This window comes from Bacteroidales bacterium, assembly GCA_023229505.1.
In the GTDB taxonomy this organism is placed as follows: domain Bacteria; phylum Bacteroidota; class Bacteroidia; order Bacteroidales; family JAGOPY01; genus JAGOPY01.
In genome coordinates, this window is sequence record JALNZD010000010.1 from 1 (window position 1) to 57,671 (window position 57,671).

48 protein-coding genes are annotated in these 57,671 nt (G+C 43.0%); 24 read left to right on the plus strand and 24 right to left on the minus strand.

The genetic code is table 11. The features are described 5' to 3' along the window. Window positions 1-787 precede the first annotated feature (787 nt). The 10 genes from M0Q51_05170 to M0Q51_05215 all read left to right on the plus strand — a co-directional run bounded on the left by M0Q51_05170 (window position 788) and on the right by M0Q51_05215 (window position 11,733). On the plus strand, window positions 788-1,399 hold the full coding sequence (locus M0Q51_05170; GenBank protein MCK9399369.1) for a TetR/AcrR family transcriptional regulator: 612 nt from the start codon (window positions 788-790) through the stop codon (window positions 1,397-1,399). Then, window positions 1,393-2,664: a TolC family protein gene (locus M0Q51_05175; GenBank protein ID MCK9399370.1), complete on the plus strand. Its 1,272-nt coding sequence runs from the start codon at window positions 1,393-1,395 to the stop codon at window positions 2,662-2,664. Before M0Q51_05170 ends, M0Q51_05175 begins: the two co-directional genes overlap by 7 nt. Window positions 2,665-2,676: 12 nt before the next feature. Next, the gene (locus M0Q51_05180) at window positions 2,677-3,564 is read left to right on the plus strand and encodes an HlyD family efflux transporter periplasmic adaptor subunit (GenBank protein MCK9399371.1); all 888 of its coding nucleotides are present in this window, start codon (window positions 2,677-2,679) and stop codon (window positions 3,562-3,564) included. A 38-nt stretch (window positions 3,565-3,602) separates the two neighbouring features. Continuing rightward, window positions 3,603-4,058 carry a DUF2147 domain-containing protein gene (locus M0Q51_05185; GenBank protein MCK9399372.1) on the plus strand — a complete coding sequence of 152 codons (456 nt, stop codon included), beginning with the start codon at window positions 3,603-3,605 and terminating at the stop codon, window positions 4,056-4,058. An 18-nt stretch (window positions 4,059-4,076) separates the two neighbouring features. Continuing rightward, window positions 4,077-5,009 carry an ABC transporter ATP-binding protein gene (locus M0Q51_05190; protein MCK9399373.1) on the plus strand — a complete coding sequence of 311 codons (933 nt, stop codon included), beginning with the start codon at window positions 4,077-4,079 and terminating at the stop codon, window positions 5,007-5,009. A 10-nt stretch (window positions 5,010-5,019) separates the two neighbouring features. Continuing rightward, complete coding sequence (locus tag M0Q51_05195; GenBank protein ID MCK9399374.1) at window positions 5,020-5,778, plus strand: ABC transporter ATP-binding protein; 759 nt, start codon at window positions 5,020-5,022, stop codon at window positions 5,776-5,778. Window positions 5,779-5,817: 39 nt separating this feature from the next. Then, entirely contained in the window at window positions 5,818-6,918 is a 1,101-nt protein-coding gene (locus tag M0Q51_05200) for an ABC transporter permease (protein MCK9399375.1), read from the plus strand. A gap of 2 nt (window positions 6,919-6,920) precedes the next feature. Continuing rightward, window positions 6,921-8,030, plus strand: coding sequence for an ABC transporter permease (locus M0Q51_05205; protein ID MCK9399376.1), 1,110 nt, complete (start codon window positions 6,921-6,923; stop codon window positions 8,028-8,030). A 263-nt stretch (window positions 8,031-8,293) separates the two neighbouring features. After that, window positions 8,294-10,765 (plus strand): DUF5723 family protein, encoded by a 2,472-nt coding sequence (locus M0Q51_05210; protein ID MCK9399377.1) that lies wholly within the window; start codon window positions 8,294-8,296, stop codon window positions 10,763-10,765. A 290-nt stretch (window positions 10,766-11,055) separates the two neighbouring features. Next, window positions 11,056-11,733, plus strand: a complete 678-nt coding sequence (locus M0Q51_05215) for a transglycosylase SLT domain-containing protein (GenBank protein MCK9399378.1) — start codon at window positions 11,056-11,058, stop codon at window positions 11,731-11,733. On the opposite strand, the gene M0Q51_05220 is transcribed toward M0Q51_05215, so the two are convergent. Further along, a complete protein-coding gene (locus tag M0Q51_05220) occupies window positions 11,730-12,251 on the minus strand; it encodes a flavodoxin (GenBank protein MCK9399379.1) in 522 nt (173 codons plus the stop codon). The two genes, M0Q51_05215 and M0Q51_05220, sit on opposite strands and share 4 nt — an antisense overlap. 52 nt (window positions 12,252-12,303) lie before the next feature. Continuing rightward, entirely contained in the window at window positions 12,304-13,311 is a 1,008-nt protein-coding gene (locus tag M0Q51_05225; protein ID MCK9399380.1) for an NAD-dependent epimerase/dehydratase family protein, read from the minus strand. Between the two features lie 141 nt (window positions 13,312-13,452). Here M0Q51_05225 and M0Q51_05230 point away from each other — a divergent pair, with 141 nt between their 5' ends. Then, window positions 13,453-14,559: a VOC family protein gene (locus tag M0Q51_05230; protein ID MCK9399381.1), complete on the plus strand. Its 1,107-nt coding sequence runs from the start codon at window positions 13,453-13,455 to the stop codon at window positions 14,557-14,559. Here the strand turns inward: M0Q51_05230 and M0Q51_05235 are convergent. Both M0Q51_05235 and M0Q51_05240 read right to left on the minus strand, forming a co-directional pair. Beyond that, window positions 14,546-15,352, minus strand: a complete 807-nt coding sequence (locus M0Q51_05235) for an SDR family oxidoreductase (GenBank protein MCK9399382.1) — start codon at window positions 15,350-15,352, stop codon at window positions 14,546-14,548. The genes M0Q51_05230 and M0Q51_05235 overlap by 14 nt on opposite strands. Then, window positions 15,339-16,748, minus strand: coding sequence for a 1-acyl-sn-glycerol-3-phosphate acyltransferase (locus tag M0Q51_05240; protein MCK9399383.1), 1,410 nt, complete (start codon window positions 16,746-16,748; stop codon window positions 15,339-15,341). The genes M0Q51_05235 and M0Q51_05240 overlap by 14 nt, the downstream gene beginning before the upstream one ends. Window positions 16,749-16,894: 146 nt before the next feature. Between M0Q51_05240 and tyrS the strand changes: the two genes are divergently transcribed. Beyond that, a complete protein-coding gene (gene tyrS, locus M0Q51_05245) occupies window positions 16,895-18,172 on the plus strand; it encodes a tyrosine--tRNA ligase (protein ID MCK9399384.1) in 1,278 nt (425 codons plus the stop codon). A 78-nt stretch (window positions 18,173-18,250) separates the two neighbouring features. On the opposite strand, the gene cysS is transcribed toward tyrS, so the two are convergent. Continuing rightward, entirely contained in the window at window positions 18,251-19,753 is a 1,503-nt protein-coding gene (gene cysS, locus M0Q51_05250) for a cysteine--tRNA ligase (protein ID MCK9399385.1), read from the minus strand. Between the two features lie 152 nt (window positions 19,754-19,905). On the opposite strand from cysS, the gene M0Q51_05255 reads away from it, so the two are divergent. After that, window positions 19,906-20,316 carry a GxxExxY protein gene (locus M0Q51_05255; GenBank protein MCK9399386.1) on the plus strand — a complete coding sequence of 137 codons (411 nt, stop codon included), beginning with the start codon at window positions 19,906-19,908 and terminating at the stop codon, window positions 20,314-20,316. A 112-nt stretch (window positions 20,317-20,428) separates the two neighbouring features. Here the strand turns inward: M0Q51_05255 and M0Q51_05260 are convergent, their stop codons facing one another. After that, on the minus strand, window positions 20,429-20,644 hold the full coding sequence (locus M0Q51_05260) for a type II toxin-antitoxin system HicB family antitoxin (protein ID MCK9399387.1): 216 nt from the start codon (window positions 20,642-20,644) through the stop codon (window positions 20,429-20,431). Between the two features lie 383 nt (window positions 20,645-21,027). Here M0Q51_05260 and M0Q51_05265 point away from each other — a divergent pair, with 383 nt between their 5' ends. After that, window positions 21,028-22,467 (plus strand): hypothetical protein, encoded by a 1,440-nt coding sequence (locus M0Q51_05265; protein MCK9399388.1) that lies wholly within the window; start codon window positions 21,028-21,030, stop codon window positions 22,465-22,467. 115 nt (window positions 22,468-22,582) lie between these two features. On the opposite strand, the gene M0Q51_05270 is transcribed toward M0Q51_05265, so the two are convergent. From M0Q51_05270 to M0Q51_05310, 9 genes are all read right to left on the minus strand, one after another. Then, window positions 22,583-23,476 carry a hypothetical protein gene (locus M0Q51_05270; protein ID MCK9399389.1) on the minus strand — a complete coding sequence of 298 codons (894 nt, stop codon included), beginning with the start codon at window positions 23,474-23,476 and terminating at the stop codon, window positions 22,583-22,585. 38 nt (window positions 23,477-23,514) lie between these two features. Continuing rightward, a complete protein-coding gene (locus tag M0Q51_05275; protein MCK9399390.1) occupies window positions 23,515-24,627 on the minus strand; it encodes a heparan-alpha-glucosaminide N-acetyltransferase domain-containing protein in 1,113 nt (370 codons plus the stop codon). A gap of 3 nt (window positions 24,628-24,630) precedes the next feature. Continuing rightward, complete coding sequence (locus M0Q51_05280) at window positions 24,631-25,644, minus strand: hypothetical protein (GenBank protein ID MCK9399391.1); 1,014 nt, start codon at window positions 25,642-25,644, stop codon at window positions 24,631-24,633. Window positions 25,645-25,708: 64 nt separating this feature from the next. Next, window positions 25,709-26,851, minus strand: coding sequence for a hypothetical protein (locus M0Q51_05285; protein MCK9399392.1), 1,143 nt, complete (start codon window positions 26,849-26,851; stop codon window positions 25,709-25,711). Window positions 26,852-26,897: 46 nt separating this feature from the next. Further along, window positions 26,898-27,809, minus strand: a complete 912-nt coding sequence (locus tag M0Q51_05290; GenBank protein ID MCK9399393.1) for a hypothetical protein — start codon at window positions 27,807-27,809, stop codon at window positions 26,898-26,900. A 58-nt stretch (window positions 27,810-27,867) separates the two neighbouring features. Then, the gene (gene pgsW, locus M0Q51_05295) at window positions 27,868-29,025 is read right to left on the minus strand and encodes a poly-gamma-glutamate system protein (protein ID MCK9399394.1); all 1,158 of its coding nucleotides are present in this window, start codon (window positions 29,023-29,025) and stop codon (window positions 27,868-27,870) included. Window positions 29,026-29,039: 14 nt separating this feature from the next. Beyond that, entirely contained in the window at window positions 29,040-29,492 is a 453-nt protein-coding gene (gene pgsC, locus M0Q51_05300; protein ID MCK9399395.1) for a poly-gamma-glutamate biosynthesis protein PgsC, read from the minus strand. Window positions 29,493-29,496: 4 nt separating this feature from the next. Continuing rightward, on the minus strand, window positions 29,497-30,675 hold the full coding sequence (pgsB, locus tag M0Q51_05305; protein MCK9399396.1) for a poly-gamma-glutamate synthase PgsB: 1,179 nt from the start codon (window positions 30,673-30,675) through the stop codon (window positions 29,497-29,499). Window positions 30,676-30,689: 14 nt separating this feature from the next. Further along, window positions 30,690-34,472, minus strand: a complete 3,783-nt coding sequence (locus M0Q51_05310) for a C25 family cysteine peptidase (GenBank protein MCK9399397.1) — start codon at window positions 34,470-34,472, stop codon at window positions 30,690-30,692. A gap of 608 nt (window positions 34,473-35,080) precedes the next feature. On the opposite strand from M0Q51_05310, the gene fusA reads away from it, so the two are divergent. Then, window positions 35,081-37,159, plus strand: coding sequence for an elongation factor G (fusA, locus tag M0Q51_05315; GenBank protein MCK9399398.1), 2,079 nt, complete (start codon window positions 35,081-35,083; stop codon window positions 37,157-37,159). Between the two features lie 49 nt (window positions 37,160-37,208). After that, complete coding sequence (locus M0Q51_05320) at window positions 37,209-38,129, plus strand: nitroreductase family protein (protein ID MCK9399399.1); 921 nt, start codon at window positions 37,209-37,211, stop codon at window positions 38,127-38,129. On the opposite strand, the gene M0Q51_05325 is transcribed toward M0Q51_05320, so the two are convergent. After that, window positions 38,126-39,346, minus strand: coding sequence for an MFS transporter (locus tag M0Q51_05325; protein MCK9399400.1), 1,221 nt, complete (start codon window positions 39,344-39,346; stop codon window positions 38,126-38,128). The two genes, M0Q51_05320 and M0Q51_05325, sit on opposite strands and share 4 nt — an antisense overlap. A gap of 151 nt (window positions 39,347-39,497) precedes the next feature. Between M0Q51_05325 and M0Q51_05330 the strand changes: the two genes are divergently transcribed. From M0Q51_05330 to M0Q51_05365, 8 genes are read left to right on the plus strand one after another with little or no spacing between them, the layout of a single operon-like run. After that, window positions 39,498-40,841 (plus strand): OprO/OprP family phosphate-selective porin, encoded by a 1,344-nt coding sequence (locus M0Q51_05330; GenBank protein ID MCK9399401.1) that lies wholly within the window; start codon window positions 39,498-39,500, stop codon window positions 40,839-40,841. A gap of 33 nt (window positions 40,842-40,874) precedes the next feature. Next, window positions 40,875-41,702: a phosphate ABC transporter substrate-binding protein gene (locus M0Q51_05335; protein MCK9399402.1), complete on the plus strand. Its 828-nt coding sequence runs from the start codon at window positions 40,875-40,877 to the stop codon at window positions 41,700-41,702. Then, window positions 41,699-42,904 (plus strand): phosphate ABC transporter permease subunit PstC, encoded by a 1,206-nt coding sequence (pstC, locus tag M0Q51_05340; GenBank protein ID MCK9399403.1) that lies wholly within the window; start codon window positions 41,699-41,701, stop codon window positions 42,902-42,904. The genes M0Q51_05335 and pstC overlap by 4 nt, the downstream gene beginning before the upstream one ends. Window positions 42,905-42,911: 7 nt before the next feature. Beyond that, window positions 42,912-43,769: a phosphate ABC transporter permease PstA gene (gene pstA / locus M0Q51_05345; protein ID MCK9399404.1), complete on the plus strand. Its 858-nt coding sequence runs from the start codon at window positions 42,912-42,914 to the stop codon at window positions 43,767-43,769. 12 nt (window positions 43,770-43,781) lie between these two features. Next, entirely contained in the window at window positions 43,782-44,534 is a 753-nt protein-coding gene (gene pstB / locus M0Q51_05350) for a phosphate ABC transporter ATP-binding protein PstB (GenBank protein ID MCK9399405.1), read from the plus strand. 58 nt (window positions 44,535-44,592) lie between these two features. Continuing rightward, a complete protein-coding gene (phoU, locus tag M0Q51_05355; GenBank protein MCK9399406.1) occupies window positions 44,593-45,273 on the plus strand; it encodes a phosphate signaling complex protein PhoU in 681 nt (226 codons plus the stop codon). Window positions 45,274-45,280: 7 nt separating this feature from the next. Then, window positions 45,281-46,330: an ATP-binding protein gene (locus M0Q51_05360; protein ID MCK9399407.1), complete on the plus strand. Its 1,050-nt coding sequence runs from the start codon at window positions 45,281-45,283 to the stop codon at window positions 46,328-46,330. A gap of 5 nt (window positions 46,331-46,335) precedes the next feature. Then, window positions 46,336-47,019 carry a response regulator transcription factor gene (locus tag M0Q51_05365; protein MCK9399408.1) on the plus strand — a complete coding sequence of 228 codons (684 nt, stop codon included), beginning with the start codon at window positions 46,336-46,338 and terminating at the stop codon, window positions 47,017-47,019. Here M0Q51_05365 and M0Q51_05370 read toward each other — a convergent pair. The 8 genes from M0Q51_05370 to M0Q51_05405 all read right to left on the minus strand — a co-directional run bounded on the left by M0Q51_05370 (window position 47,016) and on the right by M0Q51_05405 (window position 57,505). After that, window positions 47,016-47,372, minus strand: a complete 357-nt coding sequence (locus M0Q51_05370; protein ID MCK9399409.1) for a carboxypeptidase-like regulatory domain-containing protein — start codon at window positions 47,370-47,372, stop codon at window positions 47,016-47,018. The two genes, M0Q51_05365 and M0Q51_05370, sit on opposite strands and share 4 nt — an antisense overlap. Window positions 47,373-47,490: 118 nt before the next feature. Then, window positions 47,491-47,949, minus strand: a complete 459-nt coding sequence (locus M0Q51_05375; GenBank protein ID MCK9399410.1) for a hypothetical protein — start codon at window positions 47,947-47,949, stop codon at window positions 47,491-47,493. 137 nt (window positions 47,950-48,086) lie between these two features. Beyond that, complete coding sequence (locus M0Q51_05380) at window positions 48,087-50,981, minus strand: TonB-dependent receptor (protein MCK9399411.1); 2,895 nt, start codon at window positions 50,979-50,981, stop codon at window positions 48,087-48,089. A 94-nt stretch (window positions 50,982-51,075) separates the two neighbouring features. Then, window positions 51,076-52,506, minus strand: a complete 1,431-nt coding sequence (locus tag M0Q51_05385) for a hypothetical protein (GenBank protein ID MCK9399412.1) — start codon at window positions 52,504-52,506, stop codon at window positions 51,076-51,078. A 239-nt stretch (window positions 52,507-52,745) separates the two neighbouring features. Continuing rightward, a complete protein-coding gene (locus M0Q51_05390) occupies window positions 52,746-55,280 on the minus strand; it encodes a cation-translocating P-type ATPase (protein MCK9399413.1) in 2,535 nt (844 codons plus the stop codon). 156 nt (window positions 55,281-55,436) lie between these two features. Further along, entirely contained in the window at window positions 55,437-56,678 is a 1,242-nt protein-coding gene (gene kbl, locus M0Q51_05395) for a glycine C-acetyltransferase (protein ID MCK9399414.1), read from the minus strand. Between the two features lie 234 nt (window positions 56,679-56,912). Continuing rightward, window positions 56,913-57,212 (minus strand): HigA family addiction module antitoxin, encoded by a 300-nt coding sequence (locus M0Q51_05400; protein MCK9399415.1) that lies wholly within the window; start codon window positions 57,210-57,212, stop codon window positions 56,913-56,915. An 11-nt stretch (window positions 57,213-57,223) separates the two neighbouring features. Then, entirely contained in the window at window positions 57,224-57,505 is a 282-nt protein-coding gene (locus M0Q51_05405; protein ID MCK9399416.1) for a type II toxin-antitoxin system RelE/ParE family toxin, read from the minus strand. Window positions 57,506-57,671: the final 166 nt, after the last annotated feature.

The following is a 57,671-nucleotide window of genomic DNA, read 5'->3' on the forward strand; positions in this document are numbered from 1 at the left end:
CATCTTGTTTTGGAGTTTTGGTTTACAACAAAGCAGATGCTTTTCTCTTTTGTCTTCAGCCTATTAAGCAGGTTTTTACAAACATGTTATTGTTAATTTCATCGTAAAATTTTACCGGAGTATTGAGTTATAAATCCTTATATTAATCAAATTTCTGTTTCACCTGATAACCACGTGTATGTTCAAAGTTATTATAGCCGTTCATACAGTCACTATCTATTTAAATCTATAAATCCGATACTTGGTGTCAAACAGCCAATTAACTCCCCGGATATCCGGCTCTATCCTATTCCCGCTAAAAGCAAAATATCAGTAGAAAATAAAAGTTCTTTAAGAATAAATCAGTTTGTTTTTTATAATCAACTCGGGCAAAAAGTTCTTTACGGTCGTCTGACAGATGATCTCATTGATGTGTCCAAATTAATGCCCGGATTATATATAATTGAACTTGAGCTGGAGAGAACCTCTGTAAGAAAGAAGGTAATAATAGAGTGAATCGACAGTTAACGTTAACGCTGATGTCCAGATTAGATTTCCGCACGTGGGATTACTACAAGGGTTGCGAAGAGATTCCCACTTTCGTGAGAATGACGCTATAAGCCAGGGAAAGAAAGGCGGCGCCCAATAGTTTTTGGGCATAAAACGTCATTCCGAGCGAAGCGAGGAATCTGCCGGCAAAGTAAAAAAATATTTTCACTTTCTTGTCGGAAATGAATTAAAACATTTTATTTTTGTCCGATCGTTTAAACCATTTGGTTAAATTATGTGATTAAATCTTTTAGTCAAAATGAGCCAAAAACATTCTGAAACCGAAATCCTTATCCTCGACGCGGCCAGGAAAGTCTTCCTGGAGAATGGGTTCGACGGGACATCCATGCAGATGATCGCTTCTGAATCCGGGATCAATAAAGCCCTGCTTCACTATTATTACCGTAGCAAAGACAGGCTTTTCGAAGCCGTCTTTGTCGAAGCATTCGCTCATATGGTTCCCAACCTGATGAAGGTTTTCGCATCAGAAGCTGAATTTCCGGATAAGATCAGGGGTTTTGTGAATACTTATATCGGAGCCTTACTGGAATATCCCCAGATTCCACTCTTTATCCTCCACGAGCTTCACCGGAACCCGGGACGTGTCATTGAACTTATCAAATCTACCGGCATTAACCCGGATATCTTTATTAATCTTATAAAAAAGGAAATAAAATCAGGAAATATCGGCGATATCGATCCCAGGCAATTAATAGTCAATTTACTGGCTTTATGCATCTTTCCTTTTGCCGCCCGCCCGATGGTTCAGGGTTTCATTTTTAAGAACGATGCAAAGGCTTATGAGGTCTTCATGGAAAACCGGAAAAAAGAAGTAGCCGATTTCATTATTAAAGCAATAAAACCATGTTAAAAAAAATACTGTTGATCACAGCATGGGTTAGCTATTTTGCCCTTGCTTCAGGACAGGACGGGTCAGTCACACTCGATTACTGCCTAAACCAGGCCTTAGCAAATCATCCACTCTTCGATCAATATGACCTGCTGGCCTCTTCAAGCGGGTTAAAGATCAAAAACTTCAACCGGAATTATCTCCCTGAGATGAATATCAACGGTGATGCGCACTACCAGTCTGATGTAACGGAAATACCCATTTTTAGCCCTGCATTCATTATTGAGCCGCTCGATAAGGATCAGTACAAGATTTCACTTGATGTCAGCGAGCTGATCTATGATGGCGGGTTAACTAAAAGAAATAAAGACGTTGAATACATTGATAACCAGATCAATCAGCAAAATATTGGCATTGATCTTTACCGCCTCAAAGAAAAGGTCATCGGGGTTTATTTCAGTATTATCTCCTTACAGGAAAATCGTGAGCTGCTGAATGTCAACAGGCAAAACCTTAAATCCCGCTTAAAAGAAGTCGAGTCCGGTGTTAAAAACGGTATGGTACTTTCTTCCAATGCCGAAATTCTGAAGGCGGAGTTGCTGAAAATAGACCAAAAGGAAATCGAAATAGAAGCGGGAATTTCTTCAGGATACAAAGTGCTGTCAATCCTGACCGGCGATACGATAATCATTGGGACTCAGCTTCTTTGGGGAAATCCGTCTGTTGAACCTTACTTGCCGGGTCATGACAGGCTGGAATACAACCTTTTCAGCTTGCAGCAACAAAAAGCTGAATCCTTAAAAAAGCTGGCCTCCTCCAGGCTTATGCCCAGGCTGCTGGCTTACGGCCAGGCAGGTTATGGCAAGCCGGGCTTTAATATGCTCCTGAACGAATTTGATGATTATTATATTATCGGCGCTAAACTTAGCTGGAATTTCTGGAACTGGAATAAAACCCGCAATGAGAAATCAATTCTTGACCTGCAAAAGGAAATCCTGGCCAGCAGCCGTGAATCATTTGATCAAAACCTGGCAGTTGACCTCGAGAGAAGGATGGCCGAAATCACAAAGATCGAAACGCTTCTTCCGAAAGATGAAGAAATTTCCAAAATCAGGGCAGGAATTGTTCAGTCATACGCTTCCAGGCTTCAGAATGGCGTTATTACAGCAACCGAGTACATCACGGAACTCAATGCTGAAACAGAAGCCAGGCTTAATCTGAAAATCCACCAGATCCAACTGGTAAGGGCAAAATATGAATATCTCTCAACAGCCGGAAAACTGTAAAATCATTAACTTATGAAAAATACATTTTACCTGATCTTATTGTTAATTCTTTCATTGGCCTGTTCGCGCACCGAAAGGTCAGATGCGTATGGAAATTTTGAAGCCATCGAGGTCATTGTCTCCTCGCAGGCCAACGGCCAGATCCTCAGCCTGAACATAGAAGAAGGCATGGATGTCACGTTGGGCGATACCATCGGGCTGATCGATACGATAGATCTGTCGCTTAAAAAGCGACAGCTTATCAGCCAGGAAGAGGTTCTCCTCGCAAGGTTGAGAAATTTCGATTCCCAGGTCCGTGTACAGGAACAACAACGAAAGAATATCCTGGTCGATAAGGAAAGAGTGGCTAATTTACTTAAAGACGGCGCGGCTACGCAAAAACAAATGGATGACATAACAGGCAGCCTTGACCTTTTGGAACAGCAGATACTTGCCACAGAAGTACAAAAGGAGGCTGTCAGGGCTGAAATGGCAACCCTGGAAACCCAGGTCAGGCAAGTGGAAGAGACCCTGGGCAAATGTTACCTGGTCAGCCCCCTTTCAGGCACAGTGCTGGTGAAGTTTGCCGAAGCCGGTGAAATAACCGGAATGGGCAAACCTATCTGCAAAATGGCCAACCTGGATGAGTTGGAGCTGAAAGTATATATCGGCGGTGACCAGCTTCCCTATCTCAAATTGGGCCAGGCGGTTGAAGTGCTCATCGACAAAAACAAAAAAGACTTTTCCGCATTGCCGGGAACCGTATCCTGGATCAGTTCCAAGGCCGAATTTACCCCAAAGACCATACAAACAAAAAAGGAAAGGGTGAACCTGGTATACGCGGCCAAAGTCAGGGTCCCGAACGATGGCACACTGAAGATCGGTATGCCGGGTGAGATCAACTTTATGAAGGCAAAATAATTCCTCTAACTTTACCCAAATAATTAAAACTGACTATTATGACAAAAAAGCTTATGAAATTAACTGTATTAATTGCGTTGATATTAGCCGTAGTCCCAGCCTTATCACAGAAATACCCTGCCGATCTTATCCTCGGGAAATGGCTCAATGAGGATAAAGATGCGTATGTCGAGATTTATAAGGAGGCAGGCAAATATTTCGGGAAACTTGTCTGGTTGAAAGAACCGAATGATGAAGTGACCGGAAAACCCAAGATAGACGATGATAATCCCGATGTAAACCTGCAGAACAGGCCTGTGCTGGGACTGGTGATCCTGCATGATTTCATCTTCGATGGTGATGAAGAATGGGAAGACGGAACGATCTATGACCCGAAAAACGGCAAAACCTACGACTGTTATATGGAAATTGATGAAGAGGGGACTTTGAAGATACGGGGATATATCGGGATTTCATGGATCGGCAGAACCACATATTGGACATGGGTGAAATAATACCTCCTGGCAGAAATCATGGAACACGCAGTCAACATATCCGGGATCGTTAAAAAATACAATGAGGTAACTGCACTTGACCATATTTCGCTTACTGTGGAAAAGGGTGAGATCTTCGGCTTTATCGGCCCTGACGGAGCCGGAAAGACGACCCTTTTCCGGATTCTGACCACTTTGCTGATTCCGGATGAGGGAGAAGCTTTCGTAGAAGGGTTCCATACCGTGAAAGACTATAAGAAAATCAGGCAGATTGTCGGGTATATGCCCGGCCGGTTCTCCCTTTACCAGGACCTGAGCGTGGAAGAAAACCTGAATTTCTTTGCCAGTATTTTTAAAACCTCCGTCAAAGAAAACTATCATCTGATCAAGGATATTTACCAGCAGATCGAGCCTTTTAAAACTAGGCCGGCAGGGAAGCTTTCCGGCGGGATGAAACAGAAACTGGCCCTGTCATGTGCTTTGATTCATAAGCCGGTCATCTTATTTCTCGATGAGCCCACCACCGGTGTTGATGCCGTTTCGAGGAAAGAATTCTGGGATATGCTGGGTAAACTAAAAGAGGAAGGCATTACGATCCTGGTTTCTACTCCTTACATGGACGAGGCGAGCCGTTGCGACCGCGTTGCACTCATACAGGAGGGGAGAATATTAAGTGTGAATACACCGGTAGGAATAGTAAAATCCTACGAAAATCCGCTACTGGCAGTTAAATCAGAGAACATGTACCAACTATTGTTTGATGTCCTTGAATATCCAGGTACGATCCGGGCATACCGGTCAGGGGAATTCATACATGCTGCCGTAAAGAAAGATGCATGGCAGGAAGAAAGTATCAGAGGTTTTTTTACCGCTAAAGGGCATGAACAATTAGTTGTCAAGGTTATAACACCATCTGTGGAAGATAGTTTTATGGCACTGATGAAAATTTCCCCCACCCCGGGGCCAACCTAATGACCACTTTATGACTATTTCTGACCATCATATAATTGAAGTAGAGAATCTGGTAAAGAAATTCGGCTCATTCGTGGCGAATGACCATTTGAATTTCTTTGTCAGGAAGGGGGAGATTTTCGGCTTCCTGGGTGCCAATGGCGCAGGGAAAACCACGGCAATAAAGATCCTGTGCGGTTTGTGGAAACCAACATCCGGAAAAATAAAGGTTGCTGGTTATGATGTTTATAAGGAAACGGAAAAGATTAAAAGAAACATTGGTTATATGAGCCAGAAATTTTCTCTTTATGACGATATGACCATTGGCGAGAATTTTACTTTCTTCGGCGGGATATATGGCCTAAGCAATAATAAGATCCGTGAAAGGATGACCTATTTTTTGAAGAAACTGGGGATTGAAGATTACAAAGACCGGGTGATCCAATCCCTTCCACTGGGATGGAAACAAAAGCTTGCTTTCTCTATTGCCGTTATGCATGAGCCGGCTATCGTATTCCTCGATGAACCGACAAGTGGTGTTGATCCCGTCACACGCCGCCAGTTCTGGGATATGATTTACGAAGCGGCCCATGAGGGGATTACTGTATTCCTGACCACGCATTATATGGATGAGGCTGAATACTGCGAAAGGGTCTCCATCATGGTCGACGGGCGGATCGAAGCGCTGGATACACCGGCAGCGTTGAAGGAGCAGTATCAGGCTGATTCTATGGAGGATGTTTTTGTGAAGATTGCTAGAGGATCTGCACAGTTGACAGTTGACAGTTGACAGTCAGCAGTCTGAATCTGGAATTTGGAATTTTAAAATATGCGAGGCTTCATTATAAAAGAATTCTACCATATTTTCCGCGACGTCCGGACGATGATCATCCTGTTCGGGATGCCGGTGGCCCAGATACTATTGTTTGGCTTTGCGCTGACCAACGAGATCAAGAATGCCCGGATCGCGGTGCTGGATCATTCCAAAGATGTGGTAACTACCGAAATCATAGCAAAGATCACCTCTTCAGGATATTTCATACTCGAGGAAAACCTTGTCAGTGAAGATCAGATTGAAGACAAGTTCAGGCAGGGGAAAATCAAACAGGTTATCATTTTCGAGGATAATTTTGCTGAAAACCTTGAAAAAGACAAAAAAGCCGGGATCCACATTATCGGTGATGCTTCCGACCCGAATACGGCCAGCCTGCTGGCAAATTATACCCGTGCCATCATTAAGGATTACGAGGCAAATCTGATATTAAACCAGGCTGCCATCCCGGTTCTGATCATTCCCGAACCTAAACTGCTCTTTAATCCGGAACTAAAAAGCGTTTTCATGTTTGTCCCAGGCATTATCACGGTTTTGCTGATGCTGGTCTGTGCCATGATGACTTCAATCTCCATTGCCCGTGAAAAAGAACTGGGAACGATGGAAGTATTGCTCGTATCCCCCTTAAAACCGATCCAGATCATCCTTGGAAAAGTAACTCCCTACGTGGTCCTGTCACTCATCAACGCCGTCACCATTTTGACGCTCGGCTATTTTGTCTTTGGCATGCCGATGAGGGGAAACCTGGCCCTTTTATTGCTGGAAGCTATACTCTTCATTATTATGGCCCTCTCGATGGGGATATTAATTTCCACCATCAGTAAAAACCAGCAGATTGCCCTGATGATCTCCCTGGCCGGGCTGATGCTGCCGACTATCCTGCTTTCAGGATTCATTTTCCCGGTTGAAAATATGCCAATTGTATTGCAGATCATCAGTAACCTGATGCCATCGAAATGGTTCATCATCATCATTAAAGCCATCATGCTTAAAGGGGTCGGCCTGCAATATATCTGGAAGGAAACCATGATCATTATCCTGATGACGGCAGTTTTCATCGGATTAAGTGTCAGAAATTTTAAGATCAGACTAGCATAATTATGCGAACTCTTACTTTTATCATACGAAAAGAATTTATTCAGCTGTTCCGCAACAAGGTCATGGTCAGGATCATCTTTATCCTTCCGCTGATCCAGCTGATTGTCCTGTCGTATACCGCTACTTTTGAGATCAAGGTAATCAGGTTGCATGTGGTCGATTTCGACCGGAGCAAAACTTCCCGCGACCTTATCGGCCATTTTTCAGGATCACCGTTTTATAAGATCGTGGAGTTTTCGAACTCTGACAAGCTGGGTGAGCAGGATATCCTGACCGGTCGCGCGCAGCAGATCATCTCAATCCCTGCAGGTTTTGAAAAAGAACTGAATACCATCGGGCAGGCGAAAGTCCAGATTGTCACCAATGCCATCGATGGCGCTGCCGGCGCACTGATGAATGCTTACACACTGTCTATCATCCAGGATTTCAATATCAACCTGCTGGTCGAATCCTCCGGCCTATCGACTGAGGAGCCGATCCAGGCTACATGGTCATTCTGGTATAATCCCGAACTGAATTACAAAAATTACATGGTTCCGGGGATTCTCGTTTTACTCGTAACAATCATCGGGATGTTTCTCTCTGGCATGAACCTGGTCAGGGAAAAAGAGATTGGCACCATTGAACAGATCAATGTCACACCTATCCGGAAATACCAGTTCATCATCGGCAAGCTCCTCCCCTATTGGATGGTGGCTTTGGTCGAACTCTCCTTTGGCCTGATACTGGCGCGGCTGATATTTGCCATTCCGATACTCGGCAGCGTCTGGCTCATCTTCCTTGTTGCGGCAGTTTATTTGCTGGTCACGCTCGGGCTGAGCTTATTGATATCAACAAAAACGAATACCCAGCAACAGGCCATGTTCCTGTCCTGGTTCTTCCTGGTCATTTTTATCCTGATGAGCGGATTGTTTACCTCTGTCGACAGCATGCCCCAATGGGCCAAAATCATCGACCTGTTAAATCCGATCGCCTATTTTGTCGAAGTTATCCGGATGATCATGCTTAAGGGATCAGGATTTTTGGATATTTCCCGTAATCTTCTTATCCTGGGGGTATATGCAATTCTCGCTCTCACCGTAGCAGTATGGCAATACCGTAAGACAACCTGAGAATGACCCTGCACCAACCTGCTTCAAGAAACTCAAGCACAAAAGACGCATCACACTTGATAATGTGTGAATTATGTAACTCTTTTCTTTAATTGTGTAACGCTTTCCGGAATTAAAGGACTGACCTTTATATTGTGAAAGTTCATTCACACCTATTCCGCGAGTTGCGGGAATTTAAAATTCAAAAAAAATTTGCACATGACAAAAATGATTATTAATTTTATTCAGTCTTAATAAAATAACCCTTTAAACCAAGTATTATTATGAGAAATTTCTACAAACAAAAGTTATTGGTACTGGTTTTCCTGCTTGGCCCGGTTGGTTTTTCACTGGCCCAGGATTTCCTCCCTGCCCTTAGCGACAATTACATGGGCATTAACCAGGTGTTCCTGCAGCCTGCTGCAATTGCCGACAGCCGCTTCAAATTAGATATCAATGTTTTCGGTTTTAATAATGATATCTATAATGATATGATCCGGTTTAAATCTACAGGGGTCTTAAATCCATTCAGCATCCTGACAGATAATAACTGGTGGGAAGACAACTCCTACATGACCAGTCCCAATGGCAAGGATAAAACAGCCTTCGTGTCTCAATCCGTCCTGGGGCCGGGTTTTTTGATTTCCATAGGCCAGAAGCAAGCTTTTGGTTTTACTTCACGTCTCCGCAATATTGTCAATGCGGATGATCTCAGCGAACCCTTGTCCCGTTCCATCTACGAGGATTTTACAGATCCGCTTTACTGGGATAAATGGTACCATGATGAGAATCTGCGCGTCTCTCATCATATGTTCGTCGATTATGGTTTGTCTTATGCTACTGAACTCGTGAATACGGGCGCCAACTTCCTCAAGGCCGGGGTCACGGTTAAGCTGCTCCAGGGTCTGGGGGCCGCCTATGTGCAGAGTGAAGATTTTTACTACTATTTCCATAAACAGGATGAAACTGGAAATGATGCTGATTATATGTCATGGAATTCGCCCTATGCTAATTCGGGCGTGTCTGGTAACTGGGGAGGCTATGACGATAACGGAAAATATAAGTTCTACCTGGATTATAAATTTGCTGCCAAGCCGTCCGTCGGCCTTGACCTCGGGGTAGTCTATGAATTACGCCCGAAATACAAGGATTACCGTTATAATATGGATGGTCAGACGGACCTGGAAATGAAAAACAAAAATAAATATTTGCTGAAAATAGGTGTATCGGTTTTGGATATTGGCAGGCTCAGATATGAAAAAGAGTACAAAAGTACCGATTTCACTGCAGCTTTTTCTCCAAATTACATAAATAATGATACTCTAAATACCCATTGGATGAATATTGAGGAAGTTCATTTCGGTTTTCCACCTTATGTGAACTTTGCCGATACGGTAAACGAAAGGATAAATAACGAACAGGGAATGGAAAAAGGAAGCAAGAATGAAGATATATTCACTGTAAAGCTGCCCACTGCATTAAGTTTGCAGGTCGATGTGAAAATCGTAAGCGGATTATATGTTAACCTGACTACTTTCACCGGGTTAAACCAGGGCTATTCCAAAGTCAACAATTCCCATTACATGTCGAATTACAGCATTACTCCCCGTTTCGAATCTAAGTGGTTCACCGTATCGGTGCCTCTTCAGTACAATCAGTTCCAGAAATTCAATGTGGGGCTGGGAGTCAGGGCTGCCTTCGTCTATTTCGGTATTAACAATATATTCTCCGGCTTGTTTAGTGATCCCTACGGATCAAGCATATACCTGGGTGTTAAAATACCCTTCTTCCAGGGTAAGCCGCCTGCCGACAGGGACAATGACGGGGTTTCCGATAAAAAAGACAAATGTCCGACTACCCCGGGCCTGTGGGAATTTTATGGTTGCCCAGACCGTGATGGCGACGGTGTGGCAGATAGTGAAGATGCCTGCCCGGATATTCCAGGCCTGAAGGAATTCCTGGGCTGCCCGGATACAGACGGGGATGGAGTATCTGATTTAGACGACAAGTGCCCGAATGTGCCCGGTCCCAAAATAACGAATGGATGTCCCGACAGGGATAACGATGGAGTAGTAGACGACCAGGATGAATGTCCGGATGCCGCTGGTCCGGTAGAGCTCGTTGGTTGTCCCGATAGCGATGGCGATGGTGTGCCGGATATTAAAGACAATTGCCCTGACCTTTCCGGCCTGGTTGAATACGCTGGCTGCCCATTCCTCGATACCGACGGTGATGGAGTGAAAGATGCCGATGACATGTGCCCGGATAAGAAAGGCCCGCCCGAAAATAACGGCTGCCCCTATTCAGATTCTGATGGTGACGGAGTGGTAGATAAAGAAGACCGCTGCCCACTGACACCAGGTGATCCGACTAATTTCGGCTGCCCAGTTATAAAGGCTGAAGAAGCAGCGGTTCTGAAAACTGCTTTTGAAAACCTCGAATTTGAAACCGCTAAAGCAGTGATCCGCTCCTCTTCCTTTGCTTCAATGGATGAGTTGGCTGCCCTGCTCATCAGCAAACCAACCTGGAAGCTGAAAATCTCAGGACATACTGATAATGTCGGAAGTGACGAATATAACATGAACCTGTCGAAAAACCGTGCCCAGGCTACCGCCAAATACCTCCAGGGTAAAAGGGTTCCACCTAGTCAGCTTCTCCCTGAATGGTTCGGTGAAACCAAGCCGATCACCGACAACGATACCCCTGAAGGCCGCCAGACGAACAGAAGGGTTGAAATGCAGGTGGTATTTGATTAACGTTTTTTAACATTCTGATATTCATAAGATTCCATCCGGTTGTCCGCCGGATGGAATTTTTACGTACCTTTGCCGCGTTAAACTATAAACATTAACATGCTGAGTAGTTAATAGCCTGATTATTAAATGGTACGCTATTTTAATTATAACAGGGCTTTTGTTGAACGAAAACAGATTTGATGAATTTATCTCAAAAAATAAGCATCTCTTTTAAATTTTTTTCAATTTTTCTCCTGCTTTTATTTCCACTTTTCTTATTAACCTCTTGTCTGACCAATCACCAGGAAAAAATGAACCAGATCCTGTCCGGTGATGACATACCCCGGCGTTTCAGGATCAGTGAAATACAGCAAAGAGGCAAGCTAATTGCGATAACTGATTACAGTCCAACGGATTATATGGCCAAAAGCGAGGTTGTCTCCTTCAACGGGAAGAAAATCTCGCAGTACGATGATATCATTCGAAATATTTCCAAACAGTATGACCTTGACTGGCGGCTTGTTGCGTCGCTCATTTACCAGGAATCACAGTTCCATTCTGATAGCAGGTCCTGGTCCGGGGCTTTCGGTCTGATGCAGATGATGCCCTCCACCGCAACCTTGTTCGGTATCGACAGCACCGCTTCTGAATTTGAACAGCTTGAGGCTGGTATCAAATATCTTAGAATCCTCGACCGGGAACTTCCCAAAGAGATCACCAATCCTGAAGAGCGGATAAAATTTATCCTGGCTTCCTATAATTTAGGTATAGCCCATGTTTTTGATGCCCGCAGGCTCGCCGGAAAGAATGGCAAAGATCCTAATGTCTGGACAGAAAATGTTGATTATTATGTCCTGAATAAATCAAACCCGCTTTTTTATCGCGATTCGGTCGTGCGCTACGGGTATGCGAATGGTGAAGAGGCTTATAATTTCGTTTTGGAAGTGCTCGACCGCTTTGAGCATTATAAGAATACTATCGCCGATTAAATTCCGAATTCTTTACGGATCTGGGCGACCCATTTTTCGATACGCCCGTTAGTAAGTTCGTCCTGCTGGTCAAAATCAAGCGCCAGGCCGTAGAACTTGCCGTTTTCAACCGATTCGGACTCCTGGAAGTCATAGCCTTCAATGGGCCACAATCCCTTCAGAACAGCGCCGTGCTTTTCAAATAATTCCTTGAGGAAAGCCATGCCATCGACAAAGTTATTCGGGTAAAGCACCTGGTTTCCCAGGCCGAATAACGCGAAAGTTTTTCCTTTGAGCTCCGCCTTGTCAAGTTTGTCAAAAAAAGCATTCCATCTCGTTTTATGCGCGTTTTCCCAATTGTCAGCCCCTGTCGTCGAGCCACCGATAATAAAAGCATCATACATGGCAAATTCAGCCGTGTTGATCTCTGTGATCGTGAATATGTCGATGACATCTTTCTCAAACCTCGAATAAATCTTTTGAGCGGCTGTCTCGGTGTTGCCTTTTTTAGGCCAGTAAATCAAAGCAATCTTCTTCATTCTAAAAGCGTTTTAAGGAGGACAAAGTTAGTTTTAAATTCAATTTAACAATTTAGCCATTCATAAAAATCCCGCAAAAATGCCGCACCGTCTCTTCTATCGGTGTGAACTCAAATCCAAGCTCTTTTTTTATCTTTTCGTTCGAATATTCATACTGCTGCACGGCGGTATGAGCCGTTTCTTTGGTAATCAAAGGTTTAACGCCGGTTACCATCGACCTTAATTTTTCAACCCTCCATGCGAAACCTAACAACATCGGGCTTACCTTCAGGTGTGGCGCAGGTTTGCCCATTGCTGCCGCAATGAGATCAAACAACCTTTTATATTCAATATTATCCACACTGAGTATAAAACGCTCATTGCGGATATCGCTGTTCATCAGTAAAATCATGGCCCTTACGACATCGCGTACATCTACAAAACCGTTTATGCCCGGGGGATAAAACTTCAGGCCTTCCCAAATCGAATTGAATATCCTTGAGCTACCCATGCTTGCCCCTGCAACGCCGAGGATAATGCTTGGATTGACGATCACCGCATCGAGCCCTTCGGCAGTTCCTCGCCAGACTTCCCTTTCTGCGCCATATTTGCTGATGGCATATATGGAATTGTTCCTTGATGTCTTCCAGACCAGGTTCTCATCGATCAGGTCGGCCTGGTTTTCAGGCCGGCCAAGTGCAGCAATGGATGAAACATGGCATAGCTTCCGGATTTTCTTCTCCAGCGCGGCATTCACAATGTTTGCAGTGCCCTCTGTATTGATCCGCAGAAGTCTCTTGCGATCTTCCGGAAGAAACGATACGATGGCAGCGCAATGATAAACTTCTTCCACCCCTTCCATGGACTCTTCCAGTGAGAAGATGTCCATGATGTCGGCTTCCACCCATTCGATCTGTGAAAATTCTTTTTCAGGCTCCGGGGTATAAAGATCAAACACCTTGCGGATCATTCCCAGATCGCTGGAAGGTCTTTTTATTGCACGGACTCGCTTACCCTCCCTGACAAGCGCCTGAATCAAATGTGAACCTACCAGTCCCGTTCCACCTGTGACTAAGATCATGCGACAAATTTAGGAAAAAACTCTCCCCCTTATATTCCATCCCGATTTTCAAAGAGAAGGGGCCTCGGGTTTGGCAATTAAAATACTATTCAAATCGAACAGCAAATAAAAATTATTAATTTCACACCAAAATATTTTATTATGATGTTAAAAGAAAAGATAATCAGCGGAATACAGCAGATCGGCATCGGGGTTACCAATGTTCATGAGGCCTGGAACTGGTATCGTGAACATTTTGGAATGGACATAAAGATTTTTGAGGATGCTGCTGTTGCTGAGCTTATGTTTTCTTATACCGGTGGTAAACCCAGGAAGCGTCATGCTGCACTCACTATGAATCTTCAGAGTGGAGGTGGATTCGAGATTTGGCAGTATGTGGATAGAATTCCCGATGGCCCCGCGAACGAAATTCAAGCGGGTGACCTGGGAATCTATATTACTAAAATCAAAGCCCGTAATGTAAGGGATGCATACGAAACTTTTCAGAAGAAAAACCTGAATCTGAATGGAATATCGGTTGGACCCGACGGTAAAGAGTATTTCTTTGTGAAGGATCCTTACAATAATCTTTTCCAGGTTGTTGAAGGACACTCCTGGTTCATAATGGAACACGGGAAATCTACCGGTGCTGCTTTCGGCGCTATCATAGGAGTGTCGAACATTGAAAATGCCCGTAAAGTTTATTCCGGAATTCTTGGTTACGACACGGTTGTTTACGATAAAGAAGGCGTTTTCGAAGACCTGAAATGTCTGCCCGGGGGCGACAAAATCTTGCGGAGGGTATTACTCATGCATAGCAAGCCGCGGCTTGGCTCCTTTTCAAGATTACTGGGGCCCAGTGTCATGGAACTTATCCAGGTAATGGATCGCGAGCCCGAACAGATTTTTAAAAACCGCTTCTGGGGCGACCTGGGTTTTATCCACTTATGTTATGATATCAAGGGAATGGATGCCCTCAGAATTGAATGTAAGAGCAAGGGTTTTGCTTTTAAGGTCGACAGTACTCACACTCTTAAAACCGAAACTTTTGATATGGGTGAGGCAGCAGGACACTTTGCATACATCGAAGATCCTGACGGCACACTGATCGAGTTCGTGGAAACCGATAAAATTCCTATCATGAAAAAGCTGGGCTGGTACCTCGACCTGCGTAAACGCGATCCCCGCAAACCCCTTCCCAACTGGATATTAAAGACGCTTAAATTCAGCAGGGTGAAGAAGAAGGATCTAATTTTCAAATCCTTTTAACTTTCCTCGCCAGCCTGTATGCCAGGCATGGTAAAAATCTTTTAATATACACCATCAAAAGCTCCTTGCCTCCGGAGTATACGTCTCTTTTGTTTTTACGGATACCGTTTATGATATCCATCGCGCAGCTTTCGGCCGGTATCCCATATTGCTGTCCGGGATCCATGATTTTCTGAGGCTTACCATCAGGACCCAGAGCACCAAGGGAGATATTGGTGCTTACCCGCCCCGGACAAATTATAGTGGTGCGGATGCCCTGATCGGAATATTCGGCCCTGAGTGACTCATAAAAGCCATACATAGCGTGCTTGGAGGCTGAATAGGCCGAACGGAGCGGAAAACCAAACTTGCCCGTAACGCTGCTCACTGCAACTATATGTCCGAAACCTCTGGCAAGCATCGATGGCATTACACTTTTGGTAAGTATTACTCCCGAAAAATAGTTGATCTCCATAATCTTCCGGTCGGTTTCCACACTGGTCTCCATTATCCTCGACCTCTGTGAGATTCCGCCATTGTTTATCAGTATATCTATTCGTCCGAAAACCTTTTGTGCTTCTTTTGCTTTTTCTTCGAGGGAGGTGGGATCGCCGAGGTTCAGCGGAAGAACGTAAACATCTTCGGGCCTCAGATTGAGTCCGGCTTTGACCCTCTCCAGCTCCTCCCTGCGTCTGCTGGATAAAATCAAATGCGTGTTCCATGCGGAAAGCTTGATGGCAAGCGCTTCTCCGATGCCGCTGGAAGCTCCCGTGATCCAGATTACTTTTCCATCGAAAAATTTATGATTTTTCATGCCAACCTCTTTCTTCTTTAGGGATAATCGATCCCATGAATTGATCGCTAACGCTGTTCATGGTAGATATTATTTTTTCATGTAGTTCCATCAGCCGTTTGATGCGCTTATCCCCTTTCCTCTTCAATAACCTGAAACGGACGGCTGCAAATAGTTTCTTGATGGAAAAGCTGTAAAAAAGCGCAGTATAACCGCTGACCAGCATTCCCGCCATTACGGCCCATGAAATCCAGCCGGGATTTGTAAATATTCCTGCCAGGACGCCAGCAACAGTATAATAAAAGAAAAAAAACAGCAATGCCACCACGTACCTAAAGGAACTTACGAACTGCGGGTCTTTTACATTTTTGATCATCCTCCGGGGAATGGTATATGGGATGATATTGGCAATCCAACCCACGATAAAAATGGGTGAAGTAACGATCAGCAACAATGCCTGAAGCAGGATTCTCAGTACCGAAAATCCTTTCCGGTCGATGACCCAGTCGCGCAGATTCAATTCCTCCAGTCCGGCCATATATTCAGCAACCTTCTTTGAAAGCTGAACCATCTTTTCAGGATTCGTTTTAAAGCTCATATCAATCAGGCTGATCATTTGCTTATCGGCCTGGAAGCGTTTGTACAGACTGTTACCCCGGATTCCGGCATAGTCACGCATACGGCTGTTATAAATACCACGTAAATCCTGGTACATGTCGTAATGCTCAGTGTTGCCAATATGTACAATGATCTTTTTAAGTTCATCTGATAGCCTGTCTTTGATGGCGTTGATGGCCCGGGGTTGGTTCTCACGGTAGGCTTCCATAAATTCAGACACATTGATGGGATTACCATAAATCACGAGCAGGTCCTGCTGAATTTTCTGATAATGCTCGAAATCAATTCCCACGGGAACGATCTTCACACCGTTCATATCACCGAATTTCTCTTGTGCCCGGAAAGCAATCCGAAAGGTGCCTTTTACCAAGGGCCTCAGCCTGCGATGATGACCATGGTCCCCTTCAGGCATCAGACAGATGCTGTGACAGTCCCTCAGGATATCGATACATATATTAAAGATATCGTCGTTTTTGGAAAGCTCCTCAGCACCGTCGCGCTTGCGATACACGGGAATAATTTTCAGGAAATTAAGGATTTTTTCCTGGGTCTTTTTCTTAAAAATATCGGCCCGCGCCATAAAAACAGGATTGAGCCTGGCGGTATTGAGAACGATAAGCGCATCCATCAGTGCATTCTGGTGGTTAGGTGTAAATATTATCGGACTCCCATACGGAATATTCTTTCTTCCTATTACCTCTATTTTCTTATAATACAGATGGAATACCAGCAACTGGTAAAGTTTCAGAAGATTATAAAAAATATTAAACTTGTGGATTTTCGTGCCGTTCTTGCTCATTGTTTCTTTTGAGAGTTTTTTGCCCGAGTTTTACGGAGTGAAAATAAGATAAATTTATGAATTTCCATGACCCCCCTCTCTTTGAAAAGAGAGAGGGCCTGGGAGTGAGTTCCTGTTTTTTCTACCTTTGCCTAAAATAAATGATTATGAACTTCATCGAAGAACTGCGCTGGCGCGGGATGATCCAGGATATGACGCCTGAAATTGAGGATCTTTTCAAAAGCGGAGAAATGGTGGTCGCTTACGTCGGCATCGACCCAACAGCCGATTCATTGCACATCGGCCACCTGGTGGGGATCATGATGCTGAAGCACCTGCAACTGTCCGGGCATAAGCCGCTGGCATTAGTCGGCGGAGCAACCGGCATGATCGGCGACCCGTCTGGTAAATCGGAGGAACGTAACCTGATCAGCGAGGAGACCATCAGGCATAACCAGGATTGTATTAAGAAACAACTCGGGAAACTACTTGATTTCAGCGATGCAAAAAATTCCGCAGAATTAGTGAATAATTACGACTGGATGAAAGAATTCACTTTCCTCGGCTTCGTACGTGACATCGGTAAGCATATCACCGTTAATTACATGATGGCTAAGGATTCCGTGAAGAAAAGACTGGAAACTGGCCTTTCGTTCACCGAGTTTTCTTACCAGCTGGTGCAGGGGTACGATTTTCTTTATCTTAATGAAAACAAAAACTGCAAGTTGCAGATGGGTGGTTCCGACCAATGGGGAAATATAATCACAGGCACCGAACTTATTCGCCGTAAAACCGGCGGGGATGCTTTTGCCCTTACCTGCCCGCTGATCACCAAGGTCGATGGCGGCAAGTTCGGGAAAACTGAAGAAGGCAACGTCTGGCTCGATCCGGCCAGGACCTCTCCTTATAAATTCTACCAGTTCTGGCTGAATACTTCAGATGAGGATGCGGAAAAGTATATCAAAATATTCACCCTGTTTTCAAAAGAAGAAGTGGATGAAATGATCTCCCGGCACCGCAAGGCACCGCATTTACGGGAATTGCAGAAGGCTTTGGCAATGGACCTTACCGTCAGGGTGCATTCGCAAGCCGATTACCAGTCTTCGCTTGATGCTTCTGCCATTCTATTCGGAGCAGGTACGACAGAAACACTGAAAAATTTTTCTGAGGATCTGTTCCTGTCCGTGTTTGAAGGGGTGCCCCAAAGCGATATTTCAAGGGAAAAACTCCGGCAGGGTATCCAGGTCCTGGAATTCCTGGCTGACCTGACAGGCATCTTTCCTTCCCGTGGCGAAGCGCGGAGGACCATTAAGGAAAATGCTCTTTCAATCAATAAAGAGAAAATCGGGGAAGATAAAGTTATTGGCGTAAAAGACTTATTGAACGGCAAGTTTATCCTGGTTCAAAAAGGGAAGAAAAACTATTTCCTGGTTGTGGTTAGTTAGTTATTCACCACAGAATACGCAGATTTACGCAGATTAAACACAGATAAAGTCCCGAACTTAAACCTCAACACTTAAACCTTAAACCTCTTCTGTCGTTTCCCAGCTTGCGCCTTCTTTCCCATCCTTAATCTGAATATTGATCTTCAGCAGCTTATCCCTGATCTGATCAGATGTAGAAAAGTCTTTCTTTGCCCTCGCATCCTGGCGGATTTCAATAATGGTATCCATCAGCCCGCTGATCAGCTCATCTTTCCATCCTGATTGCTCTTCCGGCACCAGGCCTAAAATATCAACGATAAATTCCCGGTAGGTCTGTCGAAGCAATGCCAGGTCTTCCCCTGACAACTTCTCTTTTCCTTCTTTGACCAGGTTGATAATCCTGACAGCATCAAATAACTGCGCGATCAGCACCGGGCTGTTGAAATCGTCGTTCATCGCATCATAGCAGGACTTAATGAAAGACTCGACTACTGGCGAAGTAGTTCGCGGTTCCCGGTTCCCGGTTCCCGGTTCCTCAATCTCTGGTTTCTGACCGCCGACCGCTGACATTAATCTCTTCAGTCCCTTCTCCGACGCCTGCAGCGCTTCGTTCGAAAAATCGAGCGTACCACGGTAGTGCGCCTGTAGGATGAAGAAACGGATCGTCATCGGGCTGTATGCCTTATTAAGCAGGGGGTTATTTCCGCTAAAGAACGCTTCCAGGGAAAGGGCATTCCCAAGCGATTTGCCCATTTTCTGCCCGTTAATGGTGATCATGTTGTTGTGCATCCAGTAACGGACCGGCATTTTGTTGTTTGCGGCCATGGATTGAGCGATTTCCGACTCATGATGCGGAAAGAGCAGGTCCATACCACCTCCGTGTATATCGAATTGCTCGCCCAGGTATTTGGTTCCCATTGCGGAACATTCGAGATGCCATCCCGGGTAGCCTTCGCTCCAGGGCGACGGCCAGTGCATGATATGGTCCGGCGTCGCTTTCTTCCATAAAGCAAAATCGAAACTGCTCTTTTTTTCTTCCTGTCCTTCCAGTTCACGGGTAAAAGCAAGCAATTCATCCACTTTCCGGCCGGAAAGCACCCCGTATGGGTATTTCTTGTTATACTTTTCTATGTCGAAATAAATAGAACCGTTCCGCTCGTAAGCGAATCCTGCGCTGAGGATTTTCCGAACCATTTCAATTTGTTCGATGATATGTCCGGAAGCATGCGGCTCAATACTGGGATTTAAGACATTAAGTTTCGCCATGGCCTCATGGTAGCGGTTAGTATAATATTGTACCACTTCCATGGGTTCAAGCTGCTCGATCCTCGCTTTTTTGCCGATTTTATCATCCCCAGCATCGGCATCCCCTTCAAGATGTCCAACATCAGTAATATTGCGCACATAGCGAACCTTATACCCGATATGTTGCAGGTAGCGGAAAACCAGGTCAAAGGTTATGGCCGGACGGGCATGTCCCAGGTGCGGATCACCATAAACCGTCGGCCCGCAGACATACATGCCGGCATGAAGGGGTGAAAGTGGCTCAAAAAGTTCCTTCTTCCTTGAAAGGCTGTTGTAAATGAAGAGTTGATGTTGCATGACAGACTTGATCTTATGGCAAAAGTAAGCAATCTCTGCATTTTTTTTAACAGGGGCGGGTATATTTGGGGGAATTGTGTAATTAACAGATATTGTGCTTATGGCTTTATTTAACCACTGAGGCACTTAGAACACTTAGAAACACTTAGGAAATGATGACACAGAAATACATTAACGAAATTGCCTACAAAATGGTAGGTTGTGCTATTGAAGTGCACAAAAATCTGGGTCCGGGACTATTAGAATCTGTCTATCAAACATGTCTGATCGAAGAATTATTAGATTCCGGTTTGACTGTTCGATCTCAGGTATATGTACCCATAAAATATAAAGGAAAAGTTTTAGGTGGAACCTTAAAACTTGATCTCTTGGTCAATGATCTGATTATTATTGAATTAAAAGCTGTTGATGCGATGATACCGTTATATAAAGCACAACTTTTATCTTATCTGAAACTCACAGGTAAACCTAAAGGTTTATTAATCAACTTTAATTGTGAAAATATCGTAGCACAAATGATTCCCTTGGTTACAGAAGAATTTTCCAAACAAGCTAAATCTTAGTGCCCTTAAGTGTTCTAAGTGCCTTAGTGGTTAATGATGTGGCGTATTAAAATAACGATGGTAACTTGAAGTAAGTTGGTAGGTTATAATAAAATGAGGCTTAATGGAAGCTTTAAACTTTCACATACAAGGTCCCAGCTTCTGATCTACTCTTTGGAATGGAAAGATTTTCCAGTTTTAAACCTTCCAGGTGAAACCGGATTGCTTCATAAATATTATTTTCCGCAATGTTTTTCGTTTTACCGGTAGCTATACAACTAGGTAAATCTGGGACATAGACACTATAACCAGTCTCGGTTTTTTCAAAAATTACAATATACTTTTTCATTCCTGCATATCCTTTAATCCTGCTTGACTAAAAACCAACCGTCTTCCTCAATGGTTTGTATCAATACCTTCGCCTTCATTTAATCCGAATTAAGACAAAATTACAACAAAACCAGATCAGTTATGAATAATCCGCGGTCATCGGCTGCATTTGCGTTTATCCGCGTTCTATTAATGGCACACGGATTTGCATAAATACTATGGTTTATTAAAGATATTTGGATGATTATCAAAAAATTTCTAAAAGATGCTACATTTGTTTATATGAAAAATAAGTCGAGATAATTTATCCGAACTGAAATGAAGTACTTTAATATTTTATCGAAAATAATAGTCTTAATAGTTTCAACATTAGTACCATTATTGACTTATACACAACCATCTATGGAACTCATCTTTAATTCCCGAAACCATGATGAAGTATGCGGACCCATAGCTTGTACCCCGGAAGGTGAAATATTTTTTATTCTTTGGAAGGCAGAAAAGCCCAACTGGACATTTAATAATGGTAGCTCTAATTTATACAAGATAACCAATGACGGTGATACTTTGTGTTGGAATTATCAAAAACCGGATACTATGTTATACTACCTGGCTTTGCTTTATGATAATACAGGAAACCTGGTTATTGGTGGTGATGCCTGGAGCCTGGACACCGCTGGTAATAAAACCAGTAAGTTTCAATGGTTCTGCAAATTAACAACTGATTTTGAAATTATTTGGGAAAAGGTATATAGAATTCAGACAACCGGTACATATAACCAAAACTTAAGTATTTTGGTTGATTTACCGAATAACCATTACCTATATGCAAATTCTATCATACCTGATACAAGTTATACAAACTATACCTATCTTTTTAAATTAGATTCGGATGGTGACAGCATTCTTTTCTTTCATAATAATGATGAATTAAAAAATTCTACATTAACCTCAATTACACTTTCTTCTGATTCATCTTCTATTGGCTTACACCTTTTTGGTGGATATACACCTCCGGATCATTCTAGTTGTAAGTATTTTGAATATGATACTCTATTTCAATTGCTACTAAATCAATGGTATACTTATCCTGATTTTGGTGAACCATACAGTACATTGAATTATTCCGCAAGTGGATACATCTCTTGTGGTACTTATTGGCCATACGAAAGAGGTTCCTATCCGGAAAGATTTATCAGGGTAATGAAAATGGATGAAGACCTAACTGTCGACGATTATATAGACCTGACCTACCCCGATCCTGAAAAACCTACTTATGCGGCGTGGAAACAGTGCATAGATTTTATCAATCCTGAAAGGATCTTTGTAGGTGGTATGGAAGATAAGGGTTCTACACTTTGGAATACAAACCCAAGCTGGGTCTACGTGGCCTGCCTGAATAATAATTTTGATTTAATATATGAAGAGTATATAGGTGGCGATGCCTTATACGCAACTTTTTATATCAAAGCCACTTATGACGGAGGAGTAATTTTAACAGGCAGTATATACAATGATTCCATTCAGGATTATGAACGAGATGGATTTCTGATGAAATTCGATTCTGCCATGTTTGTTGATATACGTGAAAACCAGGAGGTAAATTTATTAAGAAAAATACGGGTGTTTCCAAATCCGGGTAGTGGTGTAATTAGTGTTAATGCAGAAATGCCTGTCAGTTCTTTTGAGATGTATAATCCTCTGGGATTCAATGTCTATTCAGTTCAAAATCCCGGGCAGATATTTGATATTAAAACATCTTATTTGAAGAACTCATTTTATTGTTATGTTGTTAAATTTGAGAATTCCCGGATCGTCACCGGAATTTGGATTAAAAATTGATAGCATCAAACTTCCAATTATATTTAAATAAGTACATGTTGAATAATTCCTTCGCGCGCCGTTGCGGTTAAAAGCTATCTTTGATCATCATTTGAAGGGAGGTTAAAAGCTATCGTTAATCATCTTTTGAATGTTTGCCCCTGGTTTCCGCTTGAAGCTCAAATCCTCGCTCCGCAATCAGTTCATCAAAAAGATAGGCCCTTAAGAGATACCCTCCCGGCTCCCTTTTTTCAGGCGTGATGGAAATGGAACCTGTAATCGTCGAGATCGTATCAGCCGGTTTAACATCTATCTTTTTACTGTAAAATGACTCCCCGCCAGGTCCGATCCATTCAAGCTGGACAGGAAGTTCTTCATCATGGTAAATATGAAGATTTTCCAGACTAATTTGTGCCCTGAGGATCCCTTTTTTCTTTATTTCGAAGACCGTATCAACGCCTTTCATCTCCCCGCTTTCTTTATCAATACTCTTAAAGAAAACGATATCTCCGAAAATCTTTTCAACCTCTGATTCATTACGCAGTTCAAAGTACTTCTCTGCAATTAACTCCCTGAACAGGTAAATCCTTAGCAAATACTTTCCTGGTAATCTTTTATCAGGGGAAACTGAAACCGAACTTATCAGGGAAGCTGTCGAATCGCCCGGGGAAAGATCTATCCGTTTCAGGTAAAACGACCTGCCCTCAGGATCAATCCAATCCACATGGAACATCAATTCCCGGTCTATCACATTAATCCGGTTCTCCAGCTCAATAACTGCATACACATTCCCATCTTCCTTTAATGGAATTACAGTCGAAATTGCCGACTGCCGCATTGATTTTTGTGCCAGGTACCGGCTGAATGTGATCTTTGCCGAGATGTCATTTGCTTTTTTTGATGGAAAGACAATTGTTGAATCAGGTAATATTACCGGCTCTGAAGTCCGCTCAGAACAACCTGTCGGTAATATCTCAACCGTAACTGCCATAAAAAGGAACCACGATATTTGTCTTAACTTTCTTATCATCTTACAGTCTTATCATCTTACAGTCTTATCTTCTTATCTCATATCATTCGGATGAAAAAATTCTTGCTCCGGCTTTTTACGCCATAAAACCATTTGCAGAGCGGCAGCATCACCACGAGCATGACTGCAAACCCGATCAGTGTGGCAAGTACCCCGCCTTCGCGGTAAAACAATCCCAGGCGTTTTACAAACACCCCCATAATGGCAATGTGCATACCATAGAAAAACAGCGGCACTTTACCCGGGATGCTAAAAACGACCAGGAGTTTCGGCGCCACCCTGCTTAATGTGATGAAAGCACAGATCGCTAAAACCACCAGCGCAAAGAACCAGATGTTCATATAGAGGCTTGGCGGATACTTCTGGTCGAAGAAAAATGAATAGGAACCGAAGTTGGAAAATGGAAATATATTGCCGTATCCGCGGGACATTCTCACGACTACCGATATGATCAATGCTAATGCGGCAATTCCGATACTCATGTAAATCCGTTTCTTATCTGTCTTCCATACCTCGAGCCATCCATATGCCATGACAGATCCCAGGACTGCCAGGGCAAACCAGGGAATGGCAGGGTATTTGTTGAATTCACCTGCGTCGATGAATGTCTGCATCAGGACCCGTTCCCAGGCAACTTCCGGGTCGTAAGATATATTTAGCAGTAAAGGGTGAATAACAAGGATGGCAAGCCCGATGAAGAGCCGCAACTGCCAATTCAGTCTGATAATCAGGGTCAGCAGGATTATAGAAATGCCAAGGCAGGTAATGATCCCGATATGCCCGGGCAAAAATTCACGGAAACCGCCCCACGACGAATTCACCCATGTCATCTGCAGAATAATCAAAAAAATGCCTCGTTGGATCAGTTGCCAGCGGGCGGTCCAGTCCGGAGTTCCTTTTTTAATCCGCCGTTGATATGACCACCAGACCATTGCCCCGGAAATCATCAAAAACCCCGGGGCGCAAAGGTACGGCAGATATCGCAGGGCGAACTGGCCCCAGGTATCGAAGAGTGGGTCAAGCGGGTCGATTTGTTCCCAGATCGAATTAAAGTAGTAGGAACAATGGTCAAGAAGCATCAGGATAACAATCAAACCGCGAAACTGGTCGATATATTCGAAGCGCTGCTTATCTCCGTTTAGCTGACTCATCTTTTAATCAGGGATGGAGATGATGATTAATCCTTCAATTTCATCTGCCACATAAATATAATTTTCATCCATTTCCAGGCCAAGTGCGTAAGCAGTTGGAAGAATCCCCACCAAATACGGTTTGGTAATGTCGGAAACATCGATGATTTGCAGTCCATATGTCTCTGTTGTCATATAAATCAGGTCGTTATTGTAAATCAGATCCTTGGCATATCCGATACTGTCGTAACTGCCGGCAATAAAAATATTGTTAGTATCGGAATAGTCAAAGATCTGCAAACCCCCTGTACCGCAAGCCAAAAAGGCAATTTTTTCATCATCCAGAATCGTAATCGCTTCTGCATCGCCCGGTGCATCGCACCAGCCAACCTGCGGGTAAATTCCGAACCCATCCAGAAAATTGGAAATATCGTAAATGGACAAACCCATTTCGCCACAAGCAGCAAATAAATAATTGCTGTCAGCACTTGTTGTTAAACCATAAGCATAGCCGGTAGTGCTTATTGTGCCGCGGATATCAGGCTCAGTGGGATAACTGATATCTGCTATATTGACACCCTGTTCACTTACTGCAGCAAACATATAATTTCCCAGGATGTGAAAACTCCGCGCCGGTTTCATACCCAGGTTCGACACCGTTACAAATGGGGTATCCGGATCAGCCGCATTAATAACAGTTACACCAAATGTAGCCGCAGCTAAATATACTGCACTGTCTTTCATGGCAATTTTACTGGAATAACCCCGGACATACTCGGTGGTTAGTGAAACAATATTCGGATTTTCCGGATCGGCAACGCTGAGAATCAGCAAACCGCCTTCACCTTGCGCTATGTATAGCAAACTGTCCTTTTTCAGAACATCCTGCGCATACCCGGAAGTTGGAAAAATTTTGACAATCTTATATCCTCCTGAAATATCATCCGGCACCAATGATTCGGGATCAGTTGGCTTTCCGCAGCCTATAATAAGTAACAAGCCGGACAGTAACCATAAAGACAATTTATTCATATTCATATTCTTAATATTTTCTCTTAATTAATTTCTGATAAGATCAGCAAAGGTGCCGGGTTGACCCATTTTAAAATTTCAAATTATATGATATTTTTAATCCAAATTGATTTTGTCGGTAGTCTTTTTCAGCGGATAAATAAACCTGGTTTTCAACGGCACTTGTGTTGGTATCTCGCATGAAATAGTTATAAAACGCAGATAGTTTCAGTGATTTATTCAGTTTTATATTGTAAGTGACCGCCATTTGAAAATTATTGTCCACGCGCCCGGCATGTTCAGGATCCAATTCCAGATAATGTTTTGATGAAAAATATCTTCTCTCGAACTCCAATTCCACATCCAGATCATGGTCAATCTTTTTAATGGCCGGCAGTTGCCAGGTAATTCCAAAACGGTATCCATCTTCCTCATAAGACGCGTCAGAATCATTGGAATTTTCCCTGGTTTCACCGCGTTCATCATAACCTTTGGCATTCGATGTTAAAAAGTGATAACCTATTTCCAGTTTGAGGTTTTTGAAAACCGTTTGATATAAGTTTACCGCATATAAAAAGTTCTTTGAGTCGTATTCCGTGTAATGCTTGTTATAATAATATTTTGAATAATCCATTGATAATTTGACACGGGTATTCTTGAAAAAAGTATTCTGGATCCAGAAACCAAAATTATCTTTTGAATATCCGAAAGGCACAAATGTTTCCGGGGTATATCCATAAATATCCACCCAGTCATCATCCCGAAAATGGCGGACATAAAAATCAGGCATGTAGCTGTAAAAAATTTTCAGACTGGCCCGCTTTGTCAAATACTGCTGGAATCCAAGTGTTGCATAATACCAGTTTTTAATGCCGTTTACCACATATAAATTATTGTTGAAATCAAAATTAATTTTAGACTTCAAATTCTTGAAAATGCGGAAAGTCGAGGATAGGTCTACTGACTGGAAAAGGATTACATCGTCATAAGTATCGATATGGAATCGTCCCTGGTCTTCATTATTCAGAAACCTTTCCAGGTATTTATCAGAATATTTCAGGATATTATTATCATAAATCGTCGCAAATTGTAATTCTGCTTCAAACTGCATTATTTTTTTACGGCTCTTTTTTTGAGCAAGAGCATCGCTGCCTGAAAAGGAAAATACAAGTATCAAAAGGAGTAAGTAAATATTACATGGAACGATATTATAATTTAACCTGATGAATTTCACCTGTTTAATTTTTATTTTTTTATTGAAAACGGGATATCCTGTTGATCTATTTTTCAAGGATTACATCCTTTTTGGGAATTAACATGCGCCCTAACAAAGTGCCTTTATCCTGATCTAAAGGTAAAATTTCATAAATGTGTTTTCCTTTAGGAACATAAATAACAAATTCACGGGCTGTACCGGGAATTAACTCTTTAACGTCTTTATATACAGCGATTTCCGACAGCTTACTGTTTAACTGGTAGGTATTTAAAACGATGCCATTTTCCTTCACCTGAACCCGGTAATTAATTCTCCCTTTCATCTGATATTGATTTTCTGTACGGGTTAGCACGCGCAATTCAGTTGGCCCGTTTATTTCAACTTTCAAATGTTTTTCCATGGAAAAGCGATAATATGCTGTAGTAGTTTCCCTGGAAATTAAATCAACGGGTTCTGACGGTTGCATGGGAGAAAAGGCCAGCCATTCCTGCTTTTTAACTTTAGTTGGTGTAAAAATATACCGGGCTGAAACATTCACCAGGTTTTCTTTAAGTTTAAATTCAATGGTGTGATTGCCGCGTAAAAGCTCAATTTCAAAAGATTTAAGCTGAGCCGGTACCCCAAATGTTCCATCTGAAAAAGTGGCCTCTTTTGAGCGTGCAACCGAACTATTCGTGACACTTTTCTGCACTCCGCCATCCACAGTATATAATATTGCATATTTTATTAAGTCCCCTTCTCCGGGCTTAAACTGTCCCCGGGTATTTACCTTCAACATTCCCGGTCCCTGGATAGTTATTATTGAGGGCTCCACAGTACTTAATGAATAATAATTCCTGGTTTTACCAGATATTACAGTCGTTACCTTTTTTTGAAAATTAGTTGGTTTCAGGTGCATGGGTTTCCCGCCGGATTGTGCCATTGTGCCGAAACTAAATAAAAATAAAATCAACAAAACTAAATGGATCTTTTTCATATGCCTTATATTTTATTAAAGATTTTACCATTTTTATAAATTGTTCCCTTGCATAATACTACAAACCAGGCATGTCCTCATGATCATCCTTATCTGGGTTTTGATAATCAGGCACGGCTGCTACGTCTGTTCCAAGGCGATGGTGCTTTTTCTCACTTATATAAATAAAAATAATCACCGTAACTAAAATCAATGTGGCAAATGCTGTGACAACGACGTTATATTTTTTTTGTATAAAAATGCCCCCCTCTCCCGGATCCGGCAGTGGAACCGGGTTAACGGGCAATCCATACTTTGCAAGTATTTGGTCTAGATTCAGAATATGAATAATCGGGATTCCTTTCTGACCCATTTGAATGATAACACCACGAAGCGGAAAGTTACTCATGGGCAAATGCTCCGTTAGCCCTGAGGGAATTAGCTGACCGTTAATAGTATTCCCCAGGCTGGCAATTCCGCCACCAACATTAATAAATGCTTTAATTGGTTGCCCCTGGCTGAATTTTTCATAAATTTCCATTCGTCTTGCTATACAATTTTCAAGATGTTTTTCATTAATGAATTCAACATTATTCCTTTCTATGGCTTTTACAATCAAATCGCGTCCTTCCGGGCTTAATCCGCGACCAAGGTCATTACCACCACCGATAGAAGCGGCAACTGACTTGATGTGAAAAATGTTTGATTTGTTTAATATGTTTTCCATATCCAGCCAGGTAAAGTATGGATCATTTGCACCATAGTTGGACGAACCTACCGAAGTGATCACTATCGGCCTTAATTTCAAAGTTTGCAGCGCTGCTAACACAGAGATATTTAAACCGGGAAAAGATCCGGAAAAAGCTACGGCAACATTATCATTATCATTTAAACCGGCATCTTTTAATAATTGCACAATCACCGCTGCAAAATTCGGATTTGTTGCTGACAGCTTTGACTCAATTAATCCCTGATCGGTAGTAATCAGTGAATATTCCTGGCCAATCAATGCAGTTTGATTCGGGTCGTTTATTTCATCAATGAAAACGCCATTTTCCAGGCGGTAGCTTTTCAGGCGATTGGCCGCTGATTGGGAAAGTTGAGCAGCTTCAAGTTTCTCGATGTACCAGTCCTGCTTAACATCCATTTTGCCATTTTCAACCGCAATAAAGGCAAATAATGATAATAGAGATAAGAGACTTAAAACTATGTTGGATTTTGCTCTGAATTTATACATTGATCTTTTTTAATTTATTGAGGTAACAACGCCCCCATGAAAAGCAATATCAGGATTAACCGCACCAGCACAGAAGAAACAAATAATACGCTGATAGTCTTCAAAACTCCCTGCTTTGCGAACCAATGAGCAATTAAACCGGGAACTACCCAGCCGACTGCCTGAAGTTCCAGCGTAGTGCTAGCTAAATCAATCGTTAAGAAATACCGTGAAAAATTAGCTAATAAACAGCCAATCAACAAACTGAGCACCATTTGACGGCGGCCGTAAAGGAAAGTATAATTCCCTAAAACTTTTATAATTAAATAAGTAAGTAAACTCACACCCAGAGTCCCTGCAAGCCGGTCGGGGTGCGAAAGCTGCAGCGCTATATAACCCGGTACAACGATACCTCCGGCAGCAATTCCAAAAACTTCGTAGGAAAACAAACTTAAAATTAAGCCTAATGTAATTGCTAATTCAATCATTTTTCTAATAACTTCTGTGTTTAAAAAATTCAGCTGTTTCTGCGCCCATGCCTCCCATATTGCCTATAGCAATAATAGTGGACATTTTTTCAGTCACAGATAATACCTTTTCAAAAACCTTCTCAGGTGTCGTATAGCCTAAATTTAATATCTTTTTCTTCGGTAAACCGTAATTAATTGCCATATTTTCTACAACATCAGTTGATTGACCGATCAGTATCAAATAGTCTGTTTCATCTTCTAATTTCGTGCCTGCCATTTCTGCCAGTTGACGAGCCCGGTAAAGCCGATCTTGCCGGGTGTTCAAAAGCACTATTCGCAAGCCCTCAAAACCGATTTCACCCCTGATTTTCTGCCAGATTATAAACGTGGAATCAGGATCGTTGGCTGCGAATGCGTTGTAAAAAACAAGTCGTTTGTGAAATGCTTCAACCCTGTAAGCCATTAATGCACCGGCATCAGGAATAGCCTGGTACATTCCCTTCAATGCCGTTTCGCGGTCAATTTCCAGATGTTGACAAACCGCCAACGCTAAAGATACATTTTCACGATGCTCTATATACCTGAATCCTTTCATTTCTTCAGGAGATACTGATTGCGGATCAATAAAATGTGAAACCGTATTTCGCTCATCCGCCATTTTTTTCAGCGTCTGTGGTATTACATTTTCGGAAGTAAAAAGGTGTTCATTTTTAGGAATTGTGCGCCCAAGTGTATCAGCGATTTCCGGCAAGGTATGTCCCATAACATCCGTATGATCTAACCTGATATTAGTCATTACACCTATATTGGAATGTATCATATGATGTTCAGTAATCGTCTGATATTGGGGTTGTAAAGCCATACATTCCATTACTAATGCCTGCACTTTTCGCGAAGCGGCATATTTCACTATGGACAATTGTTCTAAGATATTGGCAGCCGTTTTACGGTGGATGTAAGTTTCGGTACCGTCTTCATTAATCAAACGGGGAAATGTACCCGTAACTTTGGTAATGTTTGAAATTCCACCCGCTCTCAAACCGGCACCGATTAAACGGGTAACACTTGACTTACCCCTGGTGCCATTAATATGAATTCGGATTGGAATTGAATAAACCCGTTCCTGATGACGGAAATATTCAATAATACCCGCAACTACAGCAATAATTATTATGGCCAGTAAAATGTAAAAGCTATACATTGTCCTGTTTAAGATTACCTCAAAATGAACATTTTCCGGGTTCCTGTAAAACCTTCCGTCTGGAGATGATAGAAATAGATGCCTGAACTCACAGTATTTCCTGCGTTATTCTGCCCATTCCATTCCACTGAATATTTACCTGCCAGCTGTTTTCCGTTTTGAAGCGTGCGCACCAACTCCCCTTTAATGTTAAAAATATTAAGTGATACATTACATTTTTCAGGTAATGAATAGTTTATCCAGGTATGAGAATAAAAAGGATTTGGTTGATTTTGCTCTAATACAAAACCACTGTGAGTAAGTATATTCCCTTCTTTGTCATCCTCAATGGATGTTATTATTGAAACAAAGGGCGGTTCGGTAGTGATTTTTATAGCGAATTCATTCTTTAATTCAGAAGCCGTAGGATCATAATTTGCATTATAAACATATTGCAAACCAATATCCTGCGAATGGTTTTCTATACCAATTGTGCAACTTTGAGGGGCCTTAATTTGTTTATATTGAAAAATAATTTCGCCATCTCCCGTTATAGTAGGATAATAGTCAGGATCTAATAAGATCGACTGGAAATCCTCTATATTGGGCTCAGTCCCAAAATCATTACGCGCGATACTATCCCACTCAATAATGTAACGGTGGTTTTCATTATCATAATAATAAAGAATTTTACCTTCTATTGTTCCGCTATCATATAAATCATCCCAGAAACCTGCCACCATGCAATTTACATTATCATTGTTCGGCAGGGGAGTATTTAAAGGGGCTGTTTGTGCACCACTGCCTAATGCTATCCATCCATCCGTACTAATCCGAAGTTGATAATAATCAATGCCGTAGTATTTAAAAGTAAACGGCAAGTTTACTGTTTCTGTATAATCACCTGTACCTATGCCGGGAATATTTAATGGGTTACCAAGTCCATCTATTTCAAACCAATCATAATCAGGCGCCTGATCAAAAAAATCATCGCTGGAGTAAGCATAGTAGCCGTAAGCGTCAGGTCCTGTATAATCGGATTGTATGGGTAATGAAACCGGAATATAAAGAGTTGGAATTATTTGGTAAGGATAATTTCCATCCTGCGTGTAAAGCTTTAATGAATAATCAGCTAAATATTGAGTCGGACAGGCTGCGCTTACACTAACCACGAAATAATTATCCGTATTCAGAGCTACGCTGTCGATGTCAACTGTTCCGTATGTACCAATGGAATCTACAATTGTGATATATGGGTCGTCGCTTGACAAAATACCCATTACATCGGGAGCAACATCCTCGCCTTCATTCATAATTGAAATGAATAACATGACGGTCTCTCCGGGGTCCATCCTATAATTTGCATTTGGAGAACCTGCATCATTTATCATAAAATTATTAACCACCAACTTGCATCCCTTTACTTCCACATTATAATAATAGTCCCATGCATTGAAACTGCTGATAATATGTAATTGCAGCGGAATTACCTGGCCTACCGGACAATCAGGGCTCACGTAAAACTGAAACGGATTTCCGGTAAAAGTAGCGCCAGAAGCCAGATTACCATAACTTACCGGACCGGTAGTGATTATTTGCAAATAATCCGGGTCGGATGAATAAAGAACAGCCATAACATCACTGGCAGTTTGGCTTCCCCAATTTTTAAGGGTAAACGTAATATTACAATTTTCATTGGGATTTACCAGTCCATCTGTATTCCCGTCTAAATCCACAATTAAGGGATTGCCATCCGGCTCAACCAGCTCTGCGGGTTGGAGGACCTCTATAGTATCCTGGAAAGGAATCACATTTCCCCCACGCACGGTGACCGTCAATGTGTCCGGCAATACGGGTAAAATGTCAAGAATTACTTTGCCATCCGGGCCGCAAAAACCGGTAGCAAAAATTTCATCTCCGGCTAAACAAACCTGGGCATTTTCAACAGGATCTCCGGATGAAGCAAAGGTTACTGTCAATTCCACCTGGTTAGGCCCAACCATAATGGAATCCGGATATTCTAAATTCACCGCCTTTGGAACATCCTTCCATATATGTATGCTGGGATCCCCTAAAACACAATATATTTTATAGTGATATTCTACATAGTATTCATTCCCAAAAACATTGTACATGTAAAGTTTTCCCCGCAGCAGAGCCTCCCCTGGAGTGTCCATCCCTTCCTGGAACATTCCTATATAGATGCCCATGTCTATCATGTTGTTATATGTGGTATGAGTGTTAGAAGTAGGCCCGACAAAAGCAACGCCACCTCTTGGACTGGTTAATGAACCTTCTTCAACCCATTCTTCTCCAAAACAATTACCTCCTCCGGCGTCAAACATTGTAACGCCACAGCCAATACTGGTCACAAAAGTAAATTTCTGACCATTGTTCAGGCCGGAAACATCTGAAGTAAAAAAGTTGTAACAACTTGCCTGCCATCCACTGCTCCAACCTTCGCCGCGATAGTTCAGATAGCTTCGCCCCTCATTGATTGCAGTGATAATATCATTTAGATCTACGGTGCAACCCTGTCCCCACCAATCTCCATCACTCATCAGGGTATCCACGGAAGTGAAACCCCCATTCTGCAGCATTACACTGGCTGCAAACCGTTTGGTTTGTACTTGTGATGCATATGCATTATTTGAACAAACGGTTCCTTTCTTAAACCAGGCTGTATTGGCAGTATAAGGATTTTTTTCGTAAAGCATAAATTTATTGATCATTACCTGCATGCGGTAATCACCCTCGTTGGTAAAACGTCCTATCATCATTTCGGGGAAATAATCCAATCCATCTATCTCAACAAAATAATCTTCATTTGGGAATGAATAGTCGGGATAAGTCACGATTTTTTTAGGAAATACGCCGTCATCGCCTACTATTAAAACGTACGTTGGCGGATACTCCCAATTATGATAGCAATCGGCGATATAGCTTTTCATGATATAGGGATTATTGGGGTTCCCGCCAATGTCGCTGAATTTGGTTACGTGCACGTCATAGCCGCTTTGACGCTTCCAATCTGCATAAATCTGAAAGCTTGCAACAAAGATATCCGGCATAATGCATAACAGGACTTCACGTCCGTCTTCCCTGCCCCCATAATGGTTATTCAATTCCTCCTGGTAATTAAAAATGAAACTGCGGTAAAGTTTTGCGAAAGAAGGTGCAATTGCTTTATTTGAGGCAGTTCTTGGATTCACAACCTCATCATGTCCGTAATTGATCCGGACAGTGATAGAGGAAACTACCTGTAACTCCTTTTTAGCGGGAACATAGCGAACTGGGAAAACAGATATACGGGCAATGCGAAAATCACGGAAAACAGCCGGCGGTTCCAGTTTGGCAATTTCTTTCGGGTAAACCTTTTCAGATCTGTAAGCATCTCTGTTTTCCAAATAAGGAGGTTCTGTTTCGCCTTCCAGCCAACTTGATCGCGCTGGTGGTAAATAAATATCTCTGAATGTCTGAACCTTTCCTGTTTCTAATACTTCAACTGAAATACCAGCCTGGTCAGGTATTGCCAATACTTTAGCAATATACGGCAATGCAGGATAACCGGGGTCTGCAGAGAACATTTCTGACAGTAAATCCACGGCCTGGAATGTTTTGTCTTCTGAAATGAATTCCTTCAGATCGAATCCGGATATTTCAATTTTAATAACGGTGCTATTATTATCATCCCTGAGTAATGTAATTTTCGGAGGCGTATTGGATGTTTTGGTTTTATCCAGCGGTATCCATTCAGCATTCATTTGGAATGGGACTAATACTGAAATTAGTACTACAAGTAAAGCATTTTTTAACATACTGAATAATTTTTAAATCATTAAACCCAGAAAGAACATGGTGATATTAACTTACAGTATCATAAAAAGGGGAAAGTCTCTTATCTCATTGATATTCAATACCTTTTAGGCATCGAATTTTTCAGGCTGCCTTTTCCATGCGTAAAAATATAAAATGCAATAATACCTATTTCATTTCTGAAATAAAAGATTTTTCTATTAACCTTATTGATCTTTTTCCGGTTTGCAAAAAGCCGGCAAATTCTGTCTTTAAGGCAGAGTTGCAACCTATGTAAAGGAATGGGGACCCGAATTAAAACACTGTAAAATTTTCTTTCCCCATCGTGTAATCAATCTCATCATTTTTTATAAACTGGGGCGGGTATATTTGGGTGATTTGTTTAATTAACAATATGTAGTCCGTTTATTTTTAACCACTAAGGCGCACTAAGGACTGATATTACCAAATCATTATCATTTCGTAAGCTTCGTTTTTTGTAAGCTGATATTCACTACTTTTGCAGCCCTTTTTAAAATCCTTGCGGATTCAGTCGGCAGTCGGCAGTCGGATACTAGAAACTGGATTTTAGAATCCCGAACTTAAAATTTAAAATTTAAAATTAATCATTGTGCCTTTAAACAAACTTCGCAATATTGGTATCGCCGCGCATATTGATGCCGGAAAGACAACCGTTACCGAAAGAATATTATTCTACACCGGTGTCACCCGTAAAATGGGTGAGGTCCATGACGGGCAGGCCACCATGGATTTCATGAAACAGGAACAGGAACGGGGCATCACCATTGCTTCCGCTGCCATCTCCTGCGAATGGAAAGACTCACATATCAACCTTATCGACACGCCGGGACACGTCGACTTCACCGTTGAAGTGGAACGCTCACTGCGGGTGATCGATGGCATGATAGCCCTGTTTTGCGCCGTCGGTGGCGTAGAACCTCAGAGTGAAACCGTCTGGAACCAGGCTGATCGTTATAAAGTGCCGCGTATAGCCTTTATCAACAAAATGGATCGCACCGGTGCTGATTTTTTTGATGTGGTCACCCAGATGAACCAGGTATTAGATGCAAATGCCATCGCTTTCCAGATCCCGATGGGGGTGGAAGAAGATTTCGAAGGAATCATTGATATCATAGAAGAAAAAGCTTACCTGTTTAAAGATAATACCAGGGAAGAGCTCCCAGTCCCTGCCCAATACAGGGAAAAGGTCGCCGAAGCAAGGGCATTGCTTATTGAAAGGCTTGCCGATTTTAACGATGAGGTAGCGGAACTTTTCCTTGAAGATAAAGAAGTCAGTAATGAATTGCTCAAAACTGCCGCCCGTGGAGCGACCTTACGGCTCAATATCACACCGGTATTCTGTGGTGCAGCTTATAAAAATAAGGGCGTTCAGCTACTGCTCAATGCGGTCATTGATTATCTCCCCTCCCCGCTCGATATTACTGCAACCGTAGGAACCGATGTGGATAATCCTGAAAAATCCCATGTCCGCCATCCTTCCGTCCGTGATCCTTTTTCCGCTTTGGCTTTTAAACTGATCAACGATCCTTTTGTAGGGCAACAGACCTTTATCCGTGTTTATTCCGGCCTGCTGAAAAGCGGGATGCAGGTGCTTAATTCAACAAAAGACAAACACGAACGGATCGGCCGTATCATGAAGATCCACGCAAAGGACCGTGAAGAAGTCAGTGAAGCCGGCCCAGGAGATATTGTCGCCCTGATCGGCCTGAAGTTGACGAAAACCGGCGATACCTTGTGCGACCCCAGCCATCCTTTGCACCTGGAATCGATTACTGTGCCCCTCACCGTCATAGAAATGAAAATCGTGCCTGCATCACGTAAAGATCAGAGCAAGCTTGGAGAGGCCTTGCATAAGCTCTCCAATGAAGATCCTTCTTTCAACATCCGTTATGATGAAGAAACTGAAGAAACCGTTATCGCAGGGATGGGCGAACTTCACCTCGAGATTATCATCGACCGGCTGAAACATGAATTCGGCGTTGAAGTTGAGATCAGCGAACCTTCGGTAGCTTACCGGGAAACCATAACTGCCGAAGTGGAAGTTTCCCACCGGCATTCGAAGCAGACCGGTGGCAAGGGCCAGTTTGCCGAAACCCACATGCGGCTTGAACCTAACGAAGGCAACGGCTATGAATTTGTCGACCGGATCAAGGGCGGCGCTATTCCTCTGGAATTTATACCCTCAGTAAACAAAGGCATCCAGAAAACTATTGCACAGGGCGTTCTGTCGGGCTTCCCGGTAGTCGATATCAGGGTGGTGCTCCATGATGGCAAATTCCACCCTGTTGATTCCTCCGATATGGCTTTCCAGACCTGTGGTTCCATTTGCTTCAAAGAGGGTTTTATGAAAGCCGGTCCGGTCCTGCTCGAACCGATCATGAAAGTTGAGATCAATACCCCTGATGATTACATCGGCGATATCGTCGGCAACCTGAATAAACGTCGAGGAAAGGTCGAATCTTTGCGCCGCCACCGTAAAGGTTCTCAGAAAGTGCTGGCATTCGTTCCGTTAGTTGAAATGTTCGGTTACGCCACGGCCCTCAGGAACATTTCAAGTGGCCGGGCAAGCTTCTCTATGGACTTTTTCAAATACATGGCGCTTAGCAAAGCTGTCCAGGAAGAGGTGTTAAGGAAACTGGCCGAGAAAAAAGCGGCGATGAAGAAATAGACTCTAATTATTTTTTACCTAACTTTCTGGCAAATTCAAATCCCCGAATATGCCTATTCCCACCTCAAGAACCAAAGAAGTTGCCCGGATCACAATCGATGCGGAAAAATGTAACGGCTGCGGACTCTGCATAGATGTTTGCAAGGACTTCGGCATCATTATAAAAGATGGAAAAGCTGTAGTATCTGGTCAGCCGATATTCGGCTGTATCGGCTGCGGACACTGTATGGCCCTCTGCCCGAAAGGGGCCATTAAGATCGAAGGGAGATTTACTTCTCCGGATGATCTGTTCCCATTGCCTGACAAGTCGGGAATGGCTTCATATGATGCTCTTCTGAAACTATTCCAGCGAAGAAGGAGCATACGGGAATTCAAAAACAAGCCTGTTGAACAGGAACTGATCGATAAAATAATTACTGCAGCTTCCACTGCCCCGATGGGATTACCGCCTTCAGATGTGAGTATCCTGGTAATCAATGGGAAAGAAAAAGCATTCCGGTTTTCCAAAGATTATTGCGAATACCTTGTAAACTTAAAATGGATGGTAACACCCATCGGTCTTTTCTTTATGCGGCTTTTCTATGGTAAGGAAAACGGGGAAATGTTCCGGGATTTTATCAAACCATTGATTGATACTTATGTCGGATATATGAAAAAAGGCGAAAACCTGGTAATGTATGATGCCCCATTAGCTCTTTATTTCTATGGGTCCCCCTATACCGATCCGGCCGATCCGCTTATCGCAGCCACCTATGCCATGACTGCGGCCGAATCTCTTGGTCTGGGAACCTGCATGCTCGGCGGAATCCATCCTTTCATCCAGTCGGGCAGGGCGGCAAGGAAATTTCGTGAAAAACAAGGTATCCGGTTTAAAAGCCGCGAAGGCTTATTTCTCATCATCGGTCATCCAAGGGTAAAATACCAGAATGGGATCAAAAGGACTTTTGCGAATATCGATTACCATTCCTAGCTCCCTTTTATAAGCGCTGACTCCTTCAAAAATGCCGAAAGCAGCAGGCTTAATGCCATCAGCCCGCATAGTACGATCAGCGGCATTGACATCGAGCCGGTTGCCGCGGATTTAAAACTGTCCATGCCAAATATAAAAGCTATCCCGGATATCTGGCCCATTAACAGGAGCAACCCGTTAGTCGTGCCTTCAGGTGCCGGATAAGCCACTTCAGCGCCATACTGGAACCCGATTGGACCAGCGCTGAGCAGGAAGAAACCCATGGTAAAAGCAGAAGCAAGAAGAAGCCCGTATGCTGTGGCAAAGGTCACACCGGCAAGCCCAATGGTGGCCCCGGCCAGTGAAAGGAGAATGAAAGGCACCCTCCTGCGGTAACGGTCGGAGAGCGCGGGAATGACCAATGCACCTGCTATACCGCCCACAATCATAAGCCCCCCGGTCATGCCGGCCTGCGTGATCGAAAAGCCCCTTGGCCCCACGATGTTCTCGATCCAGGTAGTCACGGCATTAAATACACCCAGGCCGATAAAGAAGATGATCATAAGCAGGATGAATTGTCGTTTATGTAAAGCTTGCTTAAGCCCATCAAAAACCATCGACCGTTTTTCCTGTTCCGGTGAGCATGGTGGTGTCGGAGGATTTTCCTTAGCAAGGGTAAAAAAGGCCACCGCGAATAAAGCAGAGATGATCCCGTAGATGAAAAGCATTTTTCCAATGCCGAAAGCAATGGTGATATAGGGAGTCATCGCTATGCCCAGGAAAATCCCTGCGTACATTGCCAGCGTCCCAAGACCGGAGGCCGTGGCCCGTTCATTGACTGGAAACCATCGCGCAGCAATCTTGGTAATTGCGTTAAGAATAAATGGTTGCCCGATGGCAATGCCTATTTGAGCTAGAAGTGCCAGGGTATAGTTGGTCCCTGCCAAGCCTCTCAATAATCCGAAAACACCGGTCAATACAGCGCCGATACCCACGGCGGTGCGCATCCCATAAGTATCGATAACCCAGGATGCCGGAAGTGAGATTATAATATAGACGATCATAAAACACATCGACAAAAGCCCGACACTCAAATCCGATACCTGGTAATAAGTGGCGGCGCTGCTGGTAATAGGGGCATAGGTGATCCATAACAACTGGTTCATAATAACGACCAGCATGAAAGCCAGCAGCACGACCCAGCGGTAGCGGTAAACTTTATATGTTGTTTGTTTCATGATTTCGGATTTCCGGTAAAAGTAACAATTTACAGGGTTTCCAACCCTCGGGTTGGAAACCCTCTTTTTCACTTAACAATTTGATAACATTTCCTTAAAATTTATTTAATAATAGATGTGGAATTTTGCACAACTTTTACCAAACCGTAAAATGACTATCCCATTAAGATTTTTTAAAGCAGTAATGATTCTCGCAGTCATTATCGAATCCGGTATTTCAGCCTATTCACAAGAAGTCTATTCAAAGGCTATTCAGCAGTCGGCCGATACCCTCAACGCTAAAATTGAAAATGTAAAATCCGATCTTGATTTTCTTAAAAATCTTAAAATAACCGGTTATATCCAGGCACAATGGCAATGTGCCGATAGCAATGGTATTTCATCATTTTCGGGCGGTAATTTCCCAAAAAACGCCGATAACCGGTTCTCAGTAAGAAGAGGCCGGGTAAAATTTGCTTATACGGGTACGCTTACTCAATTTGTGCTGCAAATTGATGCAACAGAGCGCGGAGTGGCACTGAAAGATGCGTATGTCAATTTCAAAGACCCCTGGTTGCAAATGTTTACCATACAGGGCGGGATGTTCAACCGTCCTTTCGGCTTTGAAATAGCCTATTCCTCCAGCATGAGAGAAACCCCTGAAAGGGCAAGGATCACGCAAACCTTATTCCCCGGAGAACGTGACCTGGGTGCCATGCTTACCATCCAGCCGCGCAAAGAATCCCGCTTTAACTTCATTCGTTTAAATGCTGCCCTTATTGCTGGAAACGCGATTGCATCTGAAATAGATTCAAAAAAAGATTTCGTAGGACAACTGGGAATAAATAAAACCACCCGTAATGAAAAATTCCGCTATGCCGTCGGGATTTCTTATTACAACGGAGGTGTATTCCAGGAAACCAAGAAAGTCTGTAACATGGTTACCCTGGCCGACGGAATGACAAAAGGCTTCGTGGTCGATTCCACAGAATCCAATAAAGGACAATATGCAAAACGGGAATATTTTGGCGCCGACGCACAGGTCAGCCTCGATTGGTTTCTTGGCGTAACAACATTGCGTGGTGAATACCTTTGGGGTTCCCAACCGGGTAGCTCAAAATCCAATGTCAGTCCTACCAACAGGTCAATCCCGGCAACTCCCGATCCGATTGATACTTATAACAGGTCTTTCAATGGCGGGTATGTTTACCTGGTGCAAAACATCCTTAACTCCAGGCACGAGGTTGTTGTAAAATATGATTTCTTCGACCCGAATATTAAAGTTAAAGGCACGGATGCCAAATCCACGGTACCTGAAACAACGATCAAGACCGGACTGACTGGTGCTGACGTAAGCTATACAACCTGGGGTTTTGGCTACAACGTGCACATTGCCACCAATGTTAAGCTGATGGCATATTATGAGGTAGTTAAAAATGAAAGCACCTCGATAAATGGTTATTCTAATGACCTGAAGGATAATGTATTCACCCTCAGGGCACAGTTCAAGTTTTAATCGTTATTTAATGTAATTTTAAAATAAAAAACAATGAAGAAATTAATTTTCGTTTTCGTCATCATGGCCCTTCTGCCTCAACTTTACTCGCAGAATGTCAATTGTAAGATCAAAGGAAGTGATACTGTCCTTCCTCTTACACAGAAAGAAGCCGAAGTGTTCATGAAAAAATACCCCGGTTCATCTATAATGGTGACGGGAGGCGGCTCCGGTGTGGGTCTGGCCGCTTTGCAGAATGGTACCACGGATATCGCCCAGTCATCCAGGAAAATGAAACTGGATGAGAAGATGAAATTACAGGACGCAGGAAAAGTTTTTACTGAATCCATTATCGCTTATGATGCACTTGCCGTGATCGTGAATCCTTCAAACAAGGTTAACCAGTTAACCCGGGAACAACTGGAAAGTATCTATACCGGCAAGGTAACAAACTGGAAAGAAGTTGACGGTGACGACATGCCGATCGTGGTTTATTCCAGGGAGTCAAGTTCAGGCACCTTCGAATTTTTCAAAGAGCATGTGCTTAATAAAAAGAACTTTACCCCTTCTGCCCTGCTGATGCCGGCAACCGGTGCTATTGTGCAGTCGGTCAGCCAGACAAAGGGTGCGATCGGCTACGTGGGTCTTGCATACCTGGAAGCCGATGTCAAAGCACTTAAAGTCAGCTATGATAAAGGAGTGACTTACGTTGTGCCATCCGTGGAAAACGCAATGAACAAAACTTATCCCATCTCCAGGCCTTTGTATTATTATTATCTTAACAGTGCTGAAAAAGCTGTAAAACCGCTTATAGATTTTATTCTTTCAACTGAAGGGCAGAAAATTGTAAAGGAAGTAGGGTATGTACCGGTCGGTCAATGAGAAAATATAGAAAATACGGGGAAAAATTTATTGAAGGCGTCCTGTTTTCAAGTAGCACTGTCACAAGCCTCACGGTCATCCTGATCATCATTTTTCTTTTCAGGGAAGGGATTGGCCTTTTCCAGAGCAAACCGATCGACAAAGGATATGTTTTTGCCCTTAACATCAATAACCCCGTTAAAGAACTCAGCGCAAAACAACTGAAAGATATCTTTAACCAGGACATCACCAACTGGAAACATGTTGGCGGTAATAATGATACGATCATGCTGCTCACGATCAATGAAATCCCCAACTACTATACCGAAGAGGAGATGGGTCCTGAAATGGAACATCTACCGATGTTGGTGGATAAACTGATTCAGGAAAATATAGGCGCGATAGTTTTTATTTCTGAGAAATATATGCCCCCCGACTTTCATGGTTATCTCCTGAAGGTGAAGAATATCAGCCCGAAAGAATTTGTCCTCGGAAAAGAATGGTACCCTACTGCAGAGCCGGTCCCGCTTTTTGGGGTATGGCCGCTGATCACGGGAACCCTGTTGGTTACACTCGGGGCCATCTTGATTGCTTTGCCGCTCGGATTGGCAACCGCGATCTTCATGGCTGAAGTATCCTCTTTCAGGCTGCGCAATATACTCAAACCATTGGTTGAGCTTCTCGCGGGCATTCCATCTGTTGTCTATGGCTTTTTCGGTCTCGTCGTTATAGTTCCTTTGATCCAGCAGGTCTTTCACCTTGATGTTGGCGAAACGGTCCTGGCAGGCAGTATCGTTCTTGGGATCATGGCCTTGCCAACAATCATTACCATATCCGAAGATGCCATCCGAACCACCCCAAAATCCCTTAAAGAAGCCAGCCTCGCTTTGGGAGCAACCCGCTGGCAAACGATGGTCCGCGTGGTTATTCCTTATGCCAGATCCGGGATTACTACCGCCATAATCCTGGGTATTGGCAGGGCGATCGGCGAAACAATGGCCGTATTAATGGTTACGGGGAATGCCGCCATGATCCCTCATTCTTTCCTTGTCCCTGCAAGGACCATTCCGGCTACCATCGCTGCAGAACTCGGTGAATCACCCTATGGAGGCCTTCATTTCCAGGCATTATTCGCGCTCGGGATTATCCTGTTCCTGTTCACCCTGATTATCAATTTCTCCATTGACCTCGTTAAAGGTCGTAAACATATTAAATCGCTCTGATTGAAACATGACTAGAAAGCGGATCATACAGAAAATTGCATTTTCGATTTTCGGAGCGGTCAGTTTTGTCGTGGTAGCCGTGCTGTTTATCATCCTCGGTTTTATCGCGATCAAAGGTATCCGGGTTATCAGCTGGGAATTCCTTACTGCGATGCCTGACCAGGGTATGACTAAGGGAGGGATTTTCCCGGCAATCGTTGGTACGGCCTGCCTGATGGCCGGAAGCATGATCTTCGCTTTTCCTGTCGGTGTGCTCTCAGGGATTTATATTAATGAATTTCTGAAAGACAGCTTTTTCAAACGGTTTATCAGGATGATGACGGATAACCTCGCCGGTATCCCTTCCATTGTCTTCGGTCTCTTCGGGATGGCTTTATTCGTGAACTATCTTGACTTCGGCGATTCAATTATCGCTGGTTCGCTGACATTAGGTTTGCTTGTCCTACCGATTGTTATCAGGACAACGGAAGAGGCGCTGAAATCAGTCGAGGATTCATTGCGGGTCGGCAGCCTGGCTCTTGGGGCCACAAAATTGCAAACCATCCAGAGGGTTGTGCTGCCCGTGGCTTTCCCAAACATCATCACCGGCCTGATTCTTTCCATCGGAAGGGTATCGGGTGAAACGGCACCGATCCTTTTCACTGTCGCAGCTTATTTTCTTCCCCGCTTACCGAACAGTGTCTTCGACCAGGTCATGGCACTGCCTTATCACTTGTATGTATTGACAACCAGCGGTACGAATGTCGAAGAATCCAGGCCGATGGCTTACGGGACAGCCCTTGTGTTGATAATGATCGTTTTACTGATCAATTTGGCAGCCAGCGCCCTCCGGAAATATCTTGGGAAAAAAGTGAAAATGAATTAGGATTATTGACCTATGTATAAAGCTGAAGCGAAAAATATCAACTTTTATTACGGTGACTATCACGCCCTGATAGATGTCAGCCTTGCTTTTCCTGACAAGACGGTTACAGCGCTGATCGGGCCGTCAGGATGCGGAAAGTCGACTTTTCTTCGACTGTTCAACCGGATGAATGATCTGATCGACCATGTGAAAATCGAAGGTGAAGTGCTGGTCAACGGGCAGGATGTCTATTCCAAAGAGGTCATTATCGACCAGTTGCGTAAAAGTGTAGGCATGGTTTTCCAGAAACCGAACCCTTTCCCAAAGACGGTTTTTGAAAATGTGGCCTATGGGCTCCGCGTAAATGGGGTCAGGGACCATAATTTTATTGAAGAAGTGGTGGTGAATTCCCTCAAGAAAGCCGCATTGTGGGAAGAGGTGAAAGATAAACTGAAGAAATCGGCTTTCGAGCTTTCAGGCGGCCAGCAGCAGCGTTTGTGCATTGCACGTGCCCTTGCCGTGGAACCGACTTTGATCCTGATGGATGAGCCGGCATCGGCCCTCGATCCTATTTCTACTGCCAAGATAGAAGAGTTAATCCACGAGCTTAAGCAGCAGTATTCCATTATCATTGTCACCCATAATCTTCAGCAGGCAGGAAGAGTGAGCGATTATACCGCATTTTTCTATCTTGGGGAACTGATTGAGCATAATGAAACGAAGACCATGTTCCTGAATCCCAGCGATGAACGAACTCAAAATTATATCACGGGTAGGTTTGGTTGAGAAACCGGATTGAATAGGTTCATGAAGGGTTATCCTTTAATTAAATTAAATTTGCAATATGAATCATCTGGAAAGTGAATTAAAGACTTTGAAATCCAGCTTGCTGGAAATGTGGTCGATCGTGATCAGCCAGCATGAAAAGGCTAAAATGGCCATTGAAACGAACGACAAGGACCTGGCTAATGAAATACATACCAATGAGAAACTGCTCGATGCCTTTGAACTGAAGCATGACATGGACTGCGAGAATCTGATCGCCCTTTACAATCCGGTGGCCATTGACCTGCGATTTGTCCTGGCAGTCCTTAAAATCAATTATAATCTCGAGCGGATCGGCGATTATGCAAATTATATTGCCAATACGATCAGGAAATCGGACGTGCCATTTGACAGCCAGTTGCTGAAAGATGCACACGTCCCTGATATGTTTGAAATTGCACATATCATGTTGGTTGAAGCTTATGATTCCTTTGAAAAAGATGATATTAAAGCCATTCACAATATCTTCGAGCTCGATACAAAGATTGACGGGTGGAAAAAAGAATCTTTCCAGGTATTAAGCGAACATATCATGAGAAATCCCGCAGATGCCAGCCAAGCACTCGAGCTCAATTCCATCATCCGGAAACTGGAACGTGTCGGCGACCACAACCGGAATATTGCGGAAGAAATCGTCTTCTATCTTGATGCCAGGATTATCAAGCATAAAAAGTTGCAGAAAAAGGCGAAACCAGAATAAAAAGGAGATGAAATTCACTAACCCTGTCCGGCTTGCATTAATCATTTCTCTATTAACCATCGTATTTTTTTCTTTGATATACAGCCTGCTGGTTTTGCTGAATAAGATCCCGTTCAGCATCGCGGTCATTCTGACTTTTGATGTTTTACTTTTTATATTTACCTACTTCCTGCTTAAAAATATCCTGGAGAAATTGATCTTTGAAAAAATCAAAGTTATTTACAAGATCATTCAGTCGCTTAAGCTTACCAGGGTTGAAAAAAAAGCCCTTCGCACCACGCTTGGCGAGGACATGATTAACCAGGTGAGTAAGGACGTGATGGATTGGGCTGAAGATAAAAAAGCTGAAATCGAACAGCTGCGAAAAGCTGAAGCTTACCGCAGGGAATTCCTGGCTAATGTTTCACACGAGATCAAAACGCCTATCTCCAACATCCAGGGATACATCTCAACTCTTCTAAGCGGTGGCCTGGAGGATCATTACGTTAACCGGGATTTCCTTCTTAAAACCGAAAAGAATATTGACCGTCTGATTGAATTAGTGGATGACCTGGATATCATTTCCAGCCTTGAATCAGGAGAAGTCAGGATGGAAAAATCACGGTTCGATATCCAGGCTCTTACAAAAGAGGTTTTTGAATTCCTTGAAGACATAGCAAAAGCCGGAAATATAAAATTCATCTTTGGCAACGATGAAAATACGCCCGTTTGGGTCTATGCTGACCGTGACAGGATCAGGCAGGTCCTGGTTAACCTCTTGGATAATTCCATTAAATATGGCAGAAAAGAGGGCCGCACCAAGGTCAGTTTCTATGATATGGATGAGAACTTCCTCATCGAAGTTTCCGATAATGGGATGGGAATTGAAAAAGATCATATCCCCCGGCTGTTTGAGAGATTCTACCGTGTGGATAAGCACCGTTCACGTGCCGAAGGGGGCACCGGGCTGGGCCTGGCCATCGTGAAACATATCATCGAAGCTCATGAGCAGACCGTCAACGTGAGAAGCTCACCTATGATAGGCTCGACATTTTCATTTACTTTGAAGAAGGGATGATTCATATGGAACAATACAAAATCCTTCTGGTGGATGATGAGCCGGATATCCTTGAATTCCTGGGTTATAACCTGCGGAATGAGGGTTACGAAGTTCACACCAGCAATAATGGAAAAGATGGCCTGGCTAAAGCACTGGAAATTCTGCCGCACCTGATTGTCCTTGATGTGATGATGCCTGAAATGGATGGCATCGAAACCTGCAAAGAGATCCGGCAAATGCCTATATTGAAAAATACCATCGTTATTTTCCTGACAGCCCGCGGGGAAGATTATTCCCAGATCGCCGGTTTTGAAGCAGGGGCTGATGACTATGTAACCAAACCGGTTAAGCCACGCGTACTGGTAAGCAGGGTCAAAGCATTGCTCAGGAGATATCAAGAAGAACCAGGGAAAGAAGCGGGACAAACTCTCGTATTAAATGAGTTTATAATTGACCGTGAAAGGTATGTTGTGATTAAAGACGGGCAGGAGTATAATTTGCCAAGGAAGGAATTTGAATTGTTGAGATTGCTGGCTTCAAAACCCAACAGGGTTTTTACTCGGGAAGAGATCCTGTCCACCATCTGGGGGAGCGATGTAATCGTAGGCGACCGGACGATTGATGTTCATATAAGGAAAATCCGCGAAAAACTCGAAACACCAAACATTAAGACCATCAAGGGAGTTGGTTATAAATTTGAGGATTAGCGGGAAGTCTGATCTGCCGCTATGTTTTGGAGTGATATTTCAATATCCTCGGCTTTCTGATCAATCTTAATTTCTTCTTCACGGTCGGAATAAGAGATCAGGGAACATTTAACCTTGTAAGTATCTGGAATAAGCCCGCTGATTGAAAAATTACCGTCGAAATCCGTATATGCTTCAAAATCTGTGCCTTCAATCCGGATCAATGCACCAGCCAGTGTTTCCTGGTTGGTTTTATCAATCACTTTGCCGGAAAGGGTAACTGTTTTTGCGGCGCCTTCACCTGTATTATCAGCGAATGCTGAGGAAATGCCCAAAATCATTAATGACAGTATTATAAATGTTACTTTTTTCATTGGTTTAATTTTAAAATTAATCATGCAAAAGTAACCGTGGTATGTTAAGGAAATATTAAGCCAATATTAGGTTATTGTGATTATTAATTGGTAGGGGATATTTGGATGAAAATAGATCTCAATAATCCTTCTGGTCGATCAATGTGCCTTTATCATCATACATGAGCCAGGTCCCTCGCTTTTCCCCGTCTTTGTAAGTCATATCATATCTTAATGTCCCAAATTCATCCCATATATACCATTTTCCGTCTTTTTTATTTTCTGTATAATTGGCTTCTGCAATTTTAACATTTTGCAGGCCCCATTTCTCCCATTTACCGTGCTTCATGCCCTTTTGGAAGGATCTGATCTCTTCAGGCTGACCATCATCAAAATAAATCTTTGTCAAGCCGTCCAGCATGCCATCTTTTACTTCTATGGTTGCCCGGATAACCGAATCCGCATAATATTCATAGCAGGTGCCTGTAAACATCTTCCCTTGCTCATCGTAATATATTCCATCTGAACCCTGCCGGGTTTGTGCAAAGCCAGAGATGAACATCATGATGAAAATGTATATGGTAAAAGTTCTCAACATATATTCTTTAAGTTTATTTCTTGTAAAAAACCATAGCGCCCAGCTTACACCAGGTTGAATGCCCAATGGCGAATTTAATATATTTTTCTAAGTAGATGACCAGAATTTGCAACATTCTTTAAGTTAATCTATGTGATTCAGAAAAGTGAATAGCTCAATCTCAACTGAAAAGTAATCCCCTGGTATAACCGTGTAAAATATTGATCGGTAGCCTCATAAGATTTAAATATAGATTCCTTCTTTGCGTTAAGAAGATTTTCGATCTTCAAACCAATCTGCAGGCGCTTATCCTCTCCCAGGCTTTTATTGCTGTTAAAGTTTAAACTGTTGAAAGGTTTGGAATAAATATCAGGACGGTCAACCATACCGACATATTGAAGTGTTTGTCCCTGAACATTGTAGTAAAGTCCGGCTTCAAAGCCGTTCCAGAATCCTTTTACGCCTCCGTTATATGAAACACCGAAATTAATAATATAAGGCGCCTGGCCTGCCATATCGCGGTATTCGTCAATAGTTTGGCCGGTGCGTGCATTTGCAACCCTGGAATCGTATTCTGTATTGCTTAACCTGATAATCGATTTGGTAAAAGTTAGGTTCGACGAAATGGCCATGTTCCTGAGTGCCTCGATGAGTGGTTCAAGATTCAGACGAAACTCGATCTCAGCGCCGAATACCTGGCCATCCCCCACATTGCGTGGCTGAAAAGATCCGGCCAGAGTGGCATACTGTACCATTTCTATAGGATTGTCAAACATCTTATAAAACCCACTCAAAGAAATCGTTTGACCATTCGATGGAAACAATTCCCAACGAAGGTCGAAATTGTGAATATCTGTACTTACCAGGTTTCCGTCCCAGTATTCAATACCGGCAACATCGTCGGCATCGCGGAACAAACCACCGATAAATGTGCGACCGCTTATAGGATCGTATATTTCAGCATAAGATAATTCTTTGAAGGAAGGACGGGCGATGGTTTTGGCATAAGAAAATCTTAGATTTTGCTTCTCCGACAAAGTGTAGATAAAATTAACCGAAGGGAAAAAGTCAGTATTATCGAGCACCTTTTCATTATCAAGAATATTATACCCAAGCTGGTCCTGACCTGTATAATGCTGGACGTAGTTTTCGACACGGATACCCAGTATGGTTTTCAGGTTTTTTATCGGGCTAAGTTCCATGGAAACATAACCTGCAGTATTATTTGTACTGGAATTAAACTGGTTTGGATTTACCGGGACAAAAGGTGCTTCGTATGTAGTACCATTGTTAATATTTCCATCGCGCGGCCACAGATTTTCCGGCAGGAAGAGTTCATCAGGGTTGCCTGTTAGGGGCACATTCCGTATATTAAGCGCATAGCTGAGGATGGCAAAGTCACGTTCTTTGAAAGTGTAGGCTCCTCCAAACTGCAGTTTGGAATTTTGGCCCATGATCTCAAATCCCTTTGTTATGTGTATTAAACCGGCCAGGTTGACCTCTTCCAGGTCGCGCCATATTCTTTCAGGAAATCCGGATTCTGTACCTATTACGAAGTCTCCCTCCGAGACCACATACCTGGTAAACCGGATATCAGGATCTTCCATTTTTGATAAGGTGGGTGAAAGTTTCCATTCAACATCCCATTTCGTACCGGTGAATGTGTGTTTACCATTGATAATCAAATTGGTAAGCGAGCGTTCACTATAATCAAGATTATGCTGAAAACCTTCGAAATCGCTTCCCTGGTCTGAGCCAATATAATCGAAAATACCTGCTTTGGATTCTCCATTTTGCAAGTGCAGAAGGTTGATACGGTATTTTGAATTAAGTGTTTTGATAGCGAATCCAGCCATCCCGCTCAATAAAACGCTGCTTACTCCATAGTCACCTTTCTGAAATTCACGGACACCCATTTCATACACATCAGGATCCCCTGAAAGACCATAGCGTCCATACTCAGCATCTTTATAAAACTCTGTATTGCTTTTATAAGAAAGGGCAAAATTATACCCCAGGGTTACTTTCTTGTGTGCGATTTGGTTACCCAGGGAAGCCCCAAAACCATAATCCATGAAACTCATTTTCTGGTAAGCTGCCATAGCAGGATTGAAATTTTCAAGTATTTCCCTGTACCGCTGGGCTATTTCTCCGTCAGGATCGCCGACTACTTCAGAAAAGAAAGGAATATTGGTTGTTGCGGGAATTTCTCTTGTTCCATCATCAAAACCAAGAAAATCAGTTTTACCACCGTTATAAGTAAGATAATCGCTCTTAAAATGAAATCCGGGATTATATCCTGCACTTAAGGAAATATTTCCTTTTTTTTCCTCTGGAAAATCTTTTATGGCGATATCGATGACTCCGCCCGTAAAATCTGCAGGCAGGTCAGCCGTAAATGATTTGAGAACAATGATGTTATCTATGATATTGGTGGGGAAAATGTCCATCTGAAGCGTATTGCGGTCGGGATCAAGACCGGGTATATCAACCCCGTTGAGGATAGTCTTGGTATAACGGTCACCCAGTCCGCGCACATACACATATTTTCCACCTTCTACTGAGACACCAGGAACACGTTTCATAGAGGAGGCGGCATCTGAATCACCTATTTTCCTGAAACTGACTGATGAAATGCCATCAATTACATTGTCGGATTTCCTTTTAATGGTAAGCAATGCATTTTCTGTATTCCGCAATCCCTGGGCTGTGATCACAACCTCGGTAAGCTCAAATGTAGTTTCCTTCAGCCGCAGATTGTCGAAAAGCGAAACTTCTCCTGGTTTTACCTGAAGTTCTTTAATAATTAGCGTTTCATAAGAAATGAAGGACACTCTCAGATTATATGACCCGGGTTCAACGCTCAGGTTGAACTTACCATCCAAATCTGTAAGGGTTCCCATAGTAGTTCCTTCCAGGAATATCGTGACACCTGGCAGGTACTCACCGGTAGCATCATCGAAAACTGTTCCCCTTATAATACCATTCTGCGCGTGCAAGAGGGATGTTAAAAGAAGTAAAAAGAAAACGATGGATAATTTAAATACATGCATGTAAAATAATTCTGGAGTCCTCGGTTTCAAAACCAAAACTCGCAGACTTGAAAAACCTGCGAGCTTTGATGATATAATAAACGACAACTATTGATTAAAAGTTATCTAAAGCTCCTGATACTGAAGCCCATGACCATGTCTGGAATTTTGTAACATCGGCTCCGACTGTATTTGCGCCTTCGGCAACAATAGTCACATAAGCATCGCTGCCGGCTTTAAAATAGTCAGTTACGATAGCACCTTCCGGTAAGGTAGCCTGCAAACCTGAGGCCACCAGGCCGGTAGGATTAAGGTCAAAATCCTGACCTGTAGCTACACCAAAGAAATAAATGCTTGTCATGGTAGCGATGGAGTTGTCGTCGAGATCGACCAGACCTTCAGCGCCATCGGCATAAACAGAACCGTTTTTAAGAGTGTGGCCAGCCGACATGGAGCCTTCCGGACCGTCGAGTTCGAAACATTCGTCACCCGGGTTCACAACGATAAAGTTATCGAGTGTACCGGCCCATGATTGGTCGGTATCGACTGCGTCATCACCGACATTCCAGATAATCGCATTTTTAACGCTTACGGTGCCGCCGAACCATTCGATACCGTCATCTTGATTAGCGATGATTTCTACGTTTTCAATGATAGTACCTGAACCAACGCCACCGAGGGTAAGGCCATTGATCTCATTACCTTCCCCGATGTTAGTTCCGCCATGACGAATTGAAACATACCGGATCACACCGGAATTATCGGCAGGATTATCGCCACCATAGAGACCGTTTTGATCTGAGGGAGGAATACCTTCTATCTGCATGGAAGCAGCATCGGCCGAAATAGGGGCATTTCCCAGAATCAGAAGACCTCCCCAGAGTCCGTTCAGGACGGGATCCAGGTTCGGGCTTGCTATTTCACCGGGCATAATTTCATCGGCAACCGAAGTAAATATAATCGGGGAATCAGCAGTACCTTCTGCCATAATTTTACCGCCACGGGCGATCAAAAGAGCCGTTGCATTGGCACCTGTGCCAGCCTGGCCTTTTACTATAACTCCCGGTTGAATGGTAAGGGTAACACCGGCTAAAACTGCAATACGACTTTCGAGGGTATAAACCTTCCCGGTTTCCCAGGTAGTATTTTCAGTGATGTTTCCTGGCACTGAGACTTCTAATTCTTCTTCAACCACGCTGATAACAGCAGTAGCCGAACCAGCCTGGTCATCATTATCAGTTATTGTCAGAACTACTGAACCGGCTCCAACTGATGTGCCTGCAGTAAAAGTAACAACTATGCTGCCTGATTCAGATCCGATGGTACCATCGGTCTTTACCGTAACAGTGCCGTTAATGGCAACTGCATTTGTTGATTTAAAACCTGCTTCCGATGTAAACTCAAAAGTTAAATCAACGGACGAACTAATTTCAACTGTAGCATTTGTAGGAACAGTAACTGCAGGAATTTTGTTTGTTTCGTCTTTTTTGCAGGAGGAAAAAATTGCCAAGGAGGCTACTACGAAATAGATAAGGATTTTTTTCATATTTATTTTCTTTTAATTTTTCTGCAAAAATCCGGTCTACAGATTACCCTAATGTTTTGTGATTGTTACTAAAACATTATGAATTACAGTTGCATGTTAAAATAACATTAAGGAGGGCAGAACGGTCATCTATTCCGGAGAAAGTCTAAGGAGAGTTAAACGCTGACAGGTCTGACGACACTGTCAGGTTTAAAGTGGTGAAATAAAGACCTGACAGCGTCCGTCGCCAGGTGGACCTGTCAGCGTCTTGATAATTTGTAAACCTCAAACCAGGTTATGCTGAATATCCCGGCCACAATGCAAATCAGGGCATTCGTAAACTGGATCCTTTCAAATTGAAACAAATCCATCAGGAAAGGAATATTCAGGATTAGAATTAAAAATACGACAGCTCCACCGGCAATCCATTTAACGGTCTTATTTGGTGTTGCCAGTATCTGGAAAATATTTCTTGTCCAGGAACGGTTCGACAAAATAATGGCAATATTGGAGACAATAAGGGTCAGGAAAGACATCGCCCTGACCGTCTTTTCACTATAACCTAAATGCAGGTAGCTGAAATAAACCGCTAAAACAATTACCAGAACGCTGCATCCCTGTAAACAACTTAATAATATCTTTTTCCTATTGAAGAAAGGTTCATCTATTTTCTTCGGTGGCCTGTTCATCACATTCTTCTCCGCTTTTTCAGCTTCAAAGATGATGGAGCAGGCCGGATCAATGATCAATTCAAGGAATACGATATGCACCGGCCACAAAAGCAGGGGAAGGTCTGCAAAAAAAACAGGGATTAGCGATAGTCCTGCAATCGGCACGTGAATGGCAAAAATATAGCCAAGCGCTTTCTGAAGGTTATCAAAAATCCTTCGTCCCATCCTGATAGCACCCACGATAGATGAAAAATTATCATCCATGAGTACCAGGGAAGAGGCTTCACGGGCAACGTCCGTGCCTTTTTCACCCATGGCGATACCGATATTTGCAGCTTTCAATGCGGGTGCATCATTTACCCCGTCACCGGTCATGGCGACAATCTCCCTGTTTTTTTTCAGTGCATTGACAATTTTCAGCTTTTGTTCTGGGATGACCCGGGCGAATATGTTAACATCCCTGATCTTTTCGCACAATTTCTCCTCGCTCATTTCGTTTAGCTCCTGTCCTGTGATGCAAGATTCATGGTTCCTTAAACCGATTTCCCGTGCAATGTTTTTTGCAGTTACCGGATAATCTCCGGTTATCATGATCACCCGGATACCGGCTTTATAGCATTCGCTGACGGCCACTTCCACATTTTCCCTGATCGGGTCCGACAATCCGATCAATCCAATAAAATCAAAATGGAAATCATGCTGCGTTTCCGGAAAAACATTTGAGCTGATGGTTGATTTAGCCACGCCCAAGACTCTTAATCCTTTTTGGGCTAATTTTTCAATGGATTTGGAAAGATGTTCAATTTTTTCTTTTGGAAGGTGGCATAAGTCAAAAATGGCTTCAGGTGCACCTTTCGATGCAATAGTATATTCATTTGTCCCTGCTTTTTTGAAAACCCTGGACATGGCCAGCATCTCTCTTGAAAGCGGGTATTCCTTAAGCATTTCCCAATCAGTATGCTCATGTTCCGTGCCTTCAAAATAACTTTCTCCAATGCTGTTAATGGCTTTTTCCATTGGGTCGAAAGGATTGACCTGGCTTGAAAGAATCCCATATTCGATAATTTCATGAAATTCTTCCGGAAACACTTTATTATTAGAGATGTCCAGAAATTCCTTTCCATTGAACAGATCGGTGACGGTCATTTTATTTTGCGTCAGCGTACCTGTTTTATCCGTGCACAACACCGTTGCGGAACCCAGGGTTTCAACGGCCGCCGGTTTCCTGGTGAGTACACTTTTTTTGGACATGCGCCAGGCGCCAAGGGCTAAAAATATAGTCAGAACTACTGGAAATTCTTCCGGAAGCATCGCCATGGCAAGTGTAATACCCGCGAGGAAGCCTTTCAGTAAATCTCCCCTTGTCAGGGTGTAGACAATAATAACAAGGATACACAGGATGATCCCGATAATAGCAAGCCTTTTCACAAGCGTGCCCATTTCTTTTTTCAGTTTGGTAGGCTCCTCTTCAACTTCCTCAAGGGCTTTGCCGATCTGCCCGATCTCCGTGTTCATTCCTGTTGCCAGCACCTTTGCAATGCCATTGCCCTGAACCACCATCGAACCGGAATAAATAAAAGGCAAATCATCACCCCCCGGCTGTTGTGATTTATCCGATTCGTTCCACTCCGTTTTTCTTACCGGAACGGATTCTCCCGTCAGCAACGATTCGTCAACCATCAGGCTAAGCGTGTGCAGCATGGCTGCATCCGCCGGGACCCTGTCACCTTCCTGTAAAACTACAATGTCACCCGTTACCACTTCCCTGCCCGCGATCCTTCTTTCCTGGCCATAACGGATAACAAGGGCACGCGGGCTTGCGAGGTCTTTCAGTGCATCAAGGGCCTTTTCCGTTTTCTTCTCCTGGTAAAACTCTATCCCCATGACCACAAAGACAAAACCAAGCAGCATGATGCCTTCCTGGATGTCGCCTAAAACGAGGTATAATGTGCCGCAAGCCACTAACAGTAAAAACATTGGCTCTTTAATGACACCAAAAGCAATGGATAAAATATTTTTAGGCTTGGATGAGGGAAGTTCGTTGTATCCCTCAATTCGAAGCTTTTCAGCAGCTTCTGCTTCGGTCAATCCTTTAAATTTCCCTGAATTGAGATTAATCTGCATGATAAATACTCAAATTAGCTTTTATAAATACATCAGCAAGATAATCAAAATTCTTATGCGCCATGCTGTACTGGAGACAAAAAGAGGGTTTCTGACACTAAAATCAGAAACCCCATTACTATCTTGACTGCCGACTGTCAACAGTTGACTGTCGACTTATTTAATCATCTCCAGCTCTTTTCCCACCTTGATAAACGCGGTAATCGCGTGATCCAAGTGATGCTGGTCATGTCCCGCCGAGATTTGCACTCGGATGCGGTCCTTTCCTTTGGGTACCACCGGGAAGGAGAATGCGATCACGTAAACGCCTTCTTCCAGCATACGGTTTGCAAACTTGACAGCCAGTTTGGAACAGTCGGGATATTTGCCGAACATGATCGGAACGATCGGGTGGTCGCCTGCGACGATATCAAAGCCGGCTTCCGTCATTTTTGCACGGAAATATTTGGTGTTTCTTTCCAGCTTATCGCGAAGCTCGGTGGTGGATGAAAGCATATCGAGCACCTGTATCGTTCCACTCACCACGGCCGGGGCAACGGTGTTGGAGAACAGGTAAGGACGTGCCTTGTTGCGCATCCATGAGATGATCTCTTTGCTGCTGGAGATACAGCCGCCGGATGCTCCTCCAAGTGCTTTTCCAAAGGTAGTGGTAATGATGTCCACCCTGCCCATCACACCGCGGTATTCATGCGTTCCACGGCCGGTCTTTCCCATAAAGCCCGATGAATGGCTATCGTCGACCATCACCATCGCATCATATTTTTCGGCAAGGTCGCATATCTCCTTCAACCGTGCCACGTCTCCATCCATGCTGAAAGCTCCGTCGGTGGTAATCAACCTGAAACGGCAATCTTTAGCTTCCTTAAGGCATCTCTCAAGACCTTTGGCCATTTTGCCCGTGGCGGGATCTTCTTCTTCCACATCCCGAAAATCGTTGTGCTTGTAAATCCAGCGTTGGGCCTTACAAAGGCGGATCCCGTCGATAATTGAGGCATGGTTTAGTGCGTCAGTAATGATTGCATCCTCAGTACCAAGCAGCGGTTCAAAAACAGCTCCGTTTGCATCAAAGCATGAGGAGAATAGGATAGTATCTTCCATACCGAGGAATTTCGAAACTTTCATTTCCAGTTCCTTGTGAATATCCTGCGTGCCACAGATGAAACGCACGGATGACATTCCGTATCCACGTTCTTCAATTCCTTTGTGAGCGGCTTTGATCACATCCGGGTGGGAGGAAAGGCCGAGGTAGTTATTTGCGCAAAAATTCAGGCATTTTTTGCCTTTTACAATGATTTCAGCGCCCTGTTCGCTTTCAATGATGCGTTCGTGTTTGAATAGCCCGGCATCCTCAATGGTTTTGAGTTCATTTGCCAGGAAGTCTTTCATTTTGCCGATCATGGGATATGAATTTATAAAGTTTAGTAAAGTGTTAATGAATTAACAAAGTGTTGCAAAGATAATTTTTTCATGAAATGGATTGTCATTAAGGATGAAATCTTTATCAGGGAAAAGACGATCAGCTGATTAGAGATATCTGAACTGTTATTCCTTCGATAATGTAAGGTTTTAACAGTTTTTGCGGATTTTGCAATAATTTTCTGACTAAATTATCAAGACTGCCTGCTAATTCAATTAGGCAACGTTTTCTTTATGCTTCTTGATTACCTTAAATTCATCTTTCTTCAGGTGTATTTCTTCTTCAATATCAAAATCATTCTGTAGTCCGAGCCAGAATTTCGCCGAATTGCCAAAATAATTACTTAACCTCAATGCAGTGTCAGCGGTGATCCGCCGCCTCCCTTTTAAGATTTCACTAACCCTGGTTTGAGGAATATTAATGTCCTTTGACAATTTATAAGCAGAAATATTCAAAGGGATTAAAAATTCTTCTAATAAAATCTCACCGGGATGTATGTTATTAAGCTTTTCCATTTTCTTAAATTTTAATGATAATCAATTATTTCGACATTAAAAGAATGCCCGTTTTCCCAATGAAAGATAATCCTCCATTGGTCATTTATTCTTATGCTATGATAATCCTTTAGTTCACCTTTGAGTTTTTCCAAATTGTTAGACGGAGGAATTATCAAATCATTCAAATTCACAGAATTATTAAGCATTCTAAGTTTTCGTCTGGCGATATGCTGAATTTCATCTGGTAACTTTTTGGATCTGATACCATTCCAAATTTTTTCAGTTTCTTTAGATCCGAAAGATTGAATCATAGTAACGTATTACAATACTAACGCCAAAAGTAATTATTAAATTTTAAATATCCAAATAGAAAATGTGGCCTACCGGTATAGGCTAAGAGCAGGCGGGCATTAAATTCCATGTTACTGTCTACCGAGACCAAAGTTTATTAAAGGTAATCACTTTCAATTTAGGACT

Coding starts and splice junctions, on each gene's coding strand:
- M0Q51_05170 (MCK9399369.1), top strand. CDS start 788: ATGAGCCAAAAACATTCTGAAACCGAAATCCTTATCCTCGACGCGGCC.
- M0Q51_05175 (MCK9399370.1), top strand. CDS start 1,393: ATGTTAAAAAAAATACTGTTGATCACAGCATGGGTTAGCTATTTTGCC.
- M0Q51_05180 (MCK9399371.1), top strand. CDS start 2,677: ATGAAAAATACATTTTACCTGATCTTATTGTTAATTCTTTCATTGGCC.
- M0Q51_05185 (MCK9399372.1), top strand. CDS start 3,603: ATGACAAAAAAGCTTATGAAATTAACTGTATTAATTGCGTTGATATTA.
- M0Q51_05190 (MCK9399373.1), top strand. CDS start 4,077: ATGGAACACGCAGTCAACATATCCGGGATCGTTAAAAAATACAATGAG.
- M0Q51_05195 (MCK9399374.1), top strand. CDS start 5,020: ATGACTATTTCTGACCATCATATAATTGAAGTAGAGAATCTGGTAAAG.
- M0Q51_05200 (MCK9399375.1), top strand. CDS start 5,818: ATGCGAGGCTTCATTATAAAAGAATTCTACCATATTTTCCGCGACGTC.
- M0Q51_05205 (MCK9399376.1), top strand. CDS start 6,921: ATGCGAACTCTTACTTTTATCATACGAAAAGAATTTATTCAGCTGTTC.
- M0Q51_05210 (MCK9399377.1), top strand. CDS start 8,294: ATGAGAAATTTCTACAAACAAAAGTTATTGGTACTGGTTTTCCTGCTT.
- M0Q51_05215 (MCK9399378.1), top strand. CDS start 11,056: ATGAACCAGATCCTGTCCGGTGATGACATACCCCGGCGTTTCAGGATC.
- M0Q51_05220 (MCK9399379.1), bottom strand. CDS start 12,251: ATGAAGAAGATTGCTTTGATTTACTGGCCTAAAAAAGGCAACACCGAG.
- M0Q51_05225 (MCK9399380.1), bottom strand. CDS start 13,311: ATGATCTTAGTCACAGGTGGAACGGGACTGGTAGGTTCACATTTGATT.
- M0Q51_05230 (MCK9399381.1), top strand. CDS start 13,453: ATGATGTTAAAAGAAAAGATAATCAGCGGAATACAGCAGATCGGCATC.
- M0Q51_05235 (MCK9399382.1), bottom strand. CDS start 15,352: ATGAAAAATCATAAATTTTTCGATGGAAAAGTAATCTGGATCACGGGA.
- M0Q51_05240 (MCK9399383.1), bottom strand. CDS start 16,748: ATGAGCAAGAACGGCACGAAAATCCACAAGTTTAATATTTTTTATAAT.
- tyrS (MCK9399384.1), top strand. CDS start 16,895: ATGAACTTCATCGAAGAACTGCGCTGGCGCGGGATGATCCAGGATATG.
- cysS (MCK9399385.1), bottom strand. CDS start 19,753: ATGCAACATCAACTCTTCATTTACAACAGCCTTTCAAGGAAGAAGGAA.
- M0Q51_05255 (MCK9399386.1), top strand. CDS start 19,906: ATGATGACACAGAAATACATTAACGAAATTGCCTACAAAATGGTAGGT.
- M0Q51_05260 (MCK9399387.1), bottom strand. CDS start 20,644: ATGAAAAAGTATATTGTAATTTTTGAAAAAACCGAGACTGGTTATAGT.
- M0Q51_05265 (MCK9399388.1), top strand. CDS start 21,028: ATGGAACTCATCTTTAATTCCCGAAACCATGATGAAGTATGCGGACCC.
- M0Q51_05270 (MCK9399389.1), bottom strand. CDS start 23,476: ATGATAAGAAAGTTAAGACAAATATCGTGGTTCCTTTTTATGGCAGTT.
- M0Q51_05275 (MCK9399390.1), bottom strand. CDS start 24,627: ATGAGTCAGCTAAACGGAGATAAGCAGCGCTTCGAATATATCGACCAG.
- M0Q51_05280 (MCK9399391.1), bottom strand. CDS start 25,644: ATGAATATGAATAAATTGTCTTTATGGTTACTGTCCGGCTTGTTACTT.
- M0Q51_05290 (MCK9399393.1), bottom strand. CDS start 27,809: ATGAAAAAGATCCATTTAGTTTTGTTGATTTTATTTTTATTTAGTTTC.
- pgsW (MCK9399394.1), bottom strand. CDS start 29,025: ATGTATAAATTCAGAGCAAAATCCAACATAGTTTTAAGTCTCTTATCT.
- pgsC (MCK9399395.1), bottom strand. CDS start 29,492: ATGATTGAATTAGCAATTACATTAGGCTTAATTTTAAGTTTGTTTTCC.
- pgsB (MCK9399396.1), bottom strand. CDS start 30,675: ATGTATAGCTTTTACATTTTACTGGCCATAATAATTATTGCTGTAGTT.
- M0Q51_05310 (MCK9399397.1), bottom strand. CDS start 34,472: ATGTTAAAAAATGCTTTACTTGTAGTACTAATTTCAGTATTAGTCCCA.
- M0Q51_05320 (MCK9399399.1), top strand. CDS start 37,209: ATGCCTATTCCCACCTCAAGAACCAAAGAAGTTGCCCGGATCACAATC.
- M0Q51_05325 (MCK9399400.1), bottom strand. CDS start 39,346: ATGAAACAAACAACATATAAAGTTTACCGCTACCGCTGGGTCGTGCTG.
- M0Q51_05330 (MCK9399401.1), top strand. CDS start 39,498: ATGACTATCCCATTAAGATTTTTTAAAGCAGTAATGATTCTCGCAGTC.
- M0Q51_05335 (MCK9399402.1), top strand. CDS start 40,875: ATGAAGAAATTAATTTTCGTTTTCGTCATCATGGCCCTTCTGCCTCAA.
- pstC (MCK9399403.1), top strand. CDS start 41,699: ATGAGAAAATATAGAAAATACGGGGAAAAATTTATTGAAGGCGTCCTG.
- pstA (MCK9399404.1), top strand. CDS start 42,912: ATGACTAGAAAGCGGATCATACAGAAAATTGCATTTTCGATTTTCGGA.
- pstB (MCK9399405.1), top strand. CDS start 43,782: ATGTATAAAGCTGAAGCGAAAAATATCAACTTTTATTACGGTGACTAT.
- phoU (MCK9399406.1), top strand. CDS start 44,593: ATGAATCATCTGGAAAGTGAATTAAAGACTTTGAAATCCAGCTTGCTG.
- M0Q51_05360 (MCK9399407.1), top strand. CDS start 45,281: ATGAAATTCACTAACCCTGTCCGGCTTGCATTAATCATTTCTCTATTA.
- M0Q51_05365 (MCK9399408.1), top strand. CDS start 46,336: ATGGAACAATACAAAATCCTTCTGGTGGATGATGAGCCGGATATCCTT.
- M0Q51_05370 (MCK9399409.1), bottom strand. CDS start 47,372: ATGAAAAAAGTAACATTTATAATACTGTCATTAATGATTTTGGGCATT.
- M0Q51_05375 (MCK9399410.1), bottom strand. CDS start 47,949: ATGTTGAGAACTTTTACCATATACATTTTCATCATGATGTTCATCTCT.
- M0Q51_05380 (MCK9399411.1), bottom strand. CDS start 50,981: ATGCATGTATTTAAATTATCCATCGTTTTCTTTTTACTTCTTTTAACA.
- M0Q51_05385 (MCK9399412.1), bottom strand. CDS start 52,506: ATGAAAAAAATCCTTATCTATTTCGTAGTAGCCTCCTTGGCAATTTTT.
- M0Q51_05390 (MCK9399413.1), bottom strand. CDS start 55,280: ATGCAGATTAATCTCAATTCAGGGAAATTTAAAGGATTGACCGAAGCA.
- kbl (MCK9399414.1), bottom strand. CDS start 56,678: ATGATCGGCAAAATGAAAGACTTCCTGGCAAATGAACTCAAAACCATT.
- M0Q51_05400 (MCK9399415.1), bottom strand. CDS start 57,212: ATGGAAAAGCTTAATAACATACATCCCGGTGAGATTTTATTAGAAGAA.
- M0Q51_05405 (MCK9399416.1), bottom strand. CDS start 57,505: ATGATTCAATCTTTCGGATCTAAAGAAACTGAAAAAATTTGGAATGGT.